Origin of the sequence: Natrialba hulunbeirensis JCM 10989 (assembly GCF_000337575.1) — an archaeon.
Lineage (GTDB): Archaea > Halobacteriota > Halobacteria > Halobacteriales > Natrialbaceae > Natrialba > Natrialba hulunbeirensis.
Window position 1 is genome coordinate 1 of record NZ_AOIM01000010.1, and the last position, 55472, is coordinate 55472.

Consider the following 55472-nt stretch of genomic DNA (forward strand, 5'->3'; position numbering starts at 1 on the left):
AGAGATGTGTATAAGAGACAGACGCGCATCTGCGCCGAGCAGATGAACGAGATCAGCGTGCCAAACGAGGGGTCCGTGACGAGACGCATCCCACGGTGGGCCTCGTAGGCTTCGTCTAACAGCGGGTCGTCGGGTGCGTTGTCGACGATCGCCTCCAGATCGTCGTCCAGCCGAAGGAGGCGACGGACGGTCGGCTCGGCGTCCGTCGTGGACTGCCACTCGAGTACGCCGTCGACTGTCCGCGCGCGGATCACGTCGCCGTCGACGACGGTGACGTACCACTCGCCGGGAGCGGGCGTCCCGCTGTACATTTCGCCGTCTGCGCGCTGCCAGAGGTAGGTCTGGCCGCTTTCGAGCGTCCGATACAGATCGAGTCCGCCGGAGAGGTCCTCGAGGCGGATCGTCCCCGTTTCCATTCGGTGATCCCTACGGGGGCGTCGGCTTGGGCCTTTCGGACTGGCGTCTTTGCCTCCTCAGGCCGCCTCGCGCTGTGTGTTACCGGGGCGAACCTTCATACTGCAGGCGACACAATGTGTGTGTATGAACTGCAGGGTTGTCGTCGAAGCTGCAGTGCCGGTATTCGACGTCGAGACAGAAGACGAGGCGATTCGCATCGCCATCTCGAAGACAGGCGAGATGCTGAACCCTGACCTAAACTACGTGGAGATCAACATGGGCGAACGGACGTCCCCGTCCGGTGAAGAGTTACCACCTGCGTTCATCGCAGCCGACGAAGCGCTCGTCGCACTCGAACTCGAGATGACTGTGTTCAACGTCGAGCGCGAGGAGCACGCCTCCCGGATCGCCCGCAAGGAGATCGGACAGCGACTCGAGAACATTCCACTCGAGGTCGAGGAGGTAGAGGTTATCGAGGACGAGGACGACGATGACGCTGAAGACGACGAAGACGACAAAGACGACAAGGAAGCGACAGACGAGACGGCGGATGCTGGCACTGACGACACCGCGACCGACAGTGACGACGCAGACGTCGGCAGCGAGGAACGCTCGGAGACGGACCCAGAGTCGGCGTCGGAATCGGAGTCTTCGAGCGCAACCAGCGGAGACGAAACTGACGGTGGCGAAAACACGCGAGCAAACGACGGGACAGACGAGCAGACGGACGAAGAGATTCTCCCCGAGTTCGAAGATTTGGTCGAGTGACCTGACCGCCAGGCGACCACGGCGGATCCGGCGATTTTCCGATCGAGCCTGACTCGATGAGCCTGTCGTCGGTGTCTCTGAACGACCATTGCCGACGGAGACTGTGTCACTATCGGCGATGGTAGCGCGAGGAATACCGGACCACTGCCTCCCAAACAGTTCGCCATTTGTTCGCTACACAACACGGTAATCATCACCTATCGCGACAGTCGACCACAGTTCAGGACACTTTTTTGTTCCTTCGACTAGCAGAAGTGCGTGTCTGGAGAGTGCCCGCAATCGGAGTTCAGACGCTGAGGGGTCGCTCTGGAGACATCGCACTCGGCTCACATAGGCTGACTGTTCGTTCAGCCGAGTTCAAACAGGAGCTACGAGAACACGACGGACAAGACACCGAAAGCAGCCAACACGACGGACAAGACACCGAAAGTAGCCAATCTCGACACTCATACCCAGAATCTGCATCGTAAGACCCCATTGGAGAGCGACACACAGTATGGGCGAGAACGCGAGTCCTACGCCAGCGGAGGGCAGCCGGCCCGGAATCCAGTCTCGCCAGTAGCATGCTTGTGTACCGAAGGAGACTCCGTACGACTTAGTCTGCGGTAGCGGCGACGGCTTCCTGCTCGCCCTCGCGCATGTTCATCGTGATTCCGCCAGCGAGTGCAAAAACAGCAGCCTTGTGATCGGTTTTCGATTTGTGAATTGATGTCGGTCGAATACCAAGGGATTCGTATTCGTCGAGGTCAATCTGACAGTTGTCCCACTCTGCACACTGGTTCGATACCTCCGCAAGAAGGCCGTGAAGGTGAATGAGCTCCTGTTTCTTCATAACCATGCAATCCTATCCACTGCAGGGTTATATTATTATCTTGAGTCGCGTTACCATGGGTACACACGCACGGTGCGTGAAAACCCGGTACAAAAACTGATCGAAAACGGCTGCTAGCCGGATGAAACAATTCACAAGGACGTATTGTCTCGGTCGTGAGAACGACTGTGATTCGTCTCGGTTCGCGGTTAAGCGGGTCTGAAACGGTCTATACTGCGTTCAGGTGTTGCCTAGATTCGGTGTCAGCCTAGCTGTTTGAGGTTCTGGAGATCGCGGTCGGTTCGCATGAATTCGGCCGTGCGTCGAGAGGCATGACAGTTGGGACAGTGAAACATTTCCGTCGACGATGGAAGAGTTCCGGGAGAGCGCTGCCAATCTTTCGCACACTCAGGACACAACAGTTGCACGGTCGTCTCGTCCATGGCACGCTATTGCACACCATGTGTGAAAAAGGTTGTCGCGACTGTCTCACAACGGTGTACTCGAGTAGGACAGGGTAAGACAAGGTAGGACAGCGCAGGACAGAACAAAATCACTACGGAAGTGAGACCGTAGAGTAGCTGCGGCAGAACACGTTCTGCTCGTCGAGATCAGGAGTCGGGAACGTAGTGTGGGCACCGCTCAGCGGGTGTGAGACGGGCAGTGGACAGAACAGGGCAGTAACACGCGAGAAGTGAGATCGACAGAGAGCAACACACCGATAGCGGCAGTGTCACGGCAGAGTGGTGTGTGTATGTGTGTTAGGCTGGTGCAGCCGTGTCGGAGGCTTCGAGCAGTTCCTTGTAGCGGTTTCGGATCGTGACCTCGGAGATGCTCGCAACCTCGCTGACCTCGTTCTGGGTTACCTTCTCGTTGGTCAACAGCGCGGCCGCGTAGACGCCTGCTGCGGCGAGGCCGACCGGCGACTTGCCGCTGTGGACGCCCTCCTGACGAGCCGACTCGAGTAGCTCGCGGGCCATCCGCTCGGTCTCGTCCGAGAGGTCGAGATCGCTGACGAATCGGGGGACGTAGTGTTCCGGATCAGCGGGCTTGACCTCGAGCCCGAGTTCGCGGATGATGTAGCGGTACGTGCGGGTGAGTTCCATCTTGTCGACGCGGCTGACGGCCGAAATCTCGTCGAGGCTGCGCGGCGTGCCGGCCTGACGGGCCGCAGCGTACAGCGACGATGTCGCGACGCCCTCGATGGACCGACCTGGGAGCAGGTCCTCCTCGAGTGCGCGGCGGTAGATGACCGACGCGGTTTCGCGGACGTTCTCCGGCAGTCCGAGCGCGGAAGCCATCCGGTCGATTTCACCGAGCGCCTGCTTCAGGTTGCGCTCCTTGGAGTCGCGGGTACGGAATCGCTCGTTCCAGGTGCGAAGACGCTGCATCTTCTGGCGCTGGCGGCTGGAGAGGGACTTACCGTAGGCGTCCTTGTCCTGCCAGCCGATGTTCGTCGACAGGCCCTGGTCGTGCATCATGTTCGTCGTCGGTGCGCCGACGCGGGACTTCTGGTCCTTCTCGGCAGCGTCGAAGGCGCGCCACTCGGGACCGCGGTCGATCTCGTCCTCTTCGACGACGAGGCCACACTCCTGACAGACCGTCTCTGCGTGTTCGTCGTCCGAGATGAGCCGACCACCACACTCCGGGCACTGCTCGCGCTCCTCGGAGCGGGCTGTCTCCTCCTCCTCAGTTCGTGTTCGCTCCTCGGTACGCTCGTTCGAGTAAGTTCGAAGGTTCGTATCAGTCATGGTGTATCGGGTTGGTTACTCGGGGCTCCCGGGTGGGGTAACCAGAAGAAACCCGGTCGCCTCGGCTAACATAGAGTTAGGCCGTAAGCCATATAAAGATTTCGTCCAGTTTATAAACTACTCGGGTTTCTGTTTATATGCGTTTCGGATATATACTCATTAATCATGGCCGTCAACGGCGATCAGTTAGTGTCCAAACGACAACCAAATGTCAGATACTCCAATCCGTTCGCACTGACGGCAACGGTGAGTCACGGACCCACGTAGGGAGGTGCTACATGGTCGAATACTTTTCGACGGTGGGCGTAAATGATCGGCTATGACCGTTCACTTCGGCGCGCTCACTGTCGACTGGCTCGGCCTCGCAACCGTCCGCCTCGAGGGACAGACGGGAACCGTGATCTACACCGATCCGGGCCCCGAACACTACGGCGTGCTCGACAGCGAGCCGAGAGACGGCGACCTCGTTCTCATCTCTCACGGAGACCACTACGACCCCGACTCGATTCGCCGCGTCGCCCACGAGGACGCGATCGTCATCGTCCACGACTCCGTCGACGCGGGGGTACTCGAGTGGACCGACGAGCAGCCGGAAGCGCTGCCGTACGAGGTCGAGCGCGTGCGGGCGAACGAGTCGTTCATTCTGGGGCCGCTCGATCTCTCGACGACGCCGGCGTACAACGAGCCAGCGGGACCACATACGGACGAGCAGGGACGACCCTATCACCCCGAGGGGGAGGGGTGTGGCTTTCTCGTCACCGTCGACGGCGTGACGGCCTTCTGGCCGGGCGACACTGACGCGCTGGCAGCACACGACGACCTCGTCGTCGGTCTCTTTCTGCCGCCGATCGGCGGCGGAACCACGATGGATCGCCACGAGGCCGCGGCGCTCGCCGAGCGGCTCCAACCGGATCTGGTGCTCCCAGTGCACTACGACACGTTCGACGCGATCGAGGCCGACGCGGAGGCGTTCGTCGTCGACGTTGCATCCCGTGGGGTTCCGGTCGTCCTCGACTCGAAGTAGTAGCCAATTCTGTACATTCGGGGGCAGATCCGTACCTATAAGTAACGAGTCGCGAATTCTCCGACGAGAACCTATGATGAGCATTGACAATCGTACATTGTGGAGTGGGTGGCGGTGACACCCGACACAGCACAGCAACATCGGATTATGACGCGTGGTGAGTGGTGTGAGTACTGAGACTGGGCCGGGGACAGGGCCTGATTCTGGCTCTGGAACCGAGTTCGACGCGGACGAACTGTCCTATCCCTCCCGGAACTGGCGGGACTTCTTTACGGATCACTTCGGTCCGTCGATGCTCTGGGCGCTGATCAGCATCGGCGGCAGCCACATCGTCCTCGCACCGACGCTCGGCGGCACGTTCGGTCTCTTCGCTATCTGGATGTTCGCGATCATCTATCTCGCGAAGTACGGCGGCTGGGAGCTCGGTATCCGGTACAACTACGGCGTCGGCGGCAACCCGGTTGAGGCCTACGACCAGCTTCCCGGTCCGAAAAACTGGATGCAGTGGTTCACTGTCGGCGTGTTCACCGTCATGTACACCGGGATCACCGCCGCGGTCGGGATGAGCACCGCCTCGTTCGTCCAGGCGATGACGCCGCTGTCGTTCCAGCAGTCGTTCGTCCTCTTCGTCGGCTTCGCGGGCGTGCTCGTCCTGCTGACACGCTACAGCCTACTCGAGAAGATTCTGATCGGCTTTACGGTCGCGCTGGGATTCCTCATCGTTCTCGGCGTGCTCGTCGGTCCGCCGTCGGGTGAGGTCGTCGCCGCGACGACGTTCACCGCACCGGACATCACCGGACCGCTGTTCATCGGTCTGTTCGCCGCGGCGGCCGGCTTCGCGCCGACCGGCTTCAGTACCAGCGTCCTCATCGGGAGCTGGAGTATGGCCAAGGGAGAAGGTGCAGGCGAACTCCGCGAGCGAGACCTCGATCCGAACGACGAGCGCTACCACGACTACATCCGCGCGTGGATTCAGACCGGTCGTCGCGACTTCAACATCGGCTACGCGTTCAGCTTCGCACTGATCGTCGCGATGGTGATCCTCGCCTCGAACGTCCTCTACCCGAACCCGCCCGAGGACGCCGATCTCGCCGTCACGATTGGAAACATCCTGAGCCAGTCCTTCGGCGAGTGGTCCTACTACGCGATGATCCTCGGCGCGTTTGCCGCGCTGTACTCGACTGTCATTACGCTCCTCGACGGCGCAGCCCGTGCGACGGGCGACGTGCTCCCGATGGCACTCGAACGCGACGACCTCGACAGCGAGCGGATTCGCAAGCTCGTCGTGGTCGGCATCGTCGCTGTGAGCTGCGGGATCGTGCTCACGCTCGGTGCCGTTCCGGTCACGTTCCTCATCTGGATCTCCGCGATCCTCGCGGTCACCGAGATCCTGTTCTACCCGGCGAACTGGTACGTCGTCAAGAAGAACCTGCCCGAACAGTTCCAGCCCTCGCGGACCTGGGTTATCTACTACGTGGTGAGCCTCGTCGCGGTCACCATCTTCGGCCTCATGGGTGCTGCCCACGAGTTCGGTTACATCTAGACGCAGTTAGCTCGGGGTCGACGCGATTTCCTCACTTCTCGCACTCTTCTCCCGCAACCGCGCAAGCCGACGCCCGAGCGGCGGCCGACTCTTGAATACGACCCAGTGACCGCCGTCGACGAGTTCGAGGTTCTGTTCCTCTGCTGCGTACTCGAGTGCGCGGACGAGTTCGTCCTGCCCGACCACAGCCGCTGCGTAGTCGTCAGCGCGGTAGAACGCCCGACGGGCGGCCCAGAGCGTGGGCAGGGCGAGCACCGCGACGAGGAGGATAAAGATGGTAACGAGCGTCTCGGAGCCGAAGAGAAATGCACCGACGCCGAGTACGAGATAGCCGAGTAGCGAGTGCACGGCGTAGCTACGGTAGTGGGTCCGTCGCTTGCCGGCGTGAACTGCGAAGATCGCCTCGAGTGTCTCGTCGTCGAACGCTTCCAGCACGCGTTCGGTGACGAATAGCTGTCGGCGGCCGGGGACGCCGTAAACGTGGATTCCCGCCGTCTCGGGCATATCATCGAGGATCACGATGGACGAGACCGAGAGGCCGCTGCGGTCACACCGTTCGCGGAGGCGCTCGCGCTCGGCCGGTGTCGGGTCGCGCGTGTCTCGAAAGATGTGGGCCAGTACCGGATTGGCGACCGAGATCGCAACAATCACCCCGAGCAGGAGCAGCCAGTAGGTCACGGGGCCGCCCTCAGCGAGCGCTCGAATGAGGAGTGCGAACACCGTCGCGAACAGGACGGTGAGCGCGAGGGCGTACCGACCGAGGCTCCGAAGCGCGGTTCTCACTGGGAGGTCGATCTCCTGGACGTCTCGGATCGCCGGCACGAGCGTCGCGTAGACGGCGAGGGTCACGGCCGCAGTAATGAGCGCGGCCGTAAGCTGGACGGCGAACTCGGCGAGGAGCGAGGTGTCGGAAATCGGCGTCGTCGCTGCGAGTGTCGTTCGTACGACCAGCCCGTGGCCAAGCGTAAACAGGGTCGCGTACGTGAGCCCGGCGACGCCCCACAGTGCAACCAGCAGTCGACGGAGCCAGCGCGTCGGAGTCGACGAGCGCAACGCGCGGCGAGATGCGAACCAGAACGCCGGCACGAACACCAGCAAGAGGACAAGTACGGCGTTGGCGATAGTTACGGGTGACACATTCGCGATGTATTCAGACGTTCTACATATATTCCGCGATCTTACCGGTACTCGAGTCCGTTAGTTCCGTCCTCGGGGTGTTGGCAGGCAGTCCAGTAAGTCCAATATCCTGACTGACTAGTCGGTCAGCTTAAAACGATGCGGCCGCTACCCTGATTCGGGAGGATGGAAACACAACGACCAACGCTGCGGGAAGACCTTGGACGAGCGAGAGAAGAGCGTGCAGTTCATCTCTGGGGAGCGATCGGGTCTGCAATCGTCTCGATTTTCGTTCCGATTCTCGGGTTGATCACGGCCTACAGCGGCTACAAACTGACTGACGTGATGAGCCGACGCTGGTTCGGGCTACTCCTTGCAGCCTTCGGACTGGCGAACGTCGTCTCGTGGATTCTGTGGCTTGCCATGCTCGCCGGCTACATCTAGGCGTCAGAGGAAGCCGGCGAGCGGTTCGAACCAGACGGCGGCGACTAACACCGCCAGAAAGACGTACGAGCCGCGAATGAGCAACATCGTCGCGAGATCTGGCGGTGCTCGCGCGGCGATCATAGCGACCGCGGCGAACGCGAGTGCCGCGAGCAACGCTGTCGGCGGAAATTGCTGTCCGATGACGAAGCCGGTCACGACGAGTAATGCTATCGCCATCAACCCGTACGCGACCGTGTACGCCCGATGTGGGCCGAGGGTCACCGCGACAGTCCGCTTCTCGATCGACCGATCGTAGTCGTAGTCCTGGGCGTCGTCGATTACCTTGATCCCCGAGAGCAAGAGGAGGAAGACGAGCGCGAAGCCGAGGGGCACGGCCGCAACCGTCGTCGCCTGAACGTAGAAGCCGCCGAGCAACGACAGCGCGATGCCGAGCGGGTAGCCCGTCGTTGCGGTCACCGGATTCATATCCAACTGCGGTGCGTGATGGTAGGCGATGAGCCACGTCGGCACCGTCAGGGCGACGGCCACCCAGTTGACCAGCAGCGCCAGCAGGAGACAGCAGAGGGCGAAGAGCCCCGTCGAGAGGGCGAGGCCAAGTCGACAGCCCCGCTCGGTGAGCGGATGATCGTCGTCCTCGTCGCGGACGTAGAAATCGACGTAGCCGTCCTTGATGTGGGCCGTGTAGACCGCGGCGAACATCGCAACGACGTGGATCGCTGCGAGCACCGGGTCCACGGTCGTCGCGAGCAGCGCACCGAACAGGGACGCAGCCAGCGGCGGCAGCATGAACACCGGATGCACCTGCGACAGGTACGCCCGCGTCGTCGCCTCGGTGCCAGCGCCGCGTCTCGCGAGGGCCATGGCATGAGGGACACCGAACGGCCCTATAATACCCGGCCCGGCGTCACACCGGCTGTGAGCGCACGCGTAGGATGAGCTACATTGGCTGCGTGGAACGGGGATCGGCTGCGTAGAACGACGGAGGATGGACAGGCAGGATGGGGTAAACTGGAAAGCATCGATAGATCAGCTAGTCTGCACTGTCGGAATCGTGAACTGCAATGTCCGGCACCGCGAGGCCGGAACGACCGGAACACACAGTTTGATGTGTCGTCCCGTACCACGAGCGACCATGACAGACACAGCCGACTACACCGGTTCCGACCTCTTCGTCGATGCCCTCGAGCAGTACGGCGTCGACTACCTCTTTGGCAACCCCGGCACGACCGAACTGCCGCTCATGGACGCCGTCAGTCAGAGCGAACTCGAGTATATCCTCGGATTGCACGAGGACGTGGCTGTGGGAATGGCCGGCGGCTACGCTCAGACGCGGCGATACCATTCCCATCACGACAAGTCGATTCTGCCAGTCGGCGTGGTGAATCTACACATCGCGCCGGGGCTGGCCCACGGGCTTGGGAACCTGTACGCCGCGAGCATCACCGGCGCGCCGCTGGTCGTGACGGCGGGCAACCACAGCACGGACTTCCGCCACGAGGAGCCGATTCTGTCGGGCGACCTGACCGAGATGGCCGACCAGTTCTGCAAGTGGTCCGACGAAGTGCTCGACGTCGAGGCACTGCCGACGATGCTCCGGCGGGCGTTCCGCGTCGCGATGACGCCCCCGACCGGCCCCGTCTTCCTCGGGTTGCCACTCGACGTGATGCTCGCCGAGACGGACGCCGAGCCCGAACGGCTGGGGCCCATTCCGAACGGCGGGAGCGGCGATCCGGCGCAACTCGAGCACGCCGCCGAGTTGCTGGCCGAGGCGGACGACCCGGTGCTGGTCGTGGGCGATCACGTCGCGCGCTCGGGAGCGGACGCGGTCGCGGCGGCGGTCGACCTCGCGGAGACGACGGGGGCGCGCGTCCACGGCGAGATTCTGGCCTGCGAGGTCGACTTCCCGACGGATCACGAGCAGTGGGTGTCCTACATCCCGCCGAACGACAGTCTGGCGTCGATGCTGATGGATACGGACACGATCGCGTTCGTGGGCTGTTCGACGAACACGACGCTGACGCGCTACGAGGAGACGCTGGTCGATCCGGAGACGACGTGTATCCACGTCGGTGACGATGCCTGGCAGCTGGGCAAGAACCAGACGGCGGACGCGGCGGTTATCGGTGATCCAGGGCTGGCACTGCAGGCACTCGACGAGCGCGTCGCATCGAAGCTCTCGGAGGAGACAGTTTCGGAGCGACTCGAGACGGTCGCCGCAGTCAAGGAGATGGTCGACGCCAAGATGGCTCAGATGGGCCAGGGCGATGCCGAAGACGACTCACGGGCGTCGAAGGCCGAACTGGTCGACGAGCTAGAGCGGGCGGCCGGCGACGCCTACATCGTCGACGAGGGAGTGACCTCGAAGTACGCCATGCTGACTCGCTGGGAGCTCGCGCCCGAGCAGTACATCTCGAACAAGGGCGGCGGCCTGGGCTACGGGCTGCCTGCGGCCGTCGGAGCCGCTGTGGCGGAGGGCCAGCGCGATGATCCGCGGGAGGTCGTGGGCTTCATCGGCGACGGCTCGTACCTCTACTACCCGCACTCGATCTACAGCGCGGCGAGACACGACCTCGATCTGACGGTGGTGGTTTCGGACAACCGCAACTACCGGATTCTCAAGGACAACACGCTGGGGCTGCTTGGCGGCGAAGAGGAGGAGTACGACTTCGTTGGGATGGACTTCGAGCCCCCGGTGGATATCGTCCAGAACGCCCAGAGCCACGGGGCGCGGGCAGAACTCGTGGAGACGCCAGACGAGATCGAGGAGGCAGTGTCGGCGGCGATGGAGCGCGAGGGGACAGACGTACTAGACGTGTTGGTACACGACTGAGGTCGGTCTGTCCGACACGCTGTGCAAGCGCGCGTCGGCGAACATCGTGTTCTCGGGTGTCGTTGTCCGATTCGTACGCCGGGATCTCTTCGCCGATTAGTGGGTGAAGGATGGTTTCAAGGCCAGTGGCTATTTCCTCGGTCCTTCTTGAGTTCGACGTAGGCAGTATCGTTCTCATCACAATCCATAGTTCAGGCGACGAGAACCAGTGCCATTTCGTAGAAGATGTAGAGGACAAACAGCAGAATTCCAGCCTTGAGGACATATCCAATGAGATTGTCCGGCAGCTCTGTATAGATCTCAGCCAGACTGGCAGTGTCTCCTTCACCAACCACAGATTGGCTACTTTCTGATTGCATGGGGTGGAAGAAATCATCACCGAACATTTGTTCCATCTCTTTGTCTTGTCGGTCTATCATGGCCTCCATGTGGTCGTAGTTGTCGAACCGGTTTGTGACTTGACTCACGTACGACGCAGAGCAGTGACACGCCTCTGCAATTTCCTTCTTTGTTGCGTTAGGATTCTCGTACCATGTGAGAAGGATCTCTCGCTGCAGTTCTGTTTTCTCCCGTGTTGTTGCTGACATACGAATACTGTGTTTGTTCAATCAAAGTGAAGGTTCTGGCAGTCTAGATAGTTACATCCAGGACCAGAATTGATCTCAGTGGGTTCGAAACAGTATGCGGAACACTTGTTACGCCTTAGGTAACGATAATTTGCGGTAGATATAAGACAATACAAGTCAACAATTAGAACGGAAGCCATAACGTGGGTACGAAAGTGCCCCGGGTGCTGGCACACCCGAGACGTGGCTTCCAAACGCGGCTTACGTTGAAGCCATGATTCCATACATCCGTCCGGGATATAAACGTCCCGCACGACACCCGACGCGAAGCACTCAACTACCCGCTGGACCGCGATTCTCACACTTTCTCGGAGCTGATCACCGTGAGTGACGACGATCAAGCTGCGAAGGCCGAGACTGATGGTGATCAGGATACCGACACTGCTCCCTCCGCCGAGACAGACACCAGCAACCAACGCAACACCACTCGCGATCTCAGAGCCACCCTTGGTCTCGACCCCGACTACACTCCCGACCCAGACACCACCTCGCTGCCCAACTGTCCCCGCTGTGACCACCCCGTCACGCGGACCAGTATGACCAGCCCCACCGAAGCCATCGCCGGCCCCTGTGGCTGTCGGGTCTCTCCTGGCTTCGCTCGCCGATCCCGAACCCAGCGGCGCAACACCCGGGAAGGCTCACAGTCCGACTCTGGCTCTGGAGCCGATCACAGTTCGACGTAATCTGGCGCGATCCGACGCCGGGTAACTCGAGTCGAGTCGGACTCGAGTTGCGGCGGCCCACTGGGTGGGTGTGGGCGTGAGTGCTGGGATGGGGCGGTGGCGACGTGCTGTCGGTGTCGGTGTGGCTGTGTCGGTGCTGGCAGTGTCGGGGTGGCGTCACCTGGGGGTGGCGGTCTCGAACCCACTGTCATCACCATCACCATCACCATCACAATCACCATCATCATCACTACCACCATCGCCGTTGCCGTCGATCAGAACTGGCTACTCGGACCCGTGGCGACCACCGTCGACCACGGCTACGACCACCGAAATCGAAACCACCACCCGAGTGCCAGACACCAGCCGACGGCAGGCACCCCGATCGGCACGCCCACCCACCACACCAGACACTCACACCCCCACATCGCCCACATGCCACCCAGTCCGAACCCGCAACTCGAGTACCGGCTCTCGTGCTGTCGACGTAGTGGAGCGATTTTAGGAGGGAAGCCACTGATTACGCAGTAATCACCACACGATTAACTGGTGTCATGGTATTATCCACCTATGCACACATCCGAGTCAGTCTGGGAGTTTGCGATCACAGACCGGATCAAATTTGGCACGGGAGCGCTCGACGAACTGGGGGCCGAACTGGAAGCGAGAGCGATCGACAGCCTCGTCGTCGTCACCGATACAGAACTCCGAGATGCCGGCATCGTCGACGACGCACTCGAGTCGGTGCCCGACACGACAGCAGTCACCGTCTTCGACGGCGTCGAACCCGACCCCGACGCCGACGTCTACCGAGCCGCGAGAGCGGCCGTTGCCAACCACGACCCCGACGCCGTGGTCGGAATCGGCGGCGGAAGCTCGATCGACGTCGCGAAAGCAGCCGGTGTACTCGCCGGCTCGGAGCAGGACGTACTCGAGTACGTCGCCCCACCAATCGGTGAGGGCGAACCAGTTCCCGAGTCCGAGACGGTCGTCGTTGCCGTTCCGACGACCGCGGGAACCGGTTCCGAGAGTTCGCCGGCGGCTGTCGTCTCGCTCCCGGACCGGGAACTGAAGGTCGGCATCTCGAGTCAGCAGCTCTACCCGGAGCTAGCAATCGTCGATCCGCTGGTGACCGTCTCACTCCCGCCGGCGATCACCGCGGCCTCGGGAATGGATGCACTTACACACGCGATTGAGGCCTACACGACGCGGCGATACGACGCGAAAGCCGAACCCGACGGTGCTGCACAGCGGCCCGATTACGGCGGCCGGACGCCAGTGACCGACCTCTACGCCGAGAAAGCGATCGATCTGATCGGACAGAACCTGCGCCGGGCGGTCGATAACGGTGCCGACGTGGAGGCGCGACGGGCGCTGTCGCTCGGCAGTCTCCTCGCCGGCATCGCGTTCACCAACGCAGGTCTCGGGGCGACTCACGCGATGGCGTACCCCGTCGCCGGGGAGAATCACACGCCGCACGGCGTCACCGTCGCCGTCTTGCTCCCGCACGTGATGCGCTACAACGCCTCAAGCACGTTCGAACGCTACGCACGTATCGCCGAGCTACTCGGCGAGAACACCGACGGCATGAGCGACCGGAACGCTGCCGACCGGGCCGGGGCTGCCGTCGAAGCGCTCAGTTCGGATATCGGACTCCCGGACGGACTCTCGGAACTCGGGGTGGCAGAAGACGATATCCCGCGTCTGGCCGAGAAGACGACCGATATCGAGCGGTTGCTCGTCGGGAACCCGCGCCGTGTCGACCGGGCTGCTCTCGAGGAGATTTTCGCAGCCGCCCTTTGAACAGTTCCACAATCTCCGAATCTGGGCTGGAAACCGAGTTCAATTACTGATTCGAGTTGTTCCATATCAACCATAGTAAGAGAAAGTATTATTACTATATATTCAGTATAAAATAGGAATGAGTCGTTGGAACTGTCCCAATCGGTCCGCTATCGATCTCCTCGAAACGGGGGAACGGTAGATGGGACGAAAACGGACGCGCAAGCGAGCATCGAAGTCGACCGACTCCGGCGAGTCTGTGTCGGAATCGCAAGCCAAGAATCAATCCGAACGGTCGACTCGATCGAGCGGTAGCCACGGACCACTGACCGGAACTGCGGCAGTCGATCAGGGTATCGGCGACGACATCAACGCCCTGACCGGCCAACCTGAGGGGTTCAACGCGATGGCCGGGTCGAACACACCCGACTTCGAGCCACTCCCGACTGGCCCCGATGCACAGATCCAGCGCGCACTCGAGGGGACCGGCACCACGCGGAACGAGGTTCCTGACGCAGTCCTCGACGTGCTCGGCCAGGGTGGCAAACCACTGGAGCAGCCAATTCAGCGTACACTCGAGGAGCGCATGGACGCGGACTTCTCGAACGTCCGGATTCATACTGGTGGGAAGGCTGCGCAGGCAGCTGACGCGATCGACGCGAAAGCGTTCACCTGTGGGAACGATATCGTGTTCAACGCCGGTGAGTATGATCCCGAGTCAGGCGAGGGTCAGTTCCTGCTGGCTCACGAGTTGGCACACGTTCGCCAGCAGACTGGGGCGGCGATCAGTATGATGCCCCAGGAAGGTGCTGCTCTCGAGATCGATCCCGATCAGCAACTTGAGCGGGAGGCCGACGAGACAGCCAGCGATACGTTGTCCAGAGACAACCCACTGGTTGTGAACCGGATGGGGTCAGACGTGCACATCCAGCGAGTTGAACAAGACGAGACAATAGGGTTCGGTCAGCTTCAACCCGAACTGCCGACAGTTTCCCAACAGGAACTCACAGACAAAGAACAGAAAACAATCACGAAGTTCCTTTCGCTAAAGGAACTCTCGGACAGTGAACTAGAGACTATTGCTGAAGTGTTCCAGATTGGGAGCACAGACAAAATTAGGGCAGCATCTGATCGAATAACATGGATTCATACAAATCACGATCGACTCTCACGTATTGTGCCCGGCTGGAGTGCAAACGACGAAGAGCGGTATCCGGACTGGTACGAGGACCCACACGATCCGGATTCTCTCGTGTTGGAATTCAACACTTCGGCGACTGAAGACACGGTGATGCTTCGAGCACACGGGGAAGAGAATCAAAATCAATACTGGTTGATCCCGCCGAAGGAAATCGGCGGAGTTGATCCCAATGACGTCGAGGGACTTACAGCCGCGGACATCCAAGAAGCGCTAGCACTCCCGGAGAAGCCAAAATACATTTCGAAGGTAACACTCCCGCCCGAAACTCCGATCCGGGTCAGTGGGATCAAAGAAAACTTTGGTTCTGATGGAGAATGGACACAGGCTGAAATTGAGAACCGTCTTGGCGAGGACGCCTATGAGGTCATACGAACGTTCGAGGAGGTTGCTACTGACAGAGGGGATAACGAATGACTGAAATCAATCACGATAACAAGAAACTCACCATCGATGGGGAGACTGTCACGGTTCGCCATCCGGTAGCGGAGGTTTTGCAGTTAGATGCTGTGTACATTGTGTTGCTTGACGTTCCGAACGGAACGATCGATAACAGAAACGTTATCGGACTTTCCGAAGCCGGTGAGAAACTCTGGGAGATCGATCCGGTCAGTGATGATCCAACGGCTGACCAAGCCTATGTGAATATGTACGAACAGGACGGGACAGTCTGGGTCGTCAATCCAATCGGGGCTGAATGTAGTCTCGACATAGAAACGGGATCGTTGATCGACAAACGGACGAAGAGATGGTGAGGTGAACGTTAGTCGCTGTAACAGCAGTCCACTCCGCTTGGGCCTCGAGATCGAACCCGATCCGCAGTTGGAGCGGGAAGCAGACGAAGCGGCACAGCAGGCGCTTTCGGATGACGAATCATTGATCGTGAGTCGGATGGGTGCGGATGTCCATATCCAGCGAGCAGACAAGACCCGGCCATTCTCGAACAGGGACTGTTTCGACAGTCTGTCCGCTACACGTATCTATATATTTACGAGGAGCACCAGTATACGGACAACGATATCGACGGGTATCGTCCACCTGGCAATGGACTCACTGGTGACCTCAATTCGCCACCGACAGCAACTGCAGCGAACGGCTCTCGTGGATCCCTCACAGGAACACTGAAACAGCTTCTCTTTGGTCGCTGAACGTGGCAGAAACAACGGGCGAACCACAAGAATACAGTCCACGAGGATGAACCATCGCCGATTCTCTGGCCAGTGCTCAGTAATTAGGTCCTGCCGCCGTACTCCGTGTGAAACTGCCCAACAAGCGTCTTCGTCGCTCGTTTCTTCTCACCGTCGGGGACGAACACGAACGGAATCGGCGTGTCGAACGCCCGCTCCCCGTACAGTCCCCAGTCACCGACCGAGCGGGTCGTTCCGCCGTAGGCGATCGGAATATCTCGCAACTCGCCCGGCTCGTACTCCGGGACGTACGAACGCTCGATCCAGACCTCGTGGGTCGGCACGTCCAGTTCCGACGCGAGTAACTCCTCGAGTCGCGTCGCGTTCCCGACGAGCCACTGGCCGAACGCCTCCCGGTCTGCATCCACGCGGTCTGCGTAGGCGATCCGGTGCTTCCAGCAGGTTTTGTGAAATCGCCGCGTTCGGAAGCGGTCGTACAGCGCCGCGAGCGTCGACTCCGGGTGCTCGCGAGCCGTCTTCCGCAGGCGCTCCATCAGCGTGTTGTCGTCGATCTCATCGCCGATCACCTGGTCGATCGTCACCGGCCGTACCGCCGTGATCGAATCCAGCTCCTCCAACATCTCCCGAAGCAACACGTTCGCGTACACCGACTTGTGGTGCTGGGTGACCCACATGTACAGCGCGATCCGTCCCTCGAGATAGTTCCCGATGGTGCTCAGGGCCTTCTCCGAGAGCGCGAGCCCCTCCTCTGGATGGGCGGTGTAGGCGTCGACCATCCGGCTCGTATCGAAGCTGAGCACGTCTGCGCCGGTCATCCGGTTGTCCCGCGTGATGTAGTCGAGCCGGTCGACGTCGATCGGCGAGTGCAACAGTTGCGCTCCGAGGCCGTACTGCCAGGGGCCGCTGCGTTCGAAGACGAGACTGTAGCCGAGCACGTATCCACAGACCTCGTAGGGATCCACACCGAGCGCCTGCAGCGCCTCGCCGAACTCCTCGATAATGATGAGGCAGCCGAGCAGTTCGTGTGAACTCGCCGTTCGAATCGCACTCTCGTCGAGTCCAGCCTCCACAAACGCACCGACGAGCCCCGCATCCTCGAGTCGGTCGTAGAGCACCTCCCGATCGAGAAACTGCTCTGCCAGATGCGAAAACGGCGGGTGTCCGATGTCGTGGAGCAGACAGGCGCACTCGAGTGTGCGCTGGATTTCGTCCAGACTATCGCTGTCGGTATTTCGGGTGAAGTACGACTGTCCGCGGAGCTTTTCGAAGACGGTGCGCCCGAGGTGGTAGACGCCGAGGCTGTGCTCGAAGCGGGTGTGGTTCGCGCCGGGGTAGACGAGGTGGGTTGCAGAGAGTTGGCGGACGTAGCGCAGGCGCTGGAACGCGCGGGTGTCGACGATGCGGTCGACCAGCGGTTGGTCGAGTTCGATGTAGCCGTGGACTGGGTCTTTGATCTGTGTGGACATAGCTGATGAGCGTGCCGCTGGCGGGACAACGGCGAGAGATGTGGAGACAACGTGGGCTGCCCTTCTGCCCCTTTCGGTCTGTGTCAGTACTGCGGTGGTGGTGTGGTGGTGTGGTAGTGTGGTGGTGTGGTAGTGTGGTGGTGTGGTAGTGTCGTGGTGTGGTGGTGTGGTAGTGTCGTGGTGTGGTGGTGTGGTGGTGTGGTAGTGTCGTGGTGTGGTGGTATTGTGGTGTGGTGTGATGTCGTGATATCGTGACCGGGCGTTACCGGTTGCGCTGTCGCCCCAGATGGTGGACTGTGGGAAGACTCCAGCTGTACGTCACCGCAGCCAGCCGAGTTACCACGGTCACTGCCGCACAGACCGCGGCGGCGAGCCCCTCGGCACCGCCGACCGTTCCGACGAGCCAGTAGGCGCTACCGCCCAGAACCGCACAGCTCGCGTAGAAGTCCTCGAAGAGGATGAACGGGGCGCGGTCGAGGAGAATATCCGCGAACGCGCCGCCCCCGACGGCGTTGATCGTTGCGATCGCGACGACGCCGAACGCGGAGACGCCGGCCTCCGTCGCGACGATCGCGCCAGTCGTCGCGAAAGCAGCCAGCCCGATTGCGTCGGAGACGATGGTGACTGGATGCTGTTCGGGCGACGACAGAACGACGCTTAGCGCGATTGCCAGGCCAACACCGAGCAGTCCCAGACTGATTTCGATCGGCGACTGAAGGGCCAACGGGACGCGGGTGACGAGCAGGTCGCGGGTGACGCCACCGGCGAACGCCATCGCCAGGCCGACGATGGCGATGCCGAACACGTCGAACTCCTCGCGGATCGCCTTCGACGAGCCGACGAGAGCGAACGCAACGAGTCCGATCGTGTTCATGACGGCGAACGGGTCGCCGAACAGTACCGTGAAGGCGTCCTGACTCACTGCGCTGGCCTATGGGGGTGAGTGTCTTGAGTGCTCCGTCTCCTGGTTTCACCGCGAGCGGGTGTGGTCTCCAGAACGCCTACCGACCCGCGTCCTCGTCGCTCTCCGCCGGGAAAATCTTGGCCGGGTTCAGCGTCCCCGTCGGATCGAGCGCCCGCTTGACCCGACGCATTGCGTCTACCCCACCAGCCCCGTGTTCGGGCTCGAGATACGCCTGCTTTCCCTGGCCGATACCGTGCTCGCCGGTCGCCGTGCCGCCCATTTCCAGCGCGAGTTCCACGAGCTCTCGATACGCCTGCTCACCGCGCTCGACGAACTCGGGATCCTCGGGGTCGACGAGGACGGTGTAGTGCAGGTTCCCATCACCCGCGTGGCCGAAGCACGGAATCAGGAGGTCGGTCTCGCCCGCGATTCGCTTGGCCTCACGGACGATTTCGGGATAGGAACTGATCGGCACCGTCACGTCACCCGGATGGATCGGCGTCAGCTCCGGATCGTAGTTCGCCTCCGCGTAGGCCAACTCCCGGCGCACCTTCCAGAGTTCGGCCATCTCCGCGTCGTCCGAACTCAGCTCGAACTGCGCCACGTCGTGGTCCTCGAAAATCGTTCGACAGAGATCGATCTCCTCCTTGATGCCGTGATTCGCGTGGAACTCGAGAAAGACCATCGGCGCGTCCGGCAGGTCCGAGCCGAGATACTCGTTTGCCATGTGGGCGCTCAACTCGTCGACGAGTTCGATCCGCGCCACGTCTACGTCCGTCCGAATCGTGTCGAAAATGGCTTCGGCCGCGTCGTCCAGCGTCTCGAAGATGGCTCGCCCCCCGCGGATCTGCTGTGGTCGGCCGGCCAACTCGAGTGTGGCCTCGGTGATGACGGCGAGGGTGCCCTCGCTGCCGACGAGCAGGTCGGTGAGGTTGTAGCCGCTCGAGGTCTTGCTCGCCCGCGAGCCGGTTCGGATCACGGTGCCGTCGGCGAGGACGGCCTCGAGTGCGAGCACCCAGTCGGCCACCTCGCCGTACTTGACGGTTTGCATACCGCTCGCGTCAGTCGCGATCATGCCGCCGATGGTCGAAATGTCGCCCGAGGAGGGCAGCGGCGGGAACCAGAGGCCGTCGCCCGCGACGTACTCGTCGACGGCGTCGCCGATGATCCCCGGCCCGACATCGATCTGGAAGTCGTCCGGCCGGTAGTCGATCACGTCGTCCATTCGCGTCAGGTCGAGGCTGATGCCGCCCTCGGCCGGAACGGCGTTGCCCTCGAGTCCCGTCCCCGCCGCGTAGGGGGTGACCGGCACGCCGTGTTCGGTGGCCGACTCGAGTACGGCGGCCACGTCTGCGGTCTCCTCCGCCCAGACGACCGCGTCTGGAACGACGCCCTCGTCGGTCTGCTGTGCGCCCCAGTCGGCTGCGTGGGTCTCTCGTCGTCCCGTCGCGAACGAAACCTGGTCGTCGGACAGGGAGAGGTCCGCGAGAAACGAACAGTCGTGTGTCATACGCTCGCATTAGCGACGAGCCGTATCAACGTTTCTTCCGCGGTGGCGCTTACGGAGAGCCGCGGCGACCCTGTCGGGAACGCTGAATTTTATGCCAATCGGTCACGCGGTAGGTGGTGATGGGACGATTTGTGCCACACGAACCGACTGAAGCGAGCGAGCGACGAGCACGGAGGGGGCCACCGTGGCCCAGAGTGAGAGCATGAACGCCGAACTCGACCTCCTGATCGGGCTCAACGACTACGATCGCCCGCAGGACGTGGCCGACCGCGCCGTCCAGGCCGAAGAACTCGGCTTCGACCGGATCACGACGGGCGAGACGACGGGCTGGAACATCGTGCCGCCGCTGACGCTCGCAGCGGACCGCACGGACGAGCTCGGCCTCTCGAACGACGTGGTCTCACCGTACGGGCGCTCGCCCGCGATGCTCGCCCAGACGGCGCTCACGCTCCACGACGCCTCCGAGGGGCGCTTCCGTCTCGGGATTGGGCCGAGCTCGCCCGCGATCACCGAGCGCTGGCACGGGGCCGAGTTCGAACGCCCGCTACGTCGCACCCGCGAGACGATCGAGATCATCCGCAACGTCTTCGAGACCGGCTCGCCCGCCTACGAGGGCGACATCTTCGACATTCCCGGACTCGACTACGAGCGCGATGTCCCCGACACGCCACCCGCGATCGACGTCGCCACCCTCGGCCCGAAGGCGACCGAGATGGCCGGCCGCTTCGGCGACGGCTGGGCACCGCAGCTGTTCACCGCGGACGGCCTGCGCGACCGTCTCGAGGACTTAGAGCGCGGCGCGGAACTCGCGGACACGGGTAAGAGCCCCGACGACCTGCGTGTCGCACCGATCGTCCGCGGGGTCGCCTCGGAGGACCGCGAGCGGGCGCGCGAACTTGCCCGCAGCACGACGGCGTTCATGCTCGGGGCCTACGGCCCCTACTACGGGGACTCCGTCGCCGAACAGGGATACGAGGACGTCGTAAGTGAGATCCGAGCCGCCTGGGAGGACCGTGACACGGACGCGATGGCCGCGGCGCTGCCAGACGACGTGCTCGACGACCTCGCGCCAGCCGGTACCCCCGAGGAGGTCCGCGAGTGGGTCGAAGCGTACGCCGCCATCGACGGCGTCGACGCGGTCCGTGTCGGCTTCGTCAGAGGCGTTTCCGAGGAGGACAAGGTGACCACGATGGAGGCAGTTACCGGCGCACTATAGGGCAACGATTTCCGGGCTCGCCAAGCCGTAGCAACGGCCCACCCCCAATCCGAACGTTGATTGCCCACTGGTCGGAACCACGCCGCTATGGACATCTACTTCGCCGGCTCCATCCGCGGCGGCCGCGACGACGCCGCCCTCTACCGCGAGCTCATCGAACTGCTGGAGTCTCACGGCACCGTCCTCACCGAACACGTCGGCACCGACGACGTCGAAGCGACCGAAGCGCAAGCCGGTCTCACCGACACCGACATCTACGAACAGGACCTGGCATGGCTACGCCAGGCCGACGTGGTCGTCGCCGAAGTCACCACCCCCAGCCTCGGCGTCGGCTACGAACTCGGTCGCGCCGTGGCCTTCGAGAAACCGGTCTGCTGTCTCTACCGCCCGGATTCGCCTCACGAGCTTTCAGCTATGATCCGCGGCAACGACAGCGTCCAGGTACTCGAGTACGACGCTCCCGACACGATCCGAGCGGAACTCGAGGCGTTTCTGGAGCGCCAGCGCTGAGATCGGACAGGAGTGACCCGGCATTTTATTCGCTGCGCACGCACAGTCAGAGCAGATGCGATTCGTCGAGGTGACCGTCGAGGGAGACGAGTGGGGCGAGGAGATTGCTGATGCAGGCGAAAGCGAAGCCAGTGACCAAGACGAAACGGCTCCAACAGACGCCCGCTCGTTCGACGCGCGGATCGCCGCCGAAGACGCCATCGTCCGCGAGGAACTGCTCAACTGGCGGATGAGCTGGAACGACGTGCTCAACCAGCTCCTGTTCGTCGTCGGCGACCGTGCAGTGTACGAGTCGGCACTCGAGTCGGCTCCAGAAATCGTCGGCTACGAACTCAAACCGGTCGACGACGAGCGGTTCTACGCGTACGTCCAGGAGGACTCGCCCGACGCCGAGCAGTCGTGGTGGGCCGCCTTCTTCGGCCACGACTTCATCCACGTGCCGCCCGTGGTCGTCGAGGATGGGACCGTCCGGCTGACGCTGCTCGGCGAGTTCGAGGCGCTGCGCGAGGTCGTCGACGACCTCTCGGCGACGGTCACCGTCGAAATCGAGGAGATCGGTGACTACCGCGGTCGCGGACCGCGGGTTACGGACCAACTGACTGCCAGACAGTACCGAGCGCTCCGCCAGGCCGTCGACTGTGGCTACTACGAGATTCCGCGCGAGGGGAGTCTTGCCGACGTGGCGGGAGCACTCGACTGTACCGAGAGTACGGCCTCGGACCTGCTTCGGCGGGCGGAACGAGCGGTGATGGAGTCGGTGCTGTCGTAGCGCTACCGAGCGGCCGACGACAGCAGGGCGACAGCCGACACCATCTTAACAGCCCCTCAGCTCGCGAGGCCAGTGATCACGACGTAGGCGTACAGATTATTGAGCAGGTGCAACAGCCACGCCCCCGCGAGATTGTCGAACCGGAAGCGAAGAATCGTCGGGAAGATTGCCCAGCCCGCGATGGCAAAGACGCCTGCGACGCCAAGCGCAAACACGTGGTAGCCCGCGAAGAGGCCGACCGACACTGCTCCAGCGAGCACGACGGAGCGACGGGACTCGAGTACTGCGCCGACGAGCGCGCCCCGAAAGAGCAGTTCTTCGGCGAGCGGCGCGACGAGAACGGCACCGAGGACGACGCCGATCGCGGTCGCGGGATCGGTCAGGTCGTACGCGTAGAACGCGGGGAGTTCGAAGCCGAGCAGCGCTGCCACCTGCTCGCCGGCGAGAAAGCCGCCGATGCCGAGCGGGAGGCAGACGAGTGTCCAACCGAGTTCGGCCCGACTGGGTCGCGAGAGGGGGAACGCCGCCCGCCGTTCTGCCGCATCGAACCGCCACCAGCAGAGCCCCACCCCCGCAAGCAAGCCGACCGCGCTCGCGCCGTAGACCAGACCCGGAGCCGGTTCGGCGGCCGGCCCGCCCGACACACCCAGCGCGAGCGCGCTCGCGATCAGCATCGACGTACACACCACGACGAGCACGCTCGCACCGAGAACGAGCCACAGTCGGTCGTCGAGTCCGGCCGTCGGCACGCGGACGTCCCATCTGGTTTCTGCGCTACTCGAGTGACTGCCAGTGTCGGTCGCCATTACCAGCACGTACGCATCAGCCGTCGATGGCCGTTCGTACTGCACAGTTGGATTCCTTATATACTCGTGAAAAGTGGAACGGACCGAACGGCAGCCGGCGTGTCGCTACTGCACCGCGGTCGTCGCGTCGTCCATGATCTCGAGTGCGTCCTTCAGGTCCTCCATGCTGGTTGCATACGAGAGGCGGGCGTAGCCCGCGCCGTTCGCACCGAAGGCGTCGCCGGGGACGACGACGACGCCGCGATCGAGCACTTCCTCACACCAGCCCTCGGGCACCTTTGGCATGGCGTAGAACGCACCCGACGGCGTCGGGACCTCGAGACCGGCGTCCACGAGGCCGTCGACGACGACGTCACGGCGTTCCTCGAACGCCGCGACCATCTCGTCAACTGGGTCCTGCGGGCCGGTCAGTGCCGCCTCAGCGGCGAACTGCGCCGGGGCGGAGGCACAGGCCTGGGCGTACTGGTGGATGCGAACCATGCGGTCGATTCGGTCGCCGGAGCCGACGAGCCAACCGAGTCGCCAGCCGGTCATCGAGTACGTCTTCGAGCAGGCGCTGACGACGATCACGTTGTCCGTCTCGGCGAACTTCAGCGGCGAGTGGTGCTCGCCCTCGAAGACGATGTGTTCGTAGACCTCGTCGGAGATACAGAGCACGTCGTGTTCGTCGGCGATCCGTGCGAACTCGCGCATGTCGGCTTCGCTCTGGACCGACCCGGTCGGGTTCGACGGGCTGTTGACGATGAACGCCGCCGTCTCGTCGGTGATGGCTTCCTCGACGGCCGCCGGATCGAGGGTGAGGTCCTCGCGGAGTGAGAGCGGGTTCGGCGTGCCGCCGGCGAACCGCGTCAGCGCGTCGTAGGAGACGAAGCCGGGATCCGGGAAGATGACCTCCTGGCCCGGATCGACGTGGGCCTCGAGCGCGAGGTGGAGTGCCTCGCTGCCGCCCGAGGTGGCCATGGTGTTCTCGGGGTCGACCTCGATGCCGTAGTCGCGGTCGTACTTCGTCGCAATCGCTTCTCGAAGCTGTCGGATACCCTTGTTCGACGTGTAAGCGTCAACCTGTCCCGATTCGATGGCCTCGATCGCCGCCCGGCGGGCGTGGCCCGGCGTCGGGAAGTCCGGCTGGCCGATGCCGAGGTTGATCGCGTCCTCGCCCGCGGCCTCGAACACTTCGCGGATGCCACTGATCGACACGTCCTCGACCCGGGTTGCAAACTCGGTCATACCTACATGGGTGCGGGCAATCCCGATAACTCTTGATGTGTCTCTCGGTCACACACGATAGTCGCCTCCCGACCGGAGCCAGTACCGGCTTCCACCAGACATCTGTCTGAAATATTTGAAACACCGACTGAACAGTGAGTCAGGCCCTCAGAACGGACCACAACGACTATGGTGTTGGTTTCGAACACTGTGATGATGGCTGATTCGTCACCGAATCGTGACAGTCACTCGCCCAGTGACGGCGTGACTCACGATTCTCCGCGCGCTCACGACGAGAGAGCGCCGCCAACACAGACGGAATCGTCGGCACAAACAGCGACACACTCGTCGGCGAACCTACCGTCGACGAGTACGTCTTCACGGCGTTCACTGCTTGCTGCTGGTGCCACCGCCTCCCTCGCACTGACCGCCGGCTGTCTCGACTTCGCGCTCGGCAACGGCCCACTCGAGTTCAGTGCCGGCAGAGTCGCCCCCCACGACGACGCGCTCGGGCAGACCGGCTACGCCGAGGAGTCCGTCGAGGAGCAAGCACTCGAGGAGTCCGTCGACGTCGGTGCGGGAATCGAGCGCGAGATTCGGGCCGGCTTCTGGCAGTCGACGTACGTGAAAGACGTCGAACTCGCCCCAATCGGTGAGGAGGAAGCCGCGCTGTTTACGGCGCTCTCGATGCCAGCGGTCGAGATTCTGGGCCGGTCGTTCAACCCGCTCGAGGATCTCGGAAACCACGACCTTGTCGAGCGCCTGCTCGAGGAGGTCGACAGCGAGGCGGGCCAGATCGAGGACATCGAGCACAAAGAGTCGTTCGGCCTGGAGATTCTCGGCGATGGCCGCGACGTGGATACGTTCGTCGGGCAGTCGACGTTCGACGGCGAGGAGATCGAGATCGAACTGACGCTGACCTCGTTCGTCAACGAGGACGACCTGCTCGTCTTGCTCGGAACGCATCCCGAAATGCTCGCCGAGGAGTCGGCGAATATCGAGGAACTACTCGAGTCGGTCGAGCATCCGGTCTGAGTTGTTCGTGGTACTCGCCACTGTTGTGCTGAGAGTACACGTACACGTTCGATGCGATTACCGTTGTATCGTTTCGCGCTCCTCTCACAGACCGGTCATCTGCTATGACCGGTCCCCCTCGTCGTCGGTCACTCCGACTGCTCGTTCTTTTCGACTTCCGTGATGATCACGTCCCAGTCAGGATGGTCGGCTCCGTTCCGACATTCAAATCCGCCTTCTACATCGATTCCACTCTCGTAGGCCCTGCGAAGGAGGGCTTTCAGCTGCCCGTTCAATTCTTCCCTCGACGTAAGCGCAATCTCCTCAGAAGTCATCATCCCGCGCCCCTTCGTAGTTCTCCGCTGTGAGTTCGTGTTCTGGTGTGATGGTGATCACACCGTAGCTGTGTACGGTTATTGCGTGTCCCTCATGCGTAAATGTGATGTGGGAATCTCCGTCCGTCCGGTTTCGAGCGCGGACGAACGCATCTACTTTGTCAGGGTCGACAGTAGAATGAAGTGGATCAAGTTCAACCGGATCTACACCCAGTAGGTCCGCCAACGTTGCGATACTGGCCATGCTCGCGGGTGTCCTCTCCTGATCAAATTGGGTGCGAACACTCTCACACTCCTGACAGTACTCGACCGCTTCGACTCCAACCCCAGATACCGTTGTGTCCATCTTGCCAGACTCTAGGCGTTTGAATCGGTTCAAAAAGGCTACTGATTATACAGGGGGTTTAAGCAGTATGGCTACTCGAATGATCACGACGAACTGCTGAGTGTCGCTCCAATGAGGCGTCGATGCCCGCGTCGAAGACGTGACGAGAGTGACTGCTGGGTGATGCCCAACTCGTCAGCGATCGCTTCGAGCGATGTCTCACGAGGGGTGTCGAAGTAGCCCCGCTCGTACGCTAACACCAGCGCCTCGCGCTGCGTCTCGGTCAACTCGTACCCCTCTCCCTGAATCGGAAGCATCGCGTGGACGGCGGTGATCGCTATCGGGATGTCGTTTTCCTGGCAGTACTCTCGAAACTCGGCGATTGACTCTCGGCTCTCGCCGCGCACCTCGAATCGCCATTCGTCTTTTGTACCGATTCCAGAGAGCACAACGACGTTGGCCTTGGCAAGTGCACTCAGGATACCGAAGTACTCGTGTTCCCACTCGGCACGCATGAGATACTCGTCTTCGACGTTATCGACCAGTTGGATGTTGCTCACGCCAGCATGTTGTCCAAACGACGCTTCGATACTCTCTGTTTCTGCACCATGTACCCAGAAGTACGGGACAATCAGCGTCTCGTGTGGAATGAGTCGCTCTAGCTCGACCACCACTCCCGGCAAGTTCTCGAAGACGCTTCCAAGTGGAAACTCCTCTGTCGGGCTCGTAAACTCCATCACAGTCGCCATGCGGAAACCTTCGTCTAGGAGCCGAATAACCGGTATGGGTGGTGTGCCATGGCGTCGAGACAAGCAACCATACCGTTACTGGCTGGGATCGTGTGTGTTGTGAGCGGGACGTACGTGTGATAACGGGTCGTCCATGGTACACCATGTCGTCTGCTTTTGTACGACCGACCAATCTAGTCTCACAAGTTAGCATGAGTGTGATAACGGAGATTCGCATCCCGTCCGATGATTTTCAACTCGGACAAATCCTCAGTCTAGAGCAAGCGTCAGCAATTGAACTCGAGACGCTCGTTCCGAGTGGGGATGCTACCGTGCCGCTCTTTTGGGTCTACGAACCGGCCGAAAACGGCTTTCTCGATACCGTCGAACGCTATCCAACTGTCAACAGCGTCACATCGGTAGACGTGTTCGAAGACCGGACGCTGTTCCGGATCGACTGGGATGCGAGCCAGGACCACCTTTTTCAATGTATCTTGGAACACGACGGGCAAATACTGAGTGCCATTGGAGCACCCGAAGGGTGGAACTTCGAGATCCGATTCCCAAACCGCGAAGCATTGAGCCAGTGCCAGAACTGTTGTAAGGACGCCCACATCTCCCTGGAGATAACTCGAATATACAATCCAACGGATCCCGAGGCTGGTCCGTGGTATGGCTTGAGTGAACCCCAACGAGAAGCGCTTGCGCTTGCTGTCCGAATGGGATACTACGACATCCCACGAGGCTGTACGACCGCGGAGTTAGCCGACGAACTCGGGATTTCCGATCAGGCAGTGACGGAGCGACTGCGTCGTGCCATTGGCACGTTTGGACGGTACGCACTTCTCACTCCGGAGTCAGCGGCCAAAGTGGACTGATTGGTCCCTGACACACCATGGAACAGAACCAGACAGTTGGGCCTCTGCTATGTGAGTATGGATGAGAATCGAGAGTTAGAAACAGGTGATATTCTATCAGTTGATTCGGTCCCCGATACTTCAGGACGTGAGCGCCCAATCTCCCCTGATACGATTCTGTTAGCAGTAGCGAACGAACACCGACGCGCCATCCTCAACGCAGTGATCAACGCTTCTGAGAAGACACTGGAATACGATGCGCTTGTAGAGCGCGTTGCAGACCAGGTTCGGGACGAAGACGCAAAGCGGGAGTTGGACGAACACCGACAACGCGTTCGAATCGCACTTCACCACACTCATCTTCCAAAACTGGAGGAGGCTCAGATAATCGGCTATGAGGCTGAAACAGGGCACATCCAATTTGTTGGCGGTGAACTGGAGCAGAAGATTCTGCGTCTGGTCGAACCGTACGATATTCGCGAGTGAGCGGTGTAATTGAGGATGGGCAACGCCAGCATCAATCTCATATCTCCCACCCAACGTAATCACTTTCTTTACTGGACGTAGAGTAGTAGAAAATAAACAACGACCACTGCGGGCGGATGGCGGGTGACCGCGGTCGCAGTTAGTAGAACTCGCGAACGAGGTCCATCGCGTCCTCGGGAGCGCCGTCAGGAATCTCGGACATGTTCTCGGTGACGCCGTGCTGTTCGTGGTACGGCACCGAGTTTTCGTCCTGATACATGACGCCCTGATACTCCTTGTCGCCGTCGAGGATGACCTCCTTGGCGTCCTCGTAGTCGTGGCGGTCGTGGTCTTCGTCTTCCTGCAGGTCGACCAGCGAGTCACGGAAGTAGTCGTAGGTGTCGACGTCGTTGAACGTGACACACGGGCTAAAGACGTTGACGAAGCCGAAGCCGTCGTGCTCGATTGCCTCCTGGATGATCTCCTGGTGGCGCAGCGCGTCCGAGGCAAAGGACTGTGCAATGAAGGTTGCACCCGAGGCGAGTGCGAGCGCGAGCGGGTTGACCGGCGGCTGCTGTGGCCCCTCCGGCGTCGTCGAGGTCTCGAAGTCAGAGCGCGAGGTCGGCGAGGCCTGCCCCTTCGTCAGGCCGTAGATGCGGTTGTCCATGACGACGTAGGACATGTCGACGTTCCGGCGAACGGCGTGGACGAAGTGACCGGCACCGATCGAGTACCCGTCACCGTCACCGCCGGCGGCCATCACTTCGATGTCCGGGCGAGCCATCTTGACACCGGTCGCGACCGGCAGTGCACGGCCGTGGACCCCGTGCAGCGCGTAGCTGTGCATGTAGGTCCCGATCTTGCCGGAACAGCCGATCCCGGCGACCACGAACGTGTTGTCGGGGTCGTTGCCGGTCTCAGCGAGGGCTTTCATCATGCCGTTCATCGTCCCGAAGTCACCGCATCCGGGACACCAGGTTGGCTGCTTGTCGGACTTGAAGTCAGTGAATCGAACGTCGGATTGGGAGCTCATTATGCTGGAACCTCCTGGGAGAGTTTTTCGGTAATTTCCTCGGCGAGTTCGTCCGCCTTGAAGCGAACGCCCGTGTACTTGTTGATGCGCTTGACGCGTTCGAGCACGTCGTGTTCGATCACGTCGGCGAACTGTCCGGTGGCGTTACACTCGACAACGATCGTCTCCTCGGCGGCGGCGATCTCGTCGCTCAGGTCAGGTCGTGGGAAGATGTACGGCACCGAGATGACGCGCACGTCAACACCGTCGTCCTCGAGATAGTCGAGTGCTTCGACGAGTGCACCTTCGTTCGAGCCCCACGAAATGATGAGGTTGTCGGCGTCTTCGTCGCCGAATTCGCGGTAGTCCCACTCCTCTTGCTCTTTCGCGGTCTCGACCTTGCGGTTTCGCTTGTCGACTTGCTGGACGCGAACGTCCTGCTCTTCAGTTCGGCGACCGAGTTCGTTGTGCTCAAGCCCGGTCGACATGTGTGCACCGTCAGTCGTGCCCGGAATCGCACGGGGGCTGACACCGTCCTCGGTGTTGGCGTGGGCGCGGAAGCGGCCCTGTGAGTCGAGCCACTCGTCGACCTCGTCTTCGTCAACGAGTTTGCCACGGTCGATCTCGACGTCGTCCATGTTGAACGCGTCTGGCTCGAAGGTCTGCTCAGTGACCGACATTGCGAGGTCAGAGACCAGGAAGACCGGCGTCTGGTACTTCTCGGCCAGATTGAACGCCTCGATCGTCTTCCAGAAACACTCGTCGATCGATGTCGGGGTGACGACGAAGCGCGGAATCTCGCCGTGGCCACCGTAGAGGGCCATGTTGAGGTCGCCCTGTTCTTGCTTGGTCGGCATCCCGGTCGAGGGACCGGAGCGCTGGACGTCGGTGATGACCAGCGGCGTCTCGCTCGTCGCGACCAGACCGAACGTCTCGGTCATCAGGTCGATCCCGGCACCGGAGGTCGCCGTCATCGCTCGTGCGCCGGCGCGTGCCCCGCCGAGAGCCATGTTGATCGCCGAGAGTTCGTCCTCGGCCTGCACGACGTGGCCGCCGTACTCCTCGATACGGCCCGTCAGGTACTCCATGATAGACGTCGCAGGCGTGATCGGATAGCCGGCGTAGAAGCGACAGCCGGCAGCGATCGCCCCCATCCCGATCGCCTCGTTGCCGTTGAGCAGGACGTAGTCGTTGTCAGTCGTTTCGAGATCGTAGCCGAGATCGAGATCGTAGTTCTCCTCGACGTATTCCTGACCCAGACGGGCGGCTTCCTTGTTGTTCTCGACGATCTTCGAGCCTTTCCCACCGAAGCGCTTCTCGAGTGCTTCGTCCAGGTACTCGACGTCGAAGCCGGTGATCTCACACGCGGCACCGAGTGCGACGATGTTGCGCATGATTGCGCCACCGGCGTCCTCGGCGAGGGATTTCAGGGGGACGTCGACGGCGGACATCTCCTCGGGGATATCGGCTTCCCAGGAGCGCTCGCCGTCGTAGATAATTGCACTCCCCTCGTGGAGTTCGTCGAGATTCTCGTCGATGGTGCGCTGGGTGAGCGCGACGAGAATGTCGAGGCGGTCGACGACGCTCTGGATGTTGTCGACCGACGTGCGAATCTTGTAGGCTGTGTAGCCGCCGCGGATTCGCGACGCGAAGTCTTTCGACGTGAATACATGCCGTCCGGCTCGGGATAACGCCTGGGCGAAGATCTTCCCAGTGGAGTCGATGCCATCGCCAGCCTCGCCTCCGACCGCCCAGTTGAGGTCCTCAGCCATGTTAGGGCGAACCTTGCTGCCAGCCAATAAAAAGGCTTCTGAAAGCATAATCCGGCCGTTCGAGGGGTAGGCAAATCTGTACGTTTGGTCGGTGTTTGGCGACTGCAGAGTTGGAACGGAACGCCTTTTCGACGGCCGGCCGAACGTCCCGGTATGGAAGGCACGCCAGTCACTGTCGAATCGGTACGTGAGGTTGGACCAGATACCGTTGCACTCGAGCTGGAAACACCCGAGGAATTCGACGCGCTCCCCGGTCAATTCGTGCTCGTCCGCGCCGAACTTGACGGTGTCGACGAGGAACTCGCCCGCCACTACACGCTCTCCTCGCCGTCGGTCGGCGACACCTTCGAGATCACCGTCGGCATCGATCCCGACGGCGACCTCTCGCCGTGGCTCGCCGATCTCGAGTCCGGTGCGACGATTCACATCGACGGCCCGTTCGGCACCATCACCTACGAGGACGAGCAGGACATCGTTGCCATTGCTGGCGGGCCAGGCGTCGGCCCCGCAATTTCGATCGCCGAAGCCGCCCACGCGGCCGGGCAGGACGCCGTCGTCATCTATCAGGACGACGCGCCCGCCCACCGCGAGCGACTGGATGTACTCGAGGACGACGGCACGCCAGTCACGATCGTCGAGGACGGCGCGGACGAGGAGTTAGCGGCTGCGATCGAGGCACATTTGGACGAGGGACAGGTCTATGCCTTCGGCTTCGCGGATTTCGTTACGCTGGTGTCGGAGACGATCGAGGAGGCTGGCGGCGATTCGGACGAGGCGCTGATCGAGAACTTCGGATAACCGGTCTGCAATCGGAACCTGCTGTTACGCTCCGTCGTCGGTCTGTTCTGTCTCCTCGGATTCGGCTTCAGTAATCAGCGCTGTCGGATCGTCGGACTCGTCGGACTCGTCGGGCTCGTCGAGTTCGTCAAGTGCTGTGTCCGCTGGGTCTGATTCGGGCTTGGTGTCGGACTCGGCTTCGGAGTCGGACTCGGACGCAGACGTACTGTCGCCCGCAGACGACGCCACGTCCTTTCGCACTGCGAGCTGCTCGCTCCCGCATGCGGGACACGTCTTCTGTGCCTGGTGGAACCGTTCGCCACAGTCACGACACAGATACGGCGCTGTGTCGTCTCGTGCGGATTCAGCCTCCTGTTTGAACTCTTCGACCCTCTCTCCGAGACGCTCGAACAGGCTCATACGCCACCTACTCGAACGATTCTGATAAGCATTTGTTACAGTTGCGAGCAACTGGGGTACCAACTCACCGCCGCGTCGCTCGCAGCCAGTAAAAAACCCGAAAATTGAGGAACCGTTAGTTGTGCCAGCGTGCCAGTCCCAGCGCCGACAGCATCGCGACCAGCGCCGCAACGGCACCGAAGCCTGGCAGGCCATCGTCGTCAGACTCCGTCTCGGAGTCCGTTGCATCCGTCCCGAGGAACTCGGTCACCTGCCCCATGTCAAGTCGTGGGTGCTCTTCGTCCCACTCACCGGGCATGTGGACAGTCGTCGCGTCGTCGACGATCGCGTGCTCGCGCACGTCGTCTTCGGTCGCATCAGCGTCGACCATTCCGGTCGCGTAGACGTACGCCGCTTCGTCGTCGCTGTCGGCGTAGATGTGCTCGACGGTGAGCCCGTGGTACGCATCCGAGAGATGCGATTCGAACGCGCTAATGTCGTCGAACGTCGCACCGGCTTCCATCGTAACCGTGCCGTCATCCATATCGAGGTCGAACTTCGCGAGTTCGAGTTCCGCCTCTTCGAACGCCGTCACGAGCGCGAGCGCCTCGTCATCCATCATCGGATCGTTCTGGAGGTCCTGGACCATCGCGTTGATCGCAGTCTCGAGGTAGTCCTCCTGCGTGAACTCGAGTGCCATCTCGACGCTGACCTCGTCGTCGTCGGTCGTCGCCGTGGCGTCGATGACGAACTCGGGCGAGTCGATATCGCGCTCTGCGAGTTCGTCGGTGTAGGCATCCCAGTTCTCGGCGTCGGAGTCGTAGTCGAAGGTGAGCGTCGCCTCGTTCGCGCCGGTGCCTTCGTATCGGAGGTCCCAGGTCGAGGTCTGCGTGAGGTCGGCTTCGACCTGTGCCTCGTACATCTCTGCGTAGTCGTCGAACTCGTCATCGAACTCCTCGTCCATCTCGTCGACGGCGTCCACGAGGTCGAGGACTGCCATTGCGGTCGTCTCGAAGTTACTGAACGCAATATCCCACTCCGCGTCGACCGTGTTCTCGCCGAAGGCGTAGGAGAACTCGAACGCCTCGAGTTCGGCGGCGAGGATGTCAGCCGCGACCTCCTCGGCGTCGGACTGGCTGATATCGAGTTCGGGGTCGTTCGTGAGTTCGTCCGCGATCAGTTGCTCGAGTCCGTCCTTGACGTTCTCGAGTTCGATCGTGTACTCGACGTCGATGTAGCCGCCGCCGGCCGTGTCGGCGTCGAACTCGTGGTCGTGGATGGTGACCGTTGCGTCGCCGCCGAGTTCCTGTGCGATTGCGCCGTACTCGGCTTCGAGCGCTGCCTTCGCGTCGGCCTCAGTCTCCCACTGGTCGACCTCGAACGGCTGGAGCGTGTCCTGCTGACTGACGTCGACTGTGTAGCTGCCGTCAGTCTCGGTGATCGTCAGATCGAGGCCAGTCTCGGGGCCCTCGGCGGGCATGATGTGCGAGACGCTGAGGTCGCCTTCCATGGCGAACTCGTCTGCACTCGAGACCATCTCACCGGAGGAGGTTGCCGACTGGACGAAGTCCGCTTCGGGGAACTCCTGGGTGTCGAGAACGAGTTCGAGATCCGCATCGAGTTCGTTCGTCTCCTCGGTCTGCTCGCCGTCGACGTTCATCGAGAAGTCGTTGATCGCGTCTGGACGGTCGGCGACGAACGAGCCGTCGGATTCCATGCCGTCCTCACCGAGGGCGAACGAGAACGCTGCGGTGATATCCTCTTCGATGTCGTCGGAGATCAGGGCGTATACGACCGATTCGCTCGCGTCGAGACCGAATTCGGCACTTCCGTCGAGGTCGTCATCAGCGTCATCTTCGTAGACGAGGACTGCGTCACCGTCGTCGGTGACGAACACTTCGTCCGCCGGGTCTGCCTGGTCGATACCCGTCTCAGAGCCGGCAACGGCCGTGCCAGCCACAGCCGAGGTAATCAGTACAACTGCCATCACAAGTGCTGCGAACCGTTGGAGGGACAGTCCGCATGGAGGTTTCCTTCCCATCGTTCACGTATATTGAAGTCTCCATCTTATGTAGGTTTCGAGAACTTATTCTGTCCGCTAGATGAGAGTCACACAACTGTCGTTCGAGGCCGTTTCTCGCCGCCTAATTTACAGGCATAACACGGGTCCACGTACACGAGGATCCGTAGCGGTGGTGTGTGCGGGCCGTTGAGGCGCGTAGGCTGGCGATTACTGTTCTGTCCGATCGGTCAGGCCGACAGATTCGGACGCCCTGCCTTACGGAACCCTTATCAGTGTGACGCGCATCTCTTGAAAAGCAATGGCGAAAGGAACTGTCGATTTCTTTAACGACACAGGCGGCTACGGATTCATCGAAACTGAGGATGCGGACGACGACGTGTTCTTCCACATGGAAGACGTTGGCGGCCCGGACCTCGAAGAGGGACAGGAGCTCGAGTTTGACATCGAGCAGGCCGACAAGGGCCCACGAGCAACCAACGTCACCCGACTGTAATACGGCTGACCGCGGCGTATTTCGACTTTTTCGGACGCTACCTGCTGAGTGACGAGTGATGACTGTCTGCTGTGATCCCGACGGTACTCTTCTGGAGTGACAGCACCCCAGAGCGACACACAGATATACAGACACCTAGGGAGCCAGCCAGCCTGACAGCCTGACAGCCTGACAGCCTGACAGCCTGACAGCCTGACAGCCTGACAGCCTGACAGCCTGACAGCCTGACAGCCTGACAGCCTGACAGCCAGACAGCCAGACAGCCAGACAGCCAGACAGCCAGACAGCCAGACAGCCAGACAGCCAGACAGCCAGACAGCGTTAATGCTCGACGAGCTCCAGCAAAATGCCACCCGTATCCGACGGATGCAAGAACGCCACCGTATGGCCCCACGCACCCGGCCGCGGCTCCTCGTCGATCAGGCGCACGTCGTGTTCGCGGGCCGTTTCGAGTGCCCCCTCGATGTCGTCGGTCCGGAGTGCAAGGTGGTGGATACCCGGTCCGTTTTGTTCGAGATACTGCGCGATGGTCCCGTCCTCGAGTGGCTCGAGGAGTTCGAAGTAGCTGTTCCCACAGTCGAGGAAGATGATTCGCATGCCGTCGAACTCCTCCTCGTGGACGTTCTCGATGCCGAAGAGGTCAGTGTAGAGGTCGGCGAGTTCGCGCGCATCCTCGGTTGCGATGCCGGCGTGTTCGAAGTGCATACGCGGAGTCGTCGGCCGGCAGCGGCAAATAGAGCGGGGGTTCGGGCGACTCTCTCGCCGTAACGTGTCGCTCGCGCTCGTCGCACCCGACAGCTCAGCGAAGTCCGAGCGCCGTCGCCAACTGCGACCAGACGCCGTCGCCAACGGCAGTCACGTCTTCCATGTCGTCCTCGGAAAGCTCGAAATCGAAAATAGCCGCGTTGGCTTCAATGTGCTCGTGACTCGCCGCCTTCGGAATCGCCGCGACGGCCGGCTGTTGAACCAGCCACCGCAAGGCAACCTGTGCGGCCGACTTGCCGGAGGGCTCGCCGACCGCCGCGAGCCGGTCGTCACCCGGCACCGCACCCTCCGCGAGGGGGCTGTACGCAGTCAGACAGATGTCGTGATCGACGCAGTACTCCAGCAACTCCTCCCGGTGATGATACGGGTGGTACTTCACCTGATTCGTCACGATCGGTGTCTCCGAGTGTTCACGAGCGGACTCGAGTTGCCCTACCGAAAAATTGCTGACGCCGATGTGGTCGACGACGCCCTCGTCCTGGAGTTCGTTCATCGCGCCGAGCGTTGCCGACAGCGGTGCCTCGTCACTCGGCGCGTGAAGCAAGAGCAGATCGACAGCGTCGAGGCCGAGCCGGTCGAGACTCGCCTGCGTCGTCTCGTGGACGTCCGCGGGTGCGGCGTTGTCGGGGTGGACCTTGGTGACGACGAAGATGTCGTCGCGGTCGACGGGACTCTCCGCAATCGCGGTGCCGACGGCTGCCTCGTTGTCGTACATCTGTGCGGTGTCGATGTGCCGGTAGCCAGCGTCGAGTGCGGCGTCGACGGCTCGCTGGCACTCCTCGCCGGTCATCCGTGCGGTGCCGAAGCCGAGGACGGGGATTTCGGCGCCGCCTGCGCGAATTGTCTCGGTTGGATGTTCGGGGCCCATGCGTCTGGCGTCATCAGCAACTGTCTTCAATCTCCTCCCGGCTTGGTGTGCACCGTCCGTTCTCACTTTCTCACTGTGCGTTCCCGCGCTACTCGCCTCGTTCACATCCGACAAACAGGGCTGTGACGTGATGCGCTGTCGCGGGATGGTACTCGAGTACCAACGCCTATGTACCGACCGCAGGATGGTCGTGGTATGTCCCCGTCACGACGACGCTTCCTCCTCGGCGCGACCGGGCTCACCGGTGCGACTGCAGGCTGTCTCTCGTACGTCAGGCGCGTCAGTCCGGGTCTCTCCATCGGCAGCAGCTATCCCGACGAAATAGCACTCGAGATCGAAATCGCGCCCGACTACGGAGAGGACCCCGTCTTCACGGACCGAATCGTGATCGACGGCGAAGAGAGCCGAATCGAACGGGACGAGGTCGTCACCGGCTGGTACGGCGACGAGTTCTTCGTCTCCGTCAAGCCGGAACCAGCGCCTGAGTTGCTCGACGACGTGTTCCACACCTACTGGGAACTGACGTGCGTTGGAAACGACCGCATCGAGGACCACCTGCGGATTCTCGTTACCGAGTGGAAGGAGATTCGGCTTCGGCCGAACCGCTGTAGCTAACGCAAACCTCGTTCACACCTTCCCAAACCGCTCAGCCCGCTCAAGCCGCTCAGACAGCTCAGACCGCACTCCCCGGCTGATACTCCCCGAACTCGTCGCGCAACACGTTACAGATCTCGCCGACCGTCGCGTACGTCTTCACCGCCTCGATGATGTGGGGCATGAGGTTCTCGTTGCCCCGGGCCGCCTCGCGGAGGGACTCGAGTGCATCCTCCACAGCCGCCTCGTCGCGGTCGTCGCGGACGGATTGGACGTTCTCGATCTGGCGGCGTTCGTCCTCCTCGGTGATCTCCTCGACGTCCATCTCTGGGTCTTCGTCGACCTCGAACTCGTTGACGCCGACGATGATGCGTTCTTTGTCCTCGATTTCCTTCTGGCGGTCGAAGGCGGTGTCCTGGATCTGGCGCTGGACCCACTGCTGCTCCACCGCTTCGAGCATGCCGCCGCGGCTGTCGACCGCTTCGAGGATCTCGTAGGCCTCTTCCTCGACGTCGTCGGTGAGCGATTCGACGTAGTAGCTGCCGGCGAGCGGGTCGATGGTGTCGGCCGCGCCGGACTCGTGGGCGAGGATCTGTTGGGTTCGCAGGGCGGTGCGGACGGACTCCTCGGTGGGGAGGGCAAGCGCCTCGTCCTTCCCGTTGGTGTGGAGGCTCTGGGTGCCACCGAGAACGGCGGCGAGCGCCTGGTAGGCCACGCGAACCACGTTGTTCTCGATCTGCTGGGCGGTGAGCATCGAGCCCGCGGTCTGGGTGTGGAACTTGAGCTGTTTCGACTTGGGATCGTCCGGGTCGAAGCGCTCGTCCATGATGTCGTGCCACATCCGACGGGCTGCGCGGAACTTCGCAACCTCCTCGAAGATGTTGTTGTGGCCGTTGAAGAAGAACGAAAGCTGCGGGGCGAAGTCGTCGACGTCGAGTCCGGCCTCGATGGCGGCTTCGACGTACTCGATGCCGTTCCCCAGGGTGAAGGCGAGTTCCTGTGCCGCCGTGGAGCCGGCCTCGCGGATGTGGTACCCCGAAATCGAGATGGTGTTGAACTTCGGCGTCTCCTCGGCACAGAACTCGAAGATGTCGGTGATGATCCGCATCGACGGCTCGGGCGGGTAAATGTAGGTGTTACGTGCGATGTACTCCTTTAGAAGGTCGTTCTGGATGGTCCCTCGCAACTCGGCGCGGTCGACGCCCTGCTGGTCGCCCACGGCGATGTACATCGCGAGCAGGACTGATGCGGGCGCGTTGATCGTCATCGAGGTCGAGACCTCATCGAGTGGGATGCCGTCGAAGACGGTCTCCATGTCCGCGAGCGAGTCGATGGCGACGCCAGCTTTCCCGACCTCGCCGGCGGCCATGTCGGCGTCGGAGTCGTAGCCCATCTGCGTCGGCAGGTCGAACGCCATCGAGAGCCCGGTCTGGCCCTGATCGAGCAGGTAGTGGTAGCGCTCGTTCGTGTCCGCGGGCGTCGAGAACCCGGCGTACTGGCGCATGGTCCACAGCCGGCCCCGGTAGCCGGTGGAGTAGACTCCGCGCGTGTACGGCGCCTCGCCGGGATAGCCCAGGTCCTCCTGATAGTCGAGAGTCGATACATCGTCCGGCGTGTAGAGTCGGTCGACCTCCTGGCCACCCGTATCGGTCGTGAACGTCTCCTGGCGCTCACCGAACCGATCGAGGACCGGTTCGACGTCGTCGTCGTGCCAGTCCTCCCGGCCGGCACGGATCTCCTCGAGTTCCTCGGGGTCGAACATTACGAATACCGACGACCGGCCGGGGCTTGAAGGTTGATGAACGTGCCCGTGTTGCCACCGGCACTCACCAGCCGCTCTTGCGGTCGTACAGCGGTTCTCTGCTCCCGGACGTGACCACGACACTCCATCACCGAAACACGACTACAACCCTCTCATCGGCCGCAGTCAGATCGCGTCGTCCGGATCGTGACTCGACGCTACTCGAGTCGCCTCCGTCGCGTACCGATCCTGTGTCTCGTGGTCGTCGACCGTGCCGAGGTCGTCGCGCGAGACGGTTAGACTGGCTTTCGTCTCCCGTGCCGGGCCTGTAAAGCTCGTGAGCGCGCGTTCGCGACGGTGGTAGTAGCGACCGTCCGGTGTCGCGTACACGAGGATAATCAGGTTCAGTTCGTCGTCGCCGTACGTTCGTTCGACGAGCCAGACACGGGTTTCGGCGTCGTCGTCGAGCGTACTCGAGTCCTGGGTGTCGTGGGTGTCGTTGGCGTCGTTGGCGTCGTTGGCGTCGTTGCCGTTGCGAGCATCGCGGGCATCCCGGGTGTCGAAATTGTCGGTAGGCATTGGAATGGATCAGACGACGGACGGAGATCACCGAGTAACTAACGAGGGCACACAGCGCTTAGCGGCCGGTATCGTACTTGTACGTCGCCGATTCGGTGTCGATACCGAAGTCCTCCGGGCTGTCTTCGTCGGCCACCTCCGTGTCGCGATCGGACGCCTGTTTGAACGCCTCACGGAGTCGGTCCGGCATCCGGAACCGATCGATCTCGAGGGCGTGGGCGACGGCATCCGGATCGGTTTGTTCGCGCTTCGCCTCGAGTCGGTGCTGGAGCGCTTCCGGAAGCTTCGATTCCTCGATTCGCCGGAAGCCGAACTGTGCGAGGTACTCGCCTTCGCCCGTCAGCGAGTAGACGGTGTCGAATCCCTCGTCGCTCGCGTACTCGATGAGTCGCTCGATGACGTGTGCGCCGATTCCCTGCCCGCGCCAGTTATCGAGGACGCCGATGCTGGTGAGTTCGCAGACGGCGGTTCGCTGGTCGTCGTCCGAGTTGCCATCGCCGTCGCTGTCACCATCGCCACTGTCACTACTCTCACTACTGCTCCCCCCATCCTTGTGGATCCGAATCCGGCCAAATCCAGCCTTCTCGCCGGACTCTTCGTCGACCGCGATAACGTAGTCACGGGACCGGAACGCCGTGTCGTCGAGTCCCATCGACTCGATGTGGTCGAGTAACCAGACCTCCTCCCGGTTTTTCGCGTCCCGTACGTACATGATTCGATATTCGACCCGAACGGCCAAAAGGGTTTGCGGGGCAGTAGCGGCGGCGTCCCGAAGATCGTTCGATGTTCGCCTTCCCGAATACCTATACCATAGCCATGCGACACGTCTCCAATGGCCACGACAGACGACCTCGACACCGAGACAGCGGACGTACTCGAGTCCCTCGCATCGCTCCCGACAATTGCACATCCGACGATCTCGCCCGATGGCTCGGAGATCGCGTTCTACTACGACGAGACGGGGAGAAACGAACTCCACGTGCTCGACGCAGAGACGGGGACACTCGAGCAGTGGTCCGAGGGCGACGTGCCGCGAAACGCGCGCTGGTTCCTTCGCTGGGACGCGGACGGAGAACGCGTGTTCTTCCACCAGGACGAGGGTGGTGACGAGCAGAACGACATCTACGCGCTCTCGCGAGCGGGAGCGGTCGAATCTGTCGTCGAAATCGACGGCCAGGCGGTTCTGAACGACGTGAGCGACGATGGGGAGTCGCTGCTGTTTACCTCGAACCGCGACGGCCAGATGAACGCGTATCGGTACGACTGCGCCACCGATGAGGTGACCAAACTCACCGACTACGAGCGCGCCGTTGGCGCGCTGTCGTTCTCGCCGGAGGGGGACCGGATCGCCTACGCGACGAACGAGACGGACGACTTCGACAACATGGATGTTTACGTCGCGAACGCCGACGGCTCCGAGCCGCGAAATCTGTCGCTCGGCGACGTGGGTGCGGAGTCGGCACCGATGGACTGGGGGCCCGACGGAGAACGGTTACTGGTCACGGACAATACGACGGACCTTGGCCGCGCGGGTGTCGTCGATCTCGCTGCGCTGGACGAGGTTACCCTCGAGCCCGATGGCGACACCGAAAGCGACGCTGGCGACACCGACGCCCGGGCAGCAGCCGAAGACGCCGTCACCTGGTTCAGCGACAGCGATTCCGAGGAGTCCCCCATCGGATTCCTGCCCGGTGGCGAGCGCTTCTTCACACTGCGCGATCGTGCGGCCCAGTCAATCCCCGTCGTTTACGACATCGAGACCGGTGAGAGCCGCGAACTCGACGTTCCCGAGGGGATGACCACCGTCGGCCGAATGGGACCGAGCGACGTCGCCATCGACGAGAATCGCCTCTTGCTTCAGCACACGAGTCCGACGACCCGGACGGAACTGCTCGTCTACGATCTCGCAACCGACGAGTACGAGACGCTCCTCGAGGCTGAGTACGGCCCGTTCTCGCCCGATGACTTCGCCGACGCGGAGTACCTCACAGTACAGTCCAACGGCGTTCCGGAGACGCCCGCCGAAGCAGTCGACCACGAGCCAGCCGACGAACTCGAGATCGGCGCGCTGCTGTACGACTCCGGCGAACGCCCGTCGCCGCTGCTCGTCAAGGTCCACGGCGGGCCGCGCGCCCGGGACACCAAGGGATTCAACCTCTACACGCAGATGCTGGTCATGCAGGGCTTTTCCGTTCTCGAGGTCAACTACCGCGGCTCGACCGGCCGCGGCCGCGAGTTCGTCGAGGAACTCATCGAGGACTGGGGCGGTGCCGAGCAGGGTGACGTGGCGACGGTCGCCGAGCACGTCCTCGAAACGCGCGACTGGCTCGACGAGGACCGCGTCGTCGTCTTCGGCGGCTCCTACGGCGGCTACTCGGCCTACTGGCAGACGGTGCAGTACCCCGACCTGTACGATGCCGGCATCGCCTGGATCGGCCTCACGGACCTCGAAGAGCAGTACGAGACGACGATGCCCCACTACCGGATCGAACTCATGGAAAAGTACCTCGGTACGCCCGAGGAGAACCCGACCCTGTATGAGGAACGCTCGCCGATCACGCACGCCGAGAACCTCGCCGCGCCGTTGCTCATGGTCCACGGCGTCAACGACACCCGCGTCCCCGTCTCACAGGCCCGGCGCTATCGCGAGGTACTCGAGTCCCTCGGCTACGAGTTCGGCCCCGATGGCGACGTCGAGTACGAGGAACTCGGCGAGGAGGGTCACGCGTCGACTGACCAGCGCCAGCAGCTACGGACGTTCGAATTGCTGGCGGACTTCCTGGATCGGCGAGTGCACGCGGCGGAGTGAAGGTTGAGGGGAGCGGGAGTGAGTTGAGGTCGTACACCTCTGACCCGGCCCGCTGAAGGACGCTGGCTGGTATAGACTCTCCCTCGTTACGTTAGAAACGAACAATCACGCTTTTGCGCCACCTCAGTGTGGCTAGCGCATGACATCTTCCACGAACTCGACCGGTTCTGGTTCGACCGAGTCCGGTGGATCGTTCCGCGAGCGAGCGATACGGGTGGTCATCTCGATCGTCGTGTTGGTCCCCGTAACCGTGTTCCTCGGCTACGGTGGCTGGATCGTGCTCACACTGACTGCGAGTGTCGGTCTGTACGACCCGAAGACGGATGATGGCGAGCCACTTCGCCATCGGCTGGCCGCCTGGCCGGATCGTAACAGAGATGTGATGCGAACGGACGGGAAGGAGCCACTCCCGCTGAAGCCGTAGCAGTCGGGCACCTATCCGCTCGCCAGGGCTGCCTCCAGGCGCGATTCGATCTCGTCGAGTTCGTTTCGCAGTTCCTCTCCCTCCTCGCCCTCCAGTGCGTCGATTTGCTCAACGAGTCCCTGCAGCCGCAAGTACTTCTCGTCTTCGTCGACGCTCGTCTTCTGGACGTAGACGCTCTCGTCCGTCTCGTACACCTCGGCGTCCGAGAGGTCCGTCACGGAGATGACGACATCCAGTTTCTCCTGGTCGACGCCGAGAACCCACTCGCGGGGCACGTCGTGCTCGTCGAGCGCCTCGAAAACCGCCTCCTCGTCCATCGGCCGGCGACGCTCGCGGACCGTCCGCCGAACGGTGCCGTACCGACCGTGAAGCGCCTGATCCGGGCCGAGTCGGTCGAGCAGCGCGTTCCGCGCCGACCGGCGGAGCCGGTCCGCACCGTGCTGGACATCCGAGGCGAGGACGTAGAGATCCGTGAGGGAATCCGTCTCGAGTACCCCCGGCTCGTCCGCGTCCTCGAGTCCGTCGAGCAACGCGGCGAGCAACAGTCCGTCGTCGTGGACGCGCTCGGGCTGTGTGCGTGCCTCGGCTGCAGAGACGAGGTACGGACTCTCGCCGGCCACGGCCTCGTCATCGCGGCGAATGGTGTCGTCCGTAACCGTGTACGCTCCAGAAAGCGTCAGTAGCACTGCGTAGGGTTCGACGCCCGGTTGCAGGGTTTCGATGGCGAGTCCGTTCTGGTCACCCGCCGCGAGTTGCGCTGTAAGCACGCCAAACTGCTCGCGCCAGAGGGTGTGCCTCTCACCACTGTCAGCGAATCGGACGACGATCCGGTCGTCCGCAGACCGCACGATATCGAATCGGCGTTCGGAGACCGGCGTCTCGAGGACGGCCCCGGACTCGAGTTCGGTACACGCTGTACGGAGGGCGTTCCAGCGGTCGTCGTTCATGGCGGCTACTCCACCGACAGCGGCCAAAAAGCGACGGCAAGCAGGCGCACGGATCGTTCGGCTGCTACCTGCTGTTTCTTCCCGCGATTCTCCTCCAAAATTGTGGTGTGAAGCAACAAAATTATACTCACCGTGACAGACTACCGCGTATGGAACGGCGAGCCCTCCTCACGTCGCTCTGTTTCCCACTGTTTGCTTCTGTCTCCGGCTGTCTGGCACGGGAACAGTCCCCGCGACTGTCTCAGTTGGCCGTCAGCAACTTCACTGCCGAACCGGTCCGCGTCGGAGTACGCCTCACAGACGGCAGCGAGGCGGCGTACGAGGACACCGTCAGTCTCGACGCAAACACCGAAGACAGGATCGTTCCATCGACAGTGATCGACGACGAACTCCCCGAGGATCACGGGGCAGCCGTACTCGAGTACGGCCTGGCTGGATCACCACTCGAGACGCTGGAGCTGTCGGACTACGTCGAGTCCGATTGCGGGAAAGTCAATCTCAATGTTCGGGAGGAGACGGTCGAGGCGTTCGTCTCTTCGGGGTGTTGATCGCTCGGCTTCGTGGTGTTGATCCCTCGGCACTCGAGGTGACTGTGTAGTGAGTTGACGGCGTTGGGCAACCATCGTTCAGGATACGAGAGTGCCGACGCTACGACTCGCTCGGATACGCGATCGTCGAGAGCAGTGCGTTCTCGGCCTGTCGCGAATCCAGCCGGGTGTGCTGGCAGACGACCGGCACGTCGGATTCGATCACGCTGGCGAACGGCGTTCCCGTCGGGATTTCTTCGGGATCCTCGAACTCGTTGAACCGCAGGTGTTTGGTCCGTTCGGCGGGAATAGTCTTCTCGAACGGTCCCGCCGGCTCACGGTCGGTAAAGTAGACCGTAATCTCGATGCTGGCGTCCTCGTCACTCGTATTCAAAATGCAGATGGATTCGTGACTCAGCATCTCGGGTTCGGGGCCGTTGCTCCCTTCGGGGATGTACCCCTCGGGAATCGTCCAGGTGGTCTTCCCTGTGGCCATCGTGTCCTCTTCTGGGCCATGAATCGGCCTGAAACGAGGGCCTGTATGGGCAGGTACTGCCTGCGTCGGGGGCTGTCTCAGTCTCAGTCTCAGTCTCAGTCTCGGTCTCAGGAGTTCACTCTGTGGCCGTGGGTACTCGAGTCCAGCCCGATCTGTGCGGGCCCATTGCGGACTTGGGAGACGCCACTCGACGCGAGTTCGAATACTGGTCTGGTACCGCGTGGCGTACAGCTAAGGCCCCGGCCGAACAACTGTGCGCTATGCTTCACGCGAAGGGGCCGCTGCTGACCGTCGATGTCGGTGAGCGAACGGCCACTGAAACTGAAATCGACGATCTGCTCGCCGAAACCGTCGGCGGGCGGGCGACCGCGACCGCACTGGCACACGAGCGGATTCCGTTCGACGCGGAGCCGTTCGGACCCGCAAACCGCGCCTACCTCTCGACGGGACCGCTCCAGCAGTCCCAGATGTCCTTTACGGGTCGGATGAACATGACCGGGCTCTCGCCGCTGACAGAGGGGCTCGTCTCGACGAACGCCGGCGGCTACCTCTCGCGTAACTTCGTCGAGGCTGGCATCAGCGTTTTCGAGGTCGTCGGCGAGAGCGACGAGCTGCTCGCGATCCACGTCACCGACAGCGGCGTCGAGTTCGAGGAAGTACCCGAACTCGAGGGCGCGACGGTTCCCGAGACCTCCGACTACATGGCCGACCACCACGACCTCGGTCCCGAGCACTGCATCGCTATCGGCCCGGCGGGCGAGAACCTCGTCCGCTTCGCGTCGGTGATGACGTTCGACTCACGGGCGTTCGGCCGCGGCGGCCTCGGCGCGGTCCTCGGATCGAAGAATGTCAAGTGCGTCACCTTCGAGGGTGACGGCGACGCAGCACCCGAGGTCGACGTCGAGATTCCGAACCCGCCGGAGATGGACATCCACCGCGAGGCGGCCACCTCGGACGATCGGATGCGCCGCCAGGGGACCACCGGCGGGACGGAGTTCATCAACGACAATTTCTCGCTGCCGACGCGCTACTTCGAGGAGTACGAGTTCGAGGACGCGGACGGGATCGGCGGCAACGCCGTCGAGGAGAAGAAGTACAAGAAGGGTGCCTGTTCGGCCTGCGCTTACGCCTGCAAACTGCCGACGCGGGACGAAGAGCGCGGCGTCGAGACGGAGGGTCCAGAGTTCGAGACCGTCTACGCCTTCGGCTCGATGCACGGCGTCGGCGACATCGTCGACGTGATGCAGGCGAACGAACTCTGTGACAACTACGGGATGGACACCATCTCCGCGGGCGTCACCGTCGCGGCCTACCTCGCGAGCGAGGACGAGTTCGGCAACGCGGAACTCGCCCAGGAGATCACCGAAAAGATTGCCCGCCGCGAGGGCGTCGGCGACACGCTCGCGGAGGGCGTCGCCCGCTGTCACGACGACCTCGGTGTCGAGAACCTCACCGTGAAGGGCATGGAGTTCGCCGCCCACGACGGCCGCGTCCTCCACGGACAGGGCCTCTCCTATGCCGTTGCGAACCGCGGTGCGGATCACATGTACGCCGGCATGCTGAGTCTCGAGTACGCCGGTGAACTCGATCCGGAGGGGACTCTCGGCAAGGCCGACGTGCTGGTCGACCAGGAGAATCACAACGCCTTCCGCGACACGGGCATCGTCTGCGCCTTCGGCGGCGATTACGTCACCGAGGAGCGCCTGGAGACGCTGTTCGACGCCGACTACGAGGACCTCCTCGCGGTCGGCAAGCGAACGATTGAGCGCGAGCGCCACTTCAACAATCAGCGCGGACTCGACAGTGCGGACGACGTGCTCCCCTACGAGATTCCGGATCTCGAGGAAGCGGTCGCAGAGTACTACGAGGCTCGCGGCTGGAACGACGACGGGACAGTACCGGAGACGACGGATGCGGTCGCCTCGAGCGGAACGGCGGTTCCCTCGGACGACTGAGTTAGCTGAATCCACGCCGCTCACGTTCTTCGATTAAGCCAACACGAGCAGCGAAATCGCAATCACGAGCGCGACTGCCGGGAAAATCGCGAGGATCGCAAACAGAACGCCCATCCCGCCGTAGGTGAGCGCGATGCCGGCGATCGAGGCCCCCGCCGCGCCGATTCCGAAGACGCCGAGGTAGGTGTAGCCAAACGAGAGGCCGTGTACGTCGGCCGCGACGTACTTGCCGATCAGCGCCTGGTGGATCGGCGCTTCCATGTAGACGAAAAAGCCGAGCGCGGCACAGATCGCAAGCGTCGCCGTCAGGCCGGCCGAGGCACCGATCGGAAACAGTATTGAGACGACGACCAGCGCGGCGAGTGCGACGATGATCGCCCGCTCGGGCGAACGCGTATCGCTGAGTTTGCCGCCCGTGTACTGGCCAACCGCACCGATCAACAGCAGTCCGGCGTAGGCGTACTGGCTCGGATTAACCGTCTCGCCGGCAATTTCGACCGGCTCGAACACCGCCAGTCCGGCGAGCACGTCCGGCAGGAAGGTGAAGACACCCCGGTAGTAGGTCCCGGCGAGCATCGCGATGGCGAACACGAGGACGAAGCTTCCGGTAAACAGCAGTCTCGATTGGGCAGCGAAGGCGGCGACGCGGTCTCGCAACGACGGTGTCGGTGTGTCGACAGCGGGCTGGTGGTCTGTATTCGTACCAGACCCAGCGCCCGAGCCGTCTGCTGCTGGTTCCGCGATGGGGTCCCCGTCGGCCGTTGTCTCAGCCATCGCCGCTGCCTCGTCGAACTCGAGTCGAGTTGCTGCAGCGACGCCGACGAGCGCGGGGATGACGAACAGCGCGGCGACGACGCGCCAGTCGAGAACGGTCAGCATGATGGCCGCAACGAGCGGGCCGAGTGCGGTGCCGACGTTGCCGGCGACGCCGTGGTAGGCCAGAACGGTTCCCTGCTTGTCCGCACCGCGGGTGATCAGCGAGAGGCCAGCCGGGTGGTACAGGCTGGCTGCGGCCCCCCAGAGGACGAGTGCCGCGGCGAGCAACCAGACGTTCGCGGCGAGGCTGATGAGTGCGAAGCCACCGCCCATGCCGAGCATCGAGACGACGACGAGACGCGTCGACCCGTAGCGGTCCGCGAGGATGCCACTCGGGAGCGCGCCGACGCCGATGAGGGCGTAGCCGACCGCGACGACCGTTCCGAGGACCGCAGGCGAGATGTCGAAGGCGTCGAGCCAGAGCACGACGAACAGCGGAATCGTCAGCTCGTAGATGTGAAACGTCGCGTGGCCGAGCATCGTGAACTCCGCAATATCACGGTCGTTCCCCTCCATCGTGTGGCTCAGCCCCCGTAGACTGACGGAACGAGGCGAATTACGGCGTCCTCGCGAAGTTCAGTTGCCAGCCCGTCGATGTGGGTCACGTTTTTCTTGTCTAACGTAACGACCGTATCCCCGGCCAGCGTCGCTGCGTCCTCGTCGACCAGCTCGCCAGCCAGCGGCGGGTACTCGTCCTCGAGCTCACGGAGGAGGTCACCGACGGTCGTCGCGTCGGTCTCGTGGTACACCGTTTTCTCGTCGATGGCGTCACGAAACGGTCCGAAGAACACGCACTCGAGTTGCACGATATGCGAGTGTTTCTCGTGGGATGTCTTGTAGGCGACGGTCGCGGCGATAGACGGCCGCGACACGACAGTCGCTCACTCCGAGCGGAGGGCTGGCACGTCCGCGGGCGTATCGAAGTCGTGGAAGTGTTCACCCTTCTCCTTGCTCAGAATGTTGAGCGCGGCGGATGCGCCATCACCGGCCGCGATGACGGCCTGCCACTCCTCCGCGCGGACCATCGCGCCGGTCGCGTACAGGTTCTCGACGCTCGTCTCCATATCGATGTCGACGTCGATGGCTCCCTCATCGTCGAACGCGATGTCCAGTTCCGTGTCCTCGGCCAGCGAGCGATCCGCGCCCGTCGCGAGGACGACGTACGTGGCCTCGTACGAGTTGTCCTCCGTCTCGACGCGGAAGCCGTCGGCTGCGGACTCAACGGCCGTGACCGACTCGCCGAGGTGTAGATCTGCGCCGCGGTCTTCGACCTGCCCGCGGGCAATCATCATGTACTCGTCGCCGCCGAGGCTGCGAACCCCGAGGTAGTTGAACAGGTGTGCCTTGTGCATCCAGGTGTCGTCTGTGTCGAAGACAGCGGTCTCGAGGCCGTTCTTCGCCGTAAACAGTGCCGCACTCAGGCCGGCGGGGCCGCCGCCGACGATGATCACATCGGACATACGCTACTCCGACCACGAACCAGCCGATAAACGATTTTATCGGAAAGGGAGACGCTCCTCAACGACTGATTGTCCGAACCGCTGGGCTCACGACTCGAGTACCAGTTGTTGTGTGCAGCGCGAGGACAACTCGAGTGCAACCGGTTCTGTTCTGTGCAGTACAGAGTCGTCCACCCGAGCGATTCGACCGTGTGGAACCGAGGTCAGGCGGTGCGATCGGACAGTGCGAGTGCCGTCGGATCGATCCGAGTTGCCGGTTCGCTCGTCGTCGCGTCCGAAATCGTGTACGTGGTGACGTTGTCGTCTTTCTCGACACGCTCTCGCGTACCGTCTTCGTCTCCGGTCGCAGGCTCTCGCTCCAGCACAGTCACCGCTTCCGCGAGCAGCGGCGCGAACACGCCCGCTACCGCGACCTCGACAGCCGAAAGGGGCCCCCGGACCACAACGCGGTCACCCGCCTTGATCTCGTAGTCGTCGATTAAATTCCGGGCGGACTCGAGTACCTGTGCGTGCGAGACGGCACGGCTCCCGTCGGTGAGCAGGCCGGTCTCGGGGGGAAGCGACTGCGGCGGGAACGAGGGATTCTCACTCCAGAGGCCGGCGTCGAAGTGCTTGATCCCCGGCGTTTCCGGCTTGTCGCCGTAGCCGAGCATGCTGGTCCCGCGGGGAAGCTCGTAGCGGTCAGACTCGAGTTCGTCGACGGGTGCGACGATCGCCTGCAGGTCGGTTTCCTGGGTCAGATCCGCTGGCGGGTTCGGGCGGGTCGTGGCTCCGAGAAGTGTCGCACCGAAGCAGGCGAGCAGAGCCACCGGGCCGTTACCGGTGACGCCGACAGTGACGCCCTCGCGGACGCCGGCGTGGCGCAGGAAATTGCCCGCCTTCCAGGCCGAGGTACAGAGCCAGTGGGCGTCGTAATCGCGACGTGTCGTGTCGACGAGGGCGGTCCGGTCTTCGCGGCGCTCCCGGGTGAACAGTTCGTCGACGGTGGCAACGTGCGCGGTCATACTGGCCACTGTGTGCCGCGGTGAAAAAAGCGCGCCGAAACGGGTGGCTGACGTGGCAGGCTTAGAACGCCCGCTTGATCTTCTCGAAGAACCCTTCGTTGACGTCGATCTCGTCGCCGCCGGCCTCGGCGAACGCCTCGAGCGCTTCGCGCTGTTCCTCGTTGAGCGAATCGGGGGTGACGACCTGGACTTTCACGAAGAGGTCTCCCTGACCTCGGCCGCGAAGCCGGGGCATCCCCTTACCGCGGATGCGGAAGGTTTCGCCGCTCTGGGTCGCTCGCGGAACGTCGAACTCGACAGCCCCGTCGAGCGTCGGTACTTCGACGGTGTCACCGAAGGTCGCCTGCGGGAACGAGATCGGCAGCCGGTAGCGCAGGTCATCGCCATCGCGTTCGAACTCCTCGTGTTCGCGGATCGCGATGTCTATCAGCAGGTCGCCGTGGCGACCGCCGTCTGGGCTGGGTGCACCCTCACCTTCCATGCGGAGGGTCTGACCCTCCTGAATGCCCGCGGGAACCTCGACGGTCAGCGTCGCCTCGTTGCGGACGTAGCCCTCGCCGCGACAGGAGCTGCAGGTTTCGGAGTAGAGCGTTCCCTCCCCCTCACACTGCGGACACGTCGTCGTCTGCTGGACGCGACCGAGTGGGGTCTGCTGGACCTGTGTCACCTGGCCCCGGCCCTGACACTCCGAACAGGTCCGGGAGTCGGCGTCCGGCGGGTGGCCCTCGCCACCACAGTCGTCACACTCCTCGGGGCGCTCGACGGTGAACTGTTTCTCGACGCCCTCGAAGGCTTCGTCGAGATCGATCTCGAGTTCGGTGCGCAGATCGCGCCCCTTCTGGGGGCGGCGGCGACCGCGACCGCGCCCACCACCACCGAAGACTTGCTCGAAGATATCGCCGAGACCGCCACCGCCCATACCGCCACCCATGCCGCCGAAGGGGTCGCCGCCCATGCCACCCATCCCACCGCCCATGCCGCCCTCGCTGGCGTCATAGCCGTGTTTTTCGGCCTGCTCGTAGCGGTCGTGGCCCATGCGGTCGTAGGCCTCGCGCTTGTCCTCGTCGGTGAGCACCTGCTTTGCCTTCTGGATCCGCTTGAACTTCTCCTCGGCGTCCGGGTCATCGCTGACGTCCGGATGGTACTCCGTGGCCTTCTTCCGGTACGCCTGTTTGATCTCCTCGGCGGACGCGTCACGGCTCACACCGAGTGCGTCGTAGAAGTCCTCGCTCATTCGTTGTTCCACCGATACTCGGTTGAGACACTTGAAACGACCGTTCCCGCGGGACGGTACTGATGAGGGAGTCCCCTCGTGATTACAGTGGTCACAGCACAGGTGTGGGCGCTACCAGTTGCTAGTCGTGGGGAGACAGCGGCAACTCCACGTCAGCTACAAACTGAAACCGGTCGTCACTCGAGTGGTCAATCACTCGGGACACACTCGAGTGTGACACGGATCGCTGTCCGATCTCGCGTTCCCGCACTGCTAAGTCAGCAGCGCGAGCAGCGGTCGGGTGATTACTGCTCGTCGTCTTCCTCGTCGACGTCGAAGTCGACGTCCTCGAAGTCGGCGTCGACGAACTCCTCGTCGTCGCCGCCGGCTGCGCCGCTTGGGCCTGGGTTCGGGCCGCCGCCCATACCGCCCATGCCGGCGCCGGCTGCGCCCGCTCCTGCACCTGCGCCGCCTGCTGCACCAGCACCGCCAGCGCCCGCTGCACCGGCATCGGCGTCCTGGTACATCTGCTTGCCGATCTCCTGCAGTTCGGTGCTCAGGTGCTCGGTCGCGGCCTCGATATCCTCAGCGGTCGCCTCGTCGTCGTCGATGGTGGCCTCGAGGTCCTCGATGGCGGCCTCGATGTCACCGCGAAGGGCGTCGTCGACTGCCTCCTCGTTCTCCTCGAGGAGGGTCTCGGCGCGCTGAATCGTGGCTTCCGCGGTGTTGCGGGCCTCGATGCGCTGGCGCTTTTTCTCGTCTTCTTCGGCGTGCTTCTCGGCTTCCTGTTGCATCTCATCGATTTCGGCATCAGAGAGGCCGGCGCCGCCCTCGATGGTGATCTCCTCGGACTCGCCGCTGCCCTTGTCCTCGGCGGAGACGTTGACAATGCCGTTTTCGTCGATCGAGAAGGTGACTTCGATCTGTGGCGTGCCCGCGGGTGCCGGCGGGATGCCGGTCAGGTGGAACTCGCCGAGCATCTCGTTCTTCTCGGCGAGTTCGCGCTCGCCCTGGAAGACGCGGACCTGAACGGTGGTCTGGTTGTCCGCGGCGGTGGTGAAGATCTTCGACTCCTCGGTCGGGATGGTCGTGTTCTTCTCGATGAGGCGCTCGAAGAGGCCGCCCTTGACCTCGATACCGAGGCTGAGCGGAGTCACGTCGAGCAGGACGATGTCGTCGACCTCGCCGCCGAGGACGCCACCCTGAATCGCCGCGCCGAGTGCGACGGCTTCGTCGGGGTTGACGTTCTTCTGTGGTTCCTTACCAGTGAGTTCCTCGACCTTCTCGCCGACCTGTGGCATGCGGGTCGAGCCGCCGACGAGGAGGACTTCGTCGATGTCATCCTTACTGTAGCCGGCGTCTTCGAGTGCTTGCTCGGTCGGCTCGACGGTGCGGTCGATCAGGTCCTGGGTGAGCGATTCGAACTTCGCACGCGTGAGAGATTCTTCGAGGTGGATCGGGCCGTCGTCGGTCGCGGTGATGAACGGCAGGTTGATCTCCGTCTCTTTCCGGCTGCTGAGTTCGATCTTGGCCTCTTCGGCGGCGTCCTTGAGCCGCTGGAGGGCCTGACGGTCCTCACGGAGGTCGATGCCGTGGTCGTCCTCGAACTGGTCGGCGAGGTAGTCGATGATGGCCTCGTCCCAGTCGTCACCACCGAGGTCGTTGTCTCCGTTGGTCGCGACGACCTCGTAGACACCGCCGCCGAGGTCGAGGATGGAAACGTCGAAGGTACCGCCCCCAAGGTCGTAGACGAGAACGGTCTGGTCGGAGTCGTCGTCGAGTCCGTAGGCCATCGAGGCGGCCGTCGGCTCGTTGATGATGCGCTCGACTTCGAAGCCGGCGATTTCGCCGGCGTCCTTGGTCGCCTGGCGCTGTCGGTCCGAGAAGTACGCGGGGACGGTGATGACGGCCTTCTCTACGTCGTCGCCGAGGTACTCTTCCGCGTCGCGCTTGATCTTCTGGAGGATCATCGCGGAGATTTCCTCGGGCGTGTACTCTTCGCCCTCGATATCGACGGTGTAGTCGTCGTCGCCGATGTGGCGCTTGATGGAAGCGATCGTCTTTTCGGGGTTCTGGATCGCCTGGTTCTTCGCGGGTTTGCCGACGAGCCGCTCGTCGTCGTCGGTGAACGCGACGACGGAGGGGGTCGTCCGTTCGCCTTCGGCGTTGACGATAATCTCCGGATCGCCGCCTTCCATGACGGCGAACGCGCTGTTCGTCGTACCGAGGTCGATTCCGAGAATCTTGTTGCTCGCCATTGTGGAGGGTATTGTGCGCACTTTGTTTTAAGCGTTACTAGCCAGCGTCACGAGTCGAATAAAATTCTAGATGGGCGGCTGTCACTGTGGAGTCGGGCGATTTCCTAGGTAGGGTTGCCGTAGTGGCAAAATTGGAGCGTAGTATCCCTGGTAACTAAGAATCAGGCGGCCAAAGTAATTCTTGAGTTCACCTTCAAACTACTAGGGTAACTAATATGTACCCCGATTGTGTGGTTGGAGGCAAGGAAACTCGGTTGGACGTGACATGCACATACCAGATGACGACTACACCCTCGAAGAGTTTTGCCGAGTAATCATAGACTCGCCTGAATCTGTCCTTGAGGGATACCACTACAACCAGATCAAATCCTTCTTCTATCTCACCGAAGACGGGTGGAGGGACTATTTGAATGATTATTATGAGACAGAGGATTTGGGTGGCATAACGAAGATTAGCGGCGAGTTTGTGAATAGAAAGGGGGCTGAACAGCCTGCTCGATTCTACATTGGAGAATATGAAGACAACTTACAAATGGTCATCACTGCCGAGACTGAAGAAGCAATTCGGCAGGTATTGTTGCCGACCTTTGATGGTAGTGATCACATTTCGCCGATGCCAATCATGACCGAGGATTTCCAACGGATGAATGATATGGTTCTCACACGATATGAAGATATGCGCATTTCTGAATTTAAATCAAAACGAGTGCCCAGTTTGGCTGATGCACGTATTCGCCCAGATGTCGATCGAGAGATTGAGTACAAGGGTATTGACGGTCGCGATCGCCTGGATGAGCTCCGCTCTGAGTATGGGGTTGTTCCAACGCGGATTCAGTATGAACATGAAAATGTCTCGATGAAGATAGACACCTCTGGTAAGTTCACACTACTCACTGTCAATAAAGATAGCTTTAACATTCTATTTGATCTGGTGAAAGAAGTTGTTGAAAGTGTTCTTGAATTGCGAGATGTAGCACGCAATATTGAGTTTAAGAAGCGCGAGGTGATGCCGGGAAACTTGAAAGTACAGGTGCCGGAAGTAAGTTCTGGTGAGATCCGTTTCGACCAGCAAGTTACACTGATGCAAGCTGAAAACCTTGTCCATGGTGCCAAGAATAGCGAAAATATGAATTTTAGCTTCACAGATGTTACGAAAGAGGCAGGTTCCTTGGACTTTTCAGCACAAGTTGCGGACGAAAGTCGCGGGTCCTTATTCAATGTGAGTGCTACAGAAGAGTCGATGCGGATTGTCCCAAAACATAATTGTTCGTTTCCTTCTCTTGTCGAATTTTACTTAGCTGTAATTCAGTTGGTAGACGGCGGCGCGAAAATGCACCTATACGAATCTCAGTTAGCAGCATAATATGACGAACGTAGACCCACCCGATTCGGTGCCTGTGGGTCAAGAAACTAGGTTCCGTGGACTCTACGGCAAATGCATCCACAACAAACTCCAGAAATTTCCTGAACAATCCAAACGGGAAGATCTGCGTGAAGAGATCGACATACAACAGGCGCATCGAAAGCTAATTAGTTATTCTATTTTCCCATTTTCACAGGGGAGTCCCGGTGGTTACAAATTTGTTACTGCTGAACCGCTCGAGGAGCTAGAGGTTCCCAACTTTGACTTTCTATTGTGGAATTTAGATGGGAGTGTCATTCTTGGTGAAGCAAAGTCTTCCATTCCAAGTAACGCGACAACCGTTGTGAATCAACTGAACAAACGGAAAGAGGTTGCTGAAGTATATAAAGAGTACTTAGAACGTCGATATCTTGGCTCTGAGATCAACCATATGGAATTCGTGTTGGTAACCTACGTCCAACATGGTGACAAGATTGCGAGAGAAATCATTGAAGAAGGGGAAGAGTTCATCACTTGGGTTGTAGATGCACATTCGGACACACTTTTGATTCGACAAGCGCGACCACAGTCGTTTCCTGATAACTTAGAATCGGAGGATCCTGACGAAATGTTATCTGAACTTGATCGGCGACATACACATGATGTAAGAAGGCTCAATGGTGAACTTGATCGTGTTGGGACGAGCTTTGGTCAAGCAGATGTCTTACCCACATCGATTATTGTAGATCAACTTCGTGTAATTGTACAGTCTCGCCGCGTGGAAGACCGGCATCCATGTATTGACCATAGGGATATAGTTGAGTATGTTTCCAATAGCTCCTTTAACTATTCTGATGGTAAAATTGACAGTATTGTAACCGATTTGGTTGAAGCTGGAAAACGCATTAACTTCCTATGTGAGTGGGATGATAACCGTGCAGACTACAAAATCGTCTCTAACTATACGGCTCGTGACGACCTAGAA

Annotated in this window: 57 protein-coding genes and 1 pseudogene (1 of these 58 running past the window's edge); 26 read left to right on the plus strand and 32 right to left on the minus strand. The window is 61.7% G+C overall.

All coding sequences use genetic code 11. The annotated features are described in order from the left end of the window. Positions 1 to 416, minus strand: a 416-nt coding sequence (locus C483_RS02535) for a DNA glycosylase (RefSeq protein WP_006651776.1), incomplete at its 3' end; no start/stop codon positions are given. 124 nt (positions 417 to 540) lie between these two features. On the opposite strand from C483_RS02535, the gene C483_RS02540 reads away from it, so the two are divergent. After that, entirely contained in the window at positions 541 to 1164 is a 624-nt protein-coding gene (locus C483_RS02540) for a DUF555 domain-containing protein (protein ID WP_006651777.1), read from the plus strand. A 595-nt stretch (positions 1165 to 1759) separates the two neighbouring features. Here C483_RS02540 and C483_RS02545 read toward each other — a convergent pair. The 3 genes from C483_RS02545 to C483_RS02550 form a co-directional block, all read right to left on the minus strand. After that, positions 1760 to 1996, minus strand: a complete 237-nt coding sequence (locus C483_RS02545; RefSeq protein WP_006651778.1) for a UPF0058 family protein — start codon at positions 1994 to 1996, stop codon at positions 1760 to 1762. A gap of 242 nt (positions 1997 to 2238) precedes the next feature. Beyond that, positions 2239 to 2418: a DUF7836 family putative zinc-binding protein gene (locus C483_RS20705; RefSeq protein WP_083860380.1), complete on the minus strand. Its 180-nt coding sequence runs from the start codon at positions 2416 to 2418 to the stop codon at positions 2239 to 2241. Positions 2419 to 2736: 318 nt separating this feature from the next. After that, on the minus strand, positions 2737 to 3726 hold the full coding sequence (locus C483_RS02550) for a transcription initiation factor IIB (RefSeq protein WP_006651779.1): 990 nt from the start codon (positions 3724 to 3726) through the stop codon (positions 2737 to 2739). Between the two features lie 319 nt (positions 3727 to 4045). Between C483_RS02550 and C483_RS02555 the strand changes: the two genes are divergently transcribed. Both C483_RS02555 and C483_RS02560 read left to right on the plus strand, forming a co-directional pair. Beyond that, positions 4046 to 4750: an MBL fold metallo-hydrolase gene (locus C483_RS02555; RefSeq protein WP_006651780.1), complete on the plus strand. Its 705-nt coding sequence runs from the start codon at positions 4046 to 4048 to the stop codon at positions 4748 to 4750. A 157-nt stretch (positions 4751 to 4907) separates the two neighbouring features. Further along, entirely contained in the window at positions 4908 to 6293 is a 1386-nt protein-coding gene (locus C483_RS02560) for an Nramp family divalent metal transporter (RefSeq protein WP_394295574.1), read from the plus strand. 6 nt (positions 6294 to 6299) lie between these two features. Here the strand turns inward: C483_RS02560 and C483_RS02565 are convergent, their stop codons facing one another. Further along, complete coding sequence (locus C483_RS02565) at positions 6300 to 7430, minus strand: M48 family metalloprotease (protein ID WP_006651782.1); 1131 nt, start codon at positions 7428 to 7430, stop codon at positions 6300 to 6302. A gap of 165 nt (positions 7431 to 7595) precedes the next feature. Here C483_RS02565 and C483_RS02570 point away from each other — a divergent pair, with 165 nt between their 5' ends. Beyond that, positions 7596 to 7853: a hypothetical protein gene (locus C483_RS02570; protein ID WP_006651783.1), complete on the plus strand. Its 258-nt coding sequence runs from the start codon at positions 7596 to 7598 to the stop codon at positions 7851 to 7853. Positions 7854 to 7856: 3 nt separating this feature from the next. On the opposite strand, the gene C483_RS02575 is transcribed toward C483_RS02570, so the two are convergent. Next, positions 7857 to 8717, minus strand: coding sequence for a UbiA family prenyltransferase (locus tag C483_RS02575; protein ID WP_006651784.1), 861 nt, complete (start codon positions 8715 to 8717; stop codon positions 7857 to 7859). A gap of 271 nt (positions 8718 to 8988) precedes the next feature. Between C483_RS02575 and C483_RS02580 the strand changes: the two genes are divergently transcribed. After that, positions 8989 to 10686 (plus strand): thiamine pyrophosphate-binding protein, encoded by a 1698-nt coding sequence (locus C483_RS02580; RefSeq protein WP_006651785.1) that lies wholly within the window; start codon positions 8989 to 8991, stop codon positions 10684 to 10686. Between the two features lie 191 nt (positions 10687 to 10877). Here C483_RS02580 and C483_RS02585 read toward each other — a convergent pair whose 3' ends face one another. Further along, positions 10878 to 11273, minus strand: coding sequence for a hypothetical protein (locus tag C483_RS02585; RefSeq protein ID WP_006651786.1), 396 nt, complete (start codon positions 11271 to 11273; stop codon positions 10878 to 10880). Between the two features lie 362 nt (positions 11274 to 11635). On the opposite strand from C483_RS02585, the gene C483_RS02590 reads away from it, so the two are divergent. The 6 genes and pseudogenes from C483_RS02590 to C483_RS20715 all read left to right on the plus strand — a co-directional run. Then, positions 11636 to 11995 carry a hypothetical protein gene (locus tag C483_RS02590; protein ID WP_006651787.1) on the plus strand — a complete coding sequence of 120 codons (360 nt, stop codon included), beginning with the start codon at positions 11636 to 11638 and terminating at the stop codon, positions 11993 to 11995. A 150-nt stretch (positions 11996 to 12145) separates the two neighbouring features. Continuing rightward, positions 12146 to 12505, plus strand: a complete 360-nt coding sequence (locus tag C483_RS02595; RefSeq protein WP_006651788.1) for a hypothetical protein — start codon at positions 12146 to 12148, stop codon at positions 12503 to 12505. A gap of 39 nt (positions 12506 to 12544) precedes the next feature. Further along, entirely contained in the window at positions 12545 to 13777 is a 1233-nt protein-coding gene (locus C483_RS02600) for a hydroxyacid-oxoacid transhydrogenase (RefSeq protein ID WP_006651789.1), read from the plus strand. A 181-nt stretch (positions 13778 to 13958) separates the two neighbouring features. Then, positions 13959 to 15371, plus strand: coding sequence for an eCIS core domain-containing protein (locus tag C483_RS20710; protein WP_006651790.1), 1413 nt, complete (start codon positions 13959 to 13961; stop codon positions 15369 to 15371). Beyond that, complete coding sequence (locus tag C483_RS02610) at positions 15368 to 15709, plus strand: hypothetical protein (protein ID WP_006651791.1); 342 nt, start codon at positions 15368 to 15370, stop codon at positions 15707 to 15709. Before C483_RS20710 ends, C483_RS02610 begins: the two co-directional genes overlap by 4 nt. Positions 15710 to 15752: 43 nt before the next feature. Beyond that, positions 15753 to 15873 (plus strand): annotated as a pseudogene (locus C483_RS20715) (DUF4157 domain-containing protein); the annotation flags it as partial. Positions 15874 to 16185: 312 nt separating this feature from the next. On the opposite strand, the gene C483_RS02620 reads toward C483_RS20715, so the two are convergent. The 3 genes from C483_RS02620 to C483_RS02630 all read right to left on the minus strand — a co-directional run bounded on the left by C483_RS02620 (position 16186) and on the right by C483_RS02630 (position 19982). Further along, the gene (locus tag C483_RS02620; RefSeq protein WP_006651793.1) at positions 16186 to 17568 is read right to left on the minus strand and encodes an HD domain-containing protein; all 1383 of its coding nucleotides are present in this window, start codon (positions 17566 to 17568) and stop codon (positions 16186 to 16188) included. Positions 17569 to 17830: 262 nt separating this feature from the next. Beyond that, positions 17831 to 18490 carry a trimeric intracellular cation channel family protein gene (locus C483_RS02625; protein ID WP_006651794.1) on the minus strand — a complete coding sequence of 220 codons (660 nt, stop codon included), beginning with the start codon at positions 18488 to 18490 and terminating at the stop codon, positions 17831 to 17833. Positions 18491 to 18569: 79 nt separating this feature from the next. Beyond that, positions 18570 to 19982, minus strand: a complete 1413-nt coding sequence (locus tag C483_RS02630; protein WP_006651795.1) for an FAD-binding oxidoreductase — start codon at positions 19980 to 19982, stop codon at positions 18570 to 18572. Between the two features lie 202 nt (positions 19983 to 20184). On the opposite strand from C483_RS02630, the gene C483_RS02635 reads away from it, so the two are divergent. The 3 genes from C483_RS02635 to C483_RS02645 all read left to right on the plus strand — a co-directional run bounded on the left by C483_RS02635 (position 20185) and on the right by C483_RS02645 (position 22477). Further along, entirely contained in the window at positions 20185 to 21198 is a 1014-nt protein-coding gene (locus C483_RS02635) for a TIGR04024 family LLM class F420-dependent oxidoreductase (protein ID WP_049912392.1), read from the plus strand. An 87-nt stretch (positions 21199 to 21285) separates the two neighbouring features. After that, positions 21286 to 21708: a nucleoside 2-deoxyribosyltransferase gene (locus tag C483_RS02640; protein ID WP_006651797.1), complete on the plus strand. Its 423-nt coding sequence runs from the start codon at positions 21286 to 21288 to the stop codon at positions 21706 to 21708. Positions 21709 to 21763: 55 nt separating this feature from the next. Beyond that, positions 21764 to 22477 carry a helix-turn-helix domain-containing protein gene (locus C483_RS02645; RefSeq protein ID WP_006651798.1) on the plus strand — a complete coding sequence of 238 codons (714 nt, stop codon included), beginning with the start codon at positions 21764 to 21766 and terminating at the stop codon, positions 22475 to 22477. Between the two features lie 56 nt (positions 22478 to 22533). Here the strand turns inward: C483_RS02645 and C483_RS02650 are convergent, their stop codons facing one another. Together C483_RS02650 and C483_RS02655 are read right to left on the minus strand one after the other, a co-directional pair. Beyond that, positions 22534 to 23283, minus strand: a complete 750-nt coding sequence (locus tag C483_RS02650; RefSeq protein ID WP_006651799.1) for a CPBP family intramembrane glutamic endopeptidase — start codon at positions 23281 to 23283, stop codon at positions 22534 to 22536. 105 nt (positions 23284 to 23388) lie between these two features. Then, the gene (locus C483_RS02655) at positions 23389 to 24510 is read right to left on the minus strand and encodes a pyridoxal phosphate-dependent aminotransferase (RefSeq protein ID WP_006651800.1); all 1122 of its coding nucleotides are present in this window, start codon (positions 24508 to 24510) and stop codon (positions 23389 to 23391) included. A gap of 195 nt (positions 24511 to 24705) precedes the next feature. Here C483_RS02655 and C483_RS02660 point away from each other — a divergent pair, with 195 nt between their 5' ends. Beyond that, positions 24706 to 25524, plus strand: coding sequence for a DUF6517 family protein (locus C483_RS02660; protein WP_241431461.1), 819 nt, complete (start codon positions 24706 to 24708; stop codon positions 25522 to 25524). A gap of 128 nt (positions 25525 to 25652) precedes the next feature. Here C483_RS02660 and C483_RS02665 read toward each other — a convergent pair whose 3' ends face one another. The 3 genes from C483_RS02665 to C483_RS02675 all read right to left on the minus strand — a co-directional run bounded on the left by C483_RS02665 (position 25653) and on the right by C483_RS02675 (position 26912). Next, positions 25653 to 25838, minus strand: coding sequence for a hypothetical protein (locus C483_RS02665; RefSeq protein ID WP_049912393.1), 186 nt, complete (start codon positions 25836 to 25838; stop codon positions 25653 to 25655). Further along, on the minus strand, positions 25828 to 26184 hold the full coding sequence (locus tag C483_RS02670; protein WP_006651803.1) for a HalOD1 output domain-containing protein: 357 nt from the start codon (positions 26182 to 26184) through the stop codon (positions 25828 to 25830). The genes C483_RS02665 and C483_RS02670 overlap by 11 nt, the downstream gene beginning before the upstream one ends. Positions 26185 to 26267: 83 nt before the next feature. Further along, positions 26268 to 26912, minus strand: a complete 645-nt coding sequence (locus C483_RS02675; protein ID WP_006651804.1) for a helix-turn-helix domain-containing protein — start codon at positions 26910 to 26912, stop codon at positions 26268 to 26270. Positions 26913 to 27103: 191 nt separating this feature from the next. On the opposite strand from C483_RS02675, the gene C483_RS02680 reads away from it, so the two are divergent. Beyond that, positions 27104 to 27769 (plus strand): helix-turn-helix domain-containing protein, encoded by a 666-nt coding sequence (locus C483_RS02680; RefSeq protein ID WP_006651805.1) that lies wholly within the window; start codon positions 27104 to 27106, stop codon positions 27767 to 27769. A gap of 57 nt (positions 27770 to 27826) precedes the next feature. Further along, positions 27827 to 28234 (plus strand): DUF7344 domain-containing protein, encoded by a 408-nt coding sequence (locus C483_RS20720; RefSeq protein ID WP_241431462.1) that lies wholly within the window; start codon positions 27827 to 27829, stop codon positions 28232 to 28234. Between the two features lie 139 nt (positions 28235 to 28373). Here the strand turns inward: C483_RS20720 and C483_RS02690 are convergent, their stop codons facing one another. Next, on the minus strand, positions 28374 to 29246 hold the full coding sequence (locus tag C483_RS02690; protein ID WP_006651807.1) for a 2-oxoacid:ferredoxin oxidoreductase subunit beta: 873 nt from the start codon (positions 29244 to 29246) through the stop codon (positions 28374 to 28376). After that, a complete protein-coding gene (locus tag C483_RS02695) occupies positions 29246 to 30997 on the minus strand; it encodes a 2-oxoacid:acceptor oxidoreductase subunit alpha (RefSeq protein ID WP_006651808.1) in 1752 nt (583 codons plus the stop codon). Before C483_RS02695 ends, C483_RS02690 begins: the two co-directional genes overlap by 1 nt. A gap of 153 nt (positions 30998 to 31150) precedes the next feature. Between C483_RS02695 and C483_RS02700 the strand changes: the two genes are divergently transcribed. Continuing rightward, positions 31151 to 31795, plus strand: coding sequence for a ferredoxin--NADP reductase (locus C483_RS02700; RefSeq protein ID WP_006651809.1), 645 nt, complete (start codon positions 31151 to 31153; stop codon positions 31793 to 31795). Between the two features lie 24 nt (positions 31796 to 31819). Here the strand turns inward: C483_RS02700 and C483_RS02705 are convergent, their stop codons facing one another. Together C483_RS02705 and C483_RS02710 are read right to left on the minus strand one after the other, a co-directional pair. Continuing rightward, positions 31820 to 32194, minus strand: a complete 375-nt coding sequence (locus C483_RS02705) for a hypothetical protein (protein WP_006651810.1) — start codon at positions 32192 to 32194, stop codon at positions 31820 to 31822. A 115-nt stretch (positions 32195 to 32309) separates the two neighbouring features. Continuing rightward, a complete protein-coding gene (locus C483_RS02710; RefSeq protein ID WP_006651811.1) occupies positions 32310 to 34160 on the minus strand; it encodes a PGF-CTERM sorting domain-containing protein in 1851 nt (616 codons plus the stop codon). A gap of 334 nt (positions 34161 to 34494) precedes the next feature. On the opposite strand from C483_RS02710, the gene C483_RS02715 reads away from it, so the two are divergent. Continuing rightward, positions 34495 to 34689 carry a cold-shock protein gene (locus tag C483_RS02715; protein WP_004214151.1) on the plus strand — a complete coding sequence of 65 codons (195 nt, stop codon included), beginning with the start codon at positions 34495 to 34497 and terminating at the stop codon, positions 34687 to 34689. A 321-nt stretch (positions 34690 to 35010) separates the two neighbouring features. Here C483_RS02715 and mce read toward each other — a convergent pair whose 3' ends face one another. Both mce and C483_RS02725 read right to left on the minus strand, forming a co-directional pair. Beyond that, on the minus strand, positions 35011 to 35394 hold the full coding sequence (gene mce, locus C483_RS02720) for a methylmalonyl-CoA epimerase (protein WP_006651812.1): 384 nt from the start codon (positions 35392 to 35394) through the stop codon (positions 35011 to 35013). A 94-nt stretch (positions 35395 to 35488) separates the two neighbouring features. Then, complete coding sequence (locus C483_RS02725) at positions 35489 to 36322, minus strand: aldo/keto reductase (RefSeq protein WP_006651813.1); 834 nt, start codon at positions 36320 to 36322, stop codon at positions 35489 to 35491. A 195-nt stretch (positions 36323 to 36517) separates the two neighbouring features. On the opposite strand from C483_RS02725, the gene C483_RS02730 reads away from it, so the two are divergent. After that, complete coding sequence (locus C483_RS02730) at positions 36518 to 36937, plus strand: hypothetical protein (RefSeq protein ID WP_049912394.1); 420 nt, start codon at positions 36518 to 36520, stop codon at positions 36935 to 36937. Between the two features lie 58 nt (positions 36938 to 36995). On the opposite strand, the gene C483_RS02735 is transcribed toward C483_RS02730, so the two are convergent. The 3 genes from C483_RS02735 to C483_RS02745 form a co-directional block, all read right to left on the minus strand. Then, positions 36996 to 38678, minus strand: a complete 1683-nt coding sequence (locus C483_RS02735; protein WP_006651815.1) for an acyl-CoA mutase large subunit family protein — start codon at positions 38676 to 38678, stop codon at positions 36996 to 36998. 165 nt (positions 38679 to 38843) lie between these two features. Next, positions 38844 to 39236, minus strand: a complete 393-nt coding sequence (locus tag C483_RS02740) for a hypothetical protein (RefSeq protein WP_006651816.1) — start codon at positions 39234 to 39236, stop codon at positions 38844 to 38846. 58 nt (positions 39237 to 39294) lie between these two features. Then, entirely contained in the window at positions 39295 to 39948 is a 654-nt protein-coding gene (locus tag C483_RS02745) for a GNAT family N-acetyltransferase (RefSeq protein WP_006651817.1), read from the minus strand. A gap of 120 nt (positions 39949 to 40068) precedes the next feature. Between C483_RS02745 and C483_RS02750 the strand changes: the two genes are divergently transcribed. Beyond that, positions 40069 to 42045 (plus strand): S9 family peptidase, encoded by a 1977-nt coding sequence (locus tag C483_RS02750; RefSeq protein WP_006651818.1) that lies wholly within the window; start codon positions 40069 to 40071, stop codon positions 42043 to 42045. Positions 42046 to 42184: 139 nt separating this feature from the next. Next, positions 42185 to 42469 (plus strand): hypothetical protein, encoded by a 285-nt coding sequence (locus C483_RS02755; RefSeq protein ID WP_006651819.1) that lies wholly within the window; start codon positions 42185 to 42187, stop codon positions 42467 to 42469. Positions 42470 to 42480: 11 nt separating this feature from the next. Here the strand turns inward: C483_RS02755 and C483_RS02760 are convergent, their stop codons facing one another. Further along, positions 42481 to 43416: a hypothetical protein gene (locus C483_RS02760; RefSeq protein WP_006651820.1), complete on the minus strand. Its 936-nt coding sequence runs from the start codon at positions 43414 to 43416 to the stop codon at positions 42481 to 42483. Positions 43417 to 43565: 149 nt separating this feature from the next. Here C483_RS02760 and C483_RS02765 point away from each other — a divergent pair, with 149 nt between their 5' ends. Further along, complete coding sequence (locus C483_RS02765) at positions 43566 to 43964, plus strand: hypothetical protein (protein WP_006651821.1); 399 nt, start codon at positions 43566 to 43568, stop codon at positions 43962 to 43964. A gap of 100 nt (positions 43965 to 44064) precedes the next feature. Here the strand turns inward: C483_RS02765 and C483_RS02770 are convergent, their stop codons facing one another. After that, positions 44065 to 44439, minus strand: a complete 375-nt coding sequence (locus tag C483_RS02770) for a sensory rhodopsin transducer (RefSeq protein ID WP_006651822.1) — start codon at positions 44437 to 44439, stop codon at positions 44065 to 44067. Between the two features lie 260 nt (positions 44440 to 44699). On the opposite strand from C483_RS02770, the gene C483_RS02775 reads away from it, so the two are divergent. Continuing rightward, entirely contained in the window at positions 44700 to 46394 is a 1695-nt protein-coding gene (locus C483_RS02775; RefSeq protein ID WP_006651823.1) for an aldehyde ferredoxin oxidoreductase C-terminal domain-containing protein, read from the plus strand. A gap of 33 nt (positions 46395 to 46427) precedes the next feature. Here C483_RS02775 and C483_RS02780 read toward each other — a convergent pair whose 3' ends face one another. The 6 genes from C483_RS02780 to dnaK form a co-directional block, all read right to left on the minus strand. Beyond that, positions 46428 to 47726, minus strand: coding sequence for an MFS transporter (locus C483_RS02780; RefSeq protein WP_006651824.1), 1299 nt, complete (start codon positions 47724 to 47726; stop codon positions 46428 to 46430). 8 nt (positions 47727 to 47734) lie between these two features. Next, the gene (locus tag C483_RS02785) at positions 47735 to 48067 is read right to left on the minus strand and encodes a MoaD/ThiS family protein (protein WP_394295575.1); all 333 of its coding nucleotides are present in this window, start codon (positions 48065 to 48067) and stop codon (positions 47735 to 47737) included. Between the two features lie 24 nt (positions 48068 to 48091). Further along, entirely contained in the window at positions 48092 to 48670 is a 579-nt protein-coding gene (locus C483_RS02790; RefSeq protein ID WP_006651826.1) for an FAD-dependent oxidoreductase, read from the minus strand. A 203-nt stretch (positions 48671 to 48873) separates the two neighbouring features. Next, positions 48874 to 49674: a hypothetical protein gene (locus tag C483_RS02795; protein ID WP_006651827.1), complete on the minus strand. Its 801-nt coding sequence runs from the start codon at positions 49672 to 49674 to the stop codon at positions 48874 to 48876. 61 nt (positions 49675 to 49735) lie between these two features. Continuing rightward, positions 49736 to 50908, minus strand: coding sequence for a molecular chaperone DnaJ (gene dnaJ, locus C483_RS02800; protein WP_006651828.1), 1173 nt, complete (start codon positions 50906 to 50908; stop codon positions 49736 to 49738). Between the two features lie 284 nt (positions 50909 to 51192). After that, entirely contained in the window at positions 51193 to 53145 is a 1953-nt protein-coding gene (dnaK, locus tag C483_RS02805) for a molecular chaperone DnaK (RefSeq protein WP_006651829.1), read from the minus strand. Between the two features lie 265 nt (positions 53146 to 53410). Here dnaK and C483_RS02810 point away from each other — a divergent pair, with 265 nt between their 5' ends. Together C483_RS02810 and C483_RS02815 are read left to right on the plus strand one after the other, a co-directional pair. After that, positions 53411 to 54508 carry a hypothetical protein gene (locus C483_RS02810; RefSeq protein ID WP_006651830.1) on the plus strand — a complete coding sequence of 366 codons (1098 nt, stop codon included), beginning with the start codon at positions 53411 to 53413 and terminating at the stop codon, positions 54506 to 54508. Position 54509: 1 nt separating this feature from the next. Further along, positions 54510 to 55472: the 5' portion of a hypothetical protein gene (locus tag C483_RS02815; protein WP_006651831.1), read on the plus strand. The gene runs 171 nt beyond the window's last position; only the first 963 of its 1134 coding nucleotides appear in the window; its start codon is at positions 54510 to 54512; its stop codon lies off the right edge, out of view.

Bases quoted from the DNA above. Each gene is read 5' to 3' on its own strand.
- C483_RS02540 (WP_006651777.1), top strand. From the start codon at position 541: ATGAACTGCAGGGTTGTCGTCGAAGCTGCAGTGCCGGTATTCGACGTC.
- C483_RS02545 (WP_006651778.1), bottom strand. From the start codon at position 1,996: ATGAAGAAACAGGAGCTCATTCACCTTCACGGCCTTCTTGCGGAGGTA.
- C483_RS20705 (WP_083860380.1), bottom strand. From the start codon at position 2,418: ATGGACGAGACGACCGTGCAACTGTTGTGTCCTGAGTGTGCGAAAGAT.
- C483_RS02550 (WP_006651779.1), bottom strand. From the start codon at position 3,726: ATGACTGATACGAACCTTCGAACTTACTCGAACGAGCGTACCGAGGAG.
- C483_RS02555 (WP_006651780.1), top strand. From the start codon at position 4,046: ATGACCGTTCACTTCGGCGCGCTCACTGTCGACTGGCTCGGCCTCGCA.
- C483_RS02570 (WP_006651783.1), top strand. From the start codon at position 7,596: ATGGAAACACAACGACCAACGCTGCGGGAAGACCTTGGACGAGCGAGA.
- C483_RS02575 (WP_006651784.1), bottom strand. From the start codon at position 8,717: ATGGCCCTCGCGAGACGCGGCGCTGGCACCGAGGCGACGACGCGGGCG.
- C483_RS02580 (WP_006651785.1), top strand. From the start codon at position 8,989: ATGACAGACACAGCCGACTACACCGGTTCCGACCTCTTCGTCGATGCC.
- C483_RS02585 (WP_006651786.1), bottom strand. From the start codon at position 11,273: ATGTCAGCAACAACACGGGAGAAAACAGAACTGCAGCGAGAGATCCTT.
- C483_RS02600 (WP_006651789.1), top strand. From the start codon at position 12,545: ATGCACACATCCGAGTCAGTCTGGGAGTTTGCGATCACAGACCGGATC.
- C483_RS20710 (WP_006651790.1), top strand. From the start codon at position 13,959: ATGGGACGAAAACGGACGCGCAAGCGAGCATCGAAGTCGACCGACTCC.
- C483_RS02610 (WP_006651791.1), top strand. From the start codon at position 15,368: ATGACTGAAATCAATCACGATAACAAGAAACTCACCATCGATGGGGAG.
- C483_RS02620 (WP_006651793.1), bottom strand. From the start codon at position 17,568: ATGTCCACACAGATCAAAGACCCAGTCCACGGCTACATCGAACTCGAC.
- C483_RS02630 (WP_006651795.1), bottom strand. From the start codon at position 19,982: ATGACACACGACTGTTCGTTTCTCGCGGACCTCTCCCTGTCCGACGAC.
- C483_RS02635 (WP_049912392.1), top strand. From the start codon at position 20,185: ATGAACGCCGAACTCGACCTCCTGATCGGGCTCAACGACTACGATCGC.
- C483_RS02640 (WP_006651797.1), top strand. From the start codon at position 21,286: ATGGACATCTACTTCGCCGGCTCCATCCGCGGCGGCCGCGACGACGCC.
- C483_RS02645 (WP_006651798.1), top strand. From the start codon at position 21,764: ATGCGATTCGTCGAGGTGACCGTCGAGGGAGACGAGTGGGGCGAGGAG.
- C483_RS02650 (WP_006651799.1), bottom strand. From the start codon at position 23,283: ATGGCGACCGACACTGGCAGTCACTCGAGTAGCGCAGAAACCAGATGG.
- C483_RS02655 (WP_006651800.1), bottom strand. From the start codon at position 24,510: ATGACCGAGTTTGCAACCCGGGTCGAGGACGTGTCGATCAGTGGCATC.
- C483_RS02660 (WP_241431461.1), top strand. From the start codon at position 24,706: ATGGCTGATTCGTCACCGAATCGTGACAGTCACTCGCCCAGTGACGGC.
- C483_RS02665 (WP_049912393.1), bottom strand. From the start codon at position 25,838: ATGACTTCTGAGGAGATTGCGCTTACGTCGAGGGAAGAATTGAACGGG.
- C483_RS02670 (WP_006651803.1), bottom strand. From the start codon at position 26,184: ATGGACACAACGGTATCTGGGGTTGGAGTCGAAGCGGTCGAGTACTGT.
- C483_RS02675 (WP_006651804.1), bottom strand. From the start codon at position 26,912: ATGGCGACTGTGATGGAGTTTACGAGCCCGACAGAGGAGTTTCCACTT.
- C483_RS02680 (WP_006651805.1), top strand. From the start codon at position 27,104: ATGAGTGTGATAACGGAGATTCGCATCCCGTCCGATGATTTTCAACTC.
- C483_RS20720 (WP_241431462.1), top strand. From the start codon at position 27,827: ATGGATGAGAATCGAGAGTTAGAAACAGGTGATATTCTATCAGTTGAT.
- C483_RS02690 (WP_006651807.1), bottom strand. From the start codon at position 29,246: ATGAGCTCCCAATCCGACGTTCGATTCACTGACTTCAAGTCCGACAAG.
- C483_RS02695 (WP_006651808.1), bottom strand. From the start codon at position 30,997: ATGGCTGAGGACCTCAACTGGGCGGTCGGAGGCGAGGCTGGCGATGGC.
- C483_RS02700 (WP_006651809.1), top strand. From the start codon at position 31,151: ATGGAAGGCACGCCAGTCACTGTCGAATCGGTACGTGAGGTTGGACCA.
- C483_RS02705 (WP_006651810.1), bottom strand. From the start codon at position 32,194: ATGAGCCTGTTCGAGCGTCTCGGAGAGAGGGTCGAAGAGTTCAAACAG.
- C483_RS02710 (WP_006651811.1), bottom strand. From the start codon at position 34,160: ATGGCAGTTGTACTGATTACCTCGGCTGTGGCTGGCACGGCCGTTGCC.
- C483_RS02715 (WP_004214151.1), top strand. From the start codon at position 34,495: ATGGCGAAAGGAACTGTCGATTTCTTTAACGACACAGGCGGCTACGGA.
- mce (WP_006651812.1), bottom strand. From the start codon at position 35,394: ATGCACTTCGAACACGCCGGCATCGCAACCGAGGATGCGCGCGAACTC.
- C483_RS02725 (WP_006651813.1), bottom strand. From the start codon at position 36,322: ATGGGCCCCGAACATCCAACCGAGACAATTCGCGCAGGCGGCGCCGAA.
- C483_RS02730 (WP_049912394.1), top strand. From the start codon at position 36,518: ATGTCCCCGTCACGACGACGCTTCCTCCTCGGCGCGACCGGGCTCACC.
- C483_RS02735 (WP_006651815.1), bottom strand. From the start codon at position 38,678: ATGTTCGACCCCGAGGAACTCGAGGAGATCCGTGCCGGCCGGGAGGAC.
- C483_RS02740 (WP_006651816.1), bottom strand. From the start codon at position 39,236: ATGCCTACCGACAATTTCGACACCCGGGATGCCCGCGATGCTCGCAAC.
- C483_RS02745 (WP_006651817.1), bottom strand. From the start codon at position 39,948: ATGTACGTACGGGACGCGAAAAACCGGGAGGAGGTCTGGTTACTCGAC.
- C483_RS02750 (WP_006651818.1), top strand. From the start codon at position 40,069: ATGGCCACGACAGACGACCTCGACACCGAGACAGCGGACGTACTCGAG.
- C483_RS02755 (WP_006651819.1), top strand. From the start codon at position 42,185: ATGACATCTTCCACGAACTCGACCGGTTCTGGTTCGACCGAGTCCGGT.
- C483_RS02760 (WP_006651820.1), bottom strand. From the start codon at position 43,416: ATGAACGACGACCGCTGGAACGCCCTCCGTACAGCGTGTACCGAACTC.
- C483_RS02765 (WP_006651821.1), top strand. From the start codon at position 43,566: ATGGAACGGCGAGCCCTCCTCACGTCGCTCTGTTTCCCACTGTTTGCT.
- C483_RS02770 (WP_006651822.1), bottom strand. From the start codon at position 44,439: ATGGCCACAGGGAAGACCACCTGGACGATTCCCGAGGGGTACATCCCC.
- C483_RS02775 (WP_006651823.1), top strand. From the start codon at position 44,700: ATGCTTCACGCGAAGGGGCCGCTGCTGACCGTCGATGTCGGTGAGCGA.
- C483_RS02780 (WP_006651824.1), bottom strand. From the start codon at position 47,726: ATGGAGGGGAACGACCGTGATATTGCGGAGTTCACGATGCTCGGCCAC.
- C483_RS02790 (WP_006651826.1), bottom strand. From the start codon at position 48,670: ATGTCCGATGTGATCATCGTCGGCGGCGGCCCCGCCGGCCTGAGTGCG.
- C483_RS02795 (WP_006651827.1), bottom strand. From the start codon at position 49,674: ATGACCGCGCACGTTGCCACCGTCGACGAACTGTTCACCCGGGAGCGC.
- dnaJ (WP_006651828.1), bottom strand. From the start codon at position 50,908: ATGAGCGAGGACTTCTACGACGCACTCGGTGTGAGCCGTGACGCGTCC.
- dnaK (WP_006651829.1), bottom strand. From the start codon at position 53,145: ATGGCGAGCAACAAGATTCTCGGAATCGACCTCGGTACGACGAACAGC.
- C483_RS02810 (WP_006651830.1), top strand. From the start codon at position 53,411: ATGCACATACCAGATGACGACTACACCCTCGAAGAGTTTTGCCGAGTA.